Here is a 57,671-nt window from a genome sequence, read left to right as displayed (position 1 = left end):
GTGGTCCTTTCAGCGAGGGCGCGTCGGAGGAGCCGGGCGGGTGGGGGATTCGCACGGGGGGTCGGCGACGTGCGGTACGGGCACCACGAGCCGGTGACCGCCCGTCGGAGGACAGGCGGCGCAGGCCGCGCACGCTGCATCGAGGTGGCCGCGTACGAGGCCGGGGAACGCGGTCAGGAGGCTGCCCGCCGTGCCTGCGGCGGCGTCGAGCAGCCCGCACGCGCCACGGCCGGGCAGCCGGGACGCCCAGCGCTCCAGTCGTTCGGCTGTGTCGGCGGCCGCCGTACCGCAGGTCAGCTGCCGGAGCGTGTCGCGGATCGCGGCCGTGCCCGAGACACACACGCCGCACTGGCGGGCGCTCTCGGTCGCGAGATGATCCACGGCGTCGGCGGCGGTCGCGACGGGGCACACACCCGGTTGGAGGAAGCGGATCGCCCCGCAGCCCAGTGCCGTGCCCGCGTCGGCCAGCGCGGAGTGGTCGAGCGGAAGATCCAGAGAGCCGGGCCCGGTCAGCCCGCCGAACAGTCCGCCCATCAGGGCGCCGGTCGCGTCCGTGGTGCCCTGCGCGGCGGCCAGCGTGCGCAGGGCGGTGCCGTACGGCGCCTCCGCGAGCAGGGGCGTGCCCCTGAACGTGGACAGGCTCAGCAGCGTGCTGCCGGCGATGTCGTGGCGCAGGTCGGGGTGGGCGGCGATGAGGGCGATCCGGGCGAGCGTTTCGACGTTGGAGACGAGGGTCGGCTGGTCGGACACTCCCCGTTCGAACGGGCGGGGCGGTTTGGCGGCCGGGAGGGCGGGCCCGCCGTTGATCCGGCGTACCACCGCGCTCTCCTCTCCGGCCACGTAGGTGTGACCGGTCTCGATCACCGCGACCGGCAGGGCCGTCGTACGCTCGTCGAGGGCGGCGCGCACACGGGCGGCGGCGTAGGGATCGGAGACGTACACATAGCCCTGTACGGCTCCGGTGACAGCGGCCGCGTGGGTCAGTCCGTCCAGCACGAGGTGCGGCCGTGCCCGCAGCAGCCAGCGGTCCTTCACCGACCCGGGCTCGCCCTCTTCGCCGTTCGCCACGACGACGGGAAGACCGCCGCCGTCCCGCACGGCCCTCAGCTTCACGGCGGCCGGGAACGCCGCACCGCCGCGGCCGCGCAGCCCGGCGTCGGCGATGTGCTCCAGCAGCCTTTCGGGGTCGTCCGTGTGCCGGTAGCCGCCGGCGTCGAGGTACGCCGCCGCGCTCTCCACCGCCCCGGGCGCCGGACCGAGCACGGTGCCGGGCCCGCCGGGCAGGAGAGACGCGATGCGGGTGACGGCGGCGGTCGTTGCCGCGCCCCCGATCGCCCGCCCGGGTCCGCCCGTCGCCGGACACGGGACGGTGCTCGCTCCCGGCCGGCGGTCCGCGGTCCGGCCCTGCCTTGCGGTTGCCGTCATGCCCGGTCTCCTTGCGTTCGTGGCGTCGTGCCGTCGTCCGTTGCGGTCCGCAGCTGCCGAACCGCGCCTTCCAGGGCCCGGCGGTCGTCCTCGGTGCGGTGGTAGCCGGAGCCCGGCAGCCCGATGAGCATCCGGTGGTGGTCCAGGACGACCTCACCCGCGACCAGCGCGGCGTTGCGGTCTCCTTGGGCGGAGCCGTCGGCGACGGAGGTCACCAGGTCGGTGACCTCGGCCAGGTAGCGCAGCCAGCTGCGCTCGCTGCCGTGGAGGATCAGCCGCTCAACCCGCCGCCGTTCAGCGGCGGCCGGCTCGGGCGGCGCCGCGGCCGTGTCCGGCGCACGGGTGCGCAGGGCAGCGACGGTGGCGGGCAGCTCCTGTTCCGGTTCGGGCGTGAGCCCGAGCCAGACGAGACTCCGACGACCGCTCATGCGTGCCTCCGGGAAGAGGGATGGGGAGCCGTCACGGCGCGACGGGCGATGGGGGCCGAGGTGCGGTGTCCGCGGCCTGGTGCCTGGGGCGGGTGCCGTGCGACGGGGTTCGGCGGTAGGGGACCGGACAGCGGGTCGTCCGGGAAGCTGCGGGCGTCCGGTTCGGGCACAAGGTCCTCTTCGCCGGGAGCAGCGATGAGGACTACGCTAACTAATCAATTAGTCAGTCTGCAAGTCTTGACACTGCGGAAACCCGCCAGCAATCTGACTGACCAATTAGTCAGCGCGGTTGCGGTGCACATGCTGCACCGCAAGGCCTCGCCGACCGCCCCTGGGCCGCCTCAAAACCGATCGCCGCGTCCGCGGCATGGAGGAGTCAGCCGATGCAGCCCGAAGCCCAAGCCCCGACAGCGCCGCTGGAGCGGGAACGCCCCGCAGGCCGGAACGGCCCGGCAGACGCCGGCCGGTACAGCCCCGGCCAGGACATCACGAGCCCCGACGGCCCGGGCCGGGCGCTGTCCGCCCGCTACTACACCGACCCGGAAACCGCAGCCGCGGAGACCCGGCACATCTTCGCCAGGTCCTGGCAGCTCGTCTGCCACGAATCCGACCTCCCCGGGCCGGGTGCCCGGCTCGCCGCCACGGTCGCCGACCGTGAGGTGCTGGTCGTACGCACCGAGGACGGCGCCCTCGCCGCCCACCTGAATGTCTGCCGCCATCGCGGCACCCGCCTGGTCACCGAGCCGGAACCCTCCGGCAAGGCCATCCGCTGCCCGTACCACGGCTGGACGTACAAGCTCGACGGACGCCTGGTCGGAGCCCCCGAGGCACGGCAGATCCCGTGCCTGGACAAGCCGAGGCTGGGGCTCTTCTCCGTCCGCGTGGAGTCGTTCCTCGGCTTCGTGTTCGTCAACCTCGACCAGGACGCCGTACCGCTGGGTGAGCAGTGTGCCCCGCTCGCCGAGGCGGTCGGCCACTACGCGGGGGCCGATCTGGTGCCCATCGGCCGCAGCCGCATCCACGACCTGGACGCCGCCGAGGTCCAGCACGCCAACTGGAAGGTAGCCGTCGACAACTATCTCGAGGGCTACCACGTACCCGTCGCCCACCCCGGCCTGATGCGGCTGCTCGACTACCAGGCCTACACCTGCGAGATCGGCGAGGCGTACGCCCTGTTCGCCTCACCGCTGCGCGACAAGCCCTCCTCCAACTGGGCCGAACGCCTCTACCAGCGCATGGCCGCCCCCATGCCCGGCCTCCGCGAGGCGGACCGCCGTGTCTGGCGGTACGCCGTGATCTATCCCAACACACTCATCGACTTCTACCCCGACCATGTGCTTGCCTGGACCGCAATCCCGACAGCGGTGGACCGCGTGGCCGTGCCCGGAGCGTTCTACACCCGCCGTGGCACCGGACTGCGCACCCGGCTCGCCCGGCGGCTGAACATCCACATCGGCTGGATCACCAACGACGAGGATGCCGAACTGGTGGCCCGCGTGCAGAAAGGACTGACCACCCCGGGATTCGAACCGGGGCCCCTGTCCCGGCGCGAGTCCGCGGTCGGCTGGTTCGCCGGCCGTGTCCGGGCGGATCTCGACGGCGCGGTGCCCTGAGCGCTGCCCGCTGAGGCGAGTTGTCCGCGCCGCAGCCGGTGGTGTGCCCCGCACCGCCCGAGCGGCCGCCACGTCCGTACGGAGCCAGGGCATCCGTGCACCCAGGACCGCGCCCAGTACCGAACTGTCCCCACGGAACCGCAGCTCCCCCATGCCCTGCGGATCTTGAAGGGACCCCACGGAGAGGACCACGATGTCCCCCGAGGCACCCCTGCCACACATGTCCCGACGTTCCCTTCTGCGTACCGGCGCCGCCGCGGCCCTCGGCCTGACGGCCGCGGGCTGCGGATTCACCACCGCCGATCCCGTCGCATCGAAGTCCCCGGACGAACCGATCAAGGTCAGGCCCGACGGTGACCTCGTCTACTTCAACTGGGCCGACTTCGTGGACCCCGCCGTCTTCGCCGGATTCGAGAAGGAGTACGGCGTCAAGGTCATCCAGTCGAACTTCGACTCGATGGAAGGCATGGTCGCCAAGCTCAATGCCGGGAACCGCTACGACATCATCTTCCCCACCGCGAAATGGGCCCAGCGCCTTGCTGCCGGAAACCGGCTGAGGAAGATCGACCACACCCGGCTGCGGCACGCGGAGTCGGTGTTCGGCCGCTACGACTACTTCGCCGACCCCTGGTACGACAAGGACTCCGCGCACACCGTCCCGTTCACCATGTACAAGACAGGAATCGGCTGGCGCAAGGACAAGATCGGCGACGATCTGACGGGCTCCTGGGACGACCTGTGGAACAACCGCGCCAGGGGCAAGGTCTTCGTCCTCGACGACCGCGACGAAGTGCTCGGCATGGCCGCGCTCAAGCTCGGCCTCGACATCGCCACCGAGAACGAGAACGACCTCGCCAGGATCACCGACACCCTCCACTCGCTCCGCCCCCGCCTGCGCGGCTTCTCCAGCGACAGCTACAACAACCTGCTCAACGGCAATGCAGCCATGACCCAGGCCTGGAGCGGAGACATGGCCGCCATGCTCGGCCAGGCCAAGGACCCCTCAGTCTTCGGATTCGAGACTGCCAAGGAGGGCGCCCCGGTCAACTCCGACTGCTACGCCATCCCTGTCAACGCCCCTCACCCGGGCACGGCGATGCTCTTCATCGACTACATGCTCCGCCCTGAGAACGTGAAGAAGAACATCGAGTACATCGGCTACCCCATGCCGGTGGGCGGCAGCGAGGACACATACGCCGCGATCGTGGAGCCGTTCCCCGAATGCCTGGTCCAGGCCACGGACCTCAAGGACGACCTCTACTTCCGCAACGGCACCTCGAAGGGCGAGCAGGCCCGCGACACCGCCTGGACCCATGTGAAGGCCGGCTGACATGTCACCAAGCACCCCACCCGCGGCCTCCCCGCCCAGCCGACCCGGAGCACCCCGCCGCCGAGGCGGCCCCAGCGCCGCCGGCGCCCGCCTGTGGATCTGGCTGATGGTCCCCGGGACCTTGTGGATGACCGCCTTCCTCATCGCCTCCCTCGTCCTCGTCGCCGCCCTCGCGTTCGGCACCACCGACCCGCTCGGCAATCCGCGCTTCGGGTTCAACCTCGACAACATCGCGGCGATGGCCGACCCCGCCTACCGCGTGGTGCTCCTGCGCTCACTGGGCTACGCCGTGCTCACCTGCGCCATCTGCCTGGTCGTGGCCTACCCGGTGGCCTACGCCATCGCCCTGCACGGCGGACGTTTCAAGAATCTCCTCATCGCCGCCATCGTCGTCCCGTTCTTCGCAAATTATCTCGTGCGCATGTACGGCTGGTCCGTCGTCCTCTCCGACGACGGGCCCCTCCTCAAGGCGCTGCGGTCCGCCGGACTCGCCGACGAGACCACGAAGATCCTCCAGACGGGCGGGGGGGTCATCGCCGGCCTGGTCTACGGCTTCATCGTGTTCATGATCATCCCGCTGTACGCGGCCCTGGAACGCATGGACACCTCGCTCATCGAAGCCGGACGCGACCTCTACGGAGGCCCGCTGCGCACCTTCTTCTTCGTCACCCTGCCGGCGACCAGGCAGGGCGCCGCGGCCGGCTGCGTACTCGTCCTGCTGCCCGCCATGGGCGACTTCGTCAGCGCCCAGCTCATGGGAGGCCCCGACCAGATCATGATCGGCAACCTGATCCAGGACAAATTCTTCCAGGGCCAGAACTGGCCGCTCGGCTCCGCCCTCACCATGCTGATGATGGCGGTCCTGTTCGTCGGCATGATCGGCTACCTGCGCCGCGCCCGCAAGGACGAGGCGGAGGCGGTCCGATGACCCTGCGCCCCGCCACCCCGGCCACTTTCCGCCCCGCACGGCGGACGGCCCCGCGCCCCGCAGTCGCCAAGACGAAAACCGTGCGGCGGCACCGCCGCGGCACCGACCGCAAACCCCGCTTCGCCATCGCCGTCACGGTCCTCTTCTTCGCGCTCCTCTACGTCCCCATCGGGGTCGTCATCCTCTTCTCCTTCAACGCGCAGAAGTCCCTCACCGTCTTCAAGGACTTCAGCCTGCGCTGGTACTCGGACTTCTTCCACGACGACGCACTCATCGCCTCGCTCGGCATGAGCCTGCGCGTGTCCCTGGTCGCCATGGCCGGCTCCATGATCCTCGGAGTCGCCCTGGCCCTCGGCCTGGTCCGCTCCCGCAGCCGCCTCGGCTCGCTCGCCGGCCTCATCATGCTCGTCCCACTGATCACCCCGGAGATCGTCACCGGCGTCGCCGCGATGCTCCTGTTCAAGGGCATGGGCATCACCCTGTCCACCGGCACCGTCATGCTCGCGGAGATCACCTTCTCCATCTCCTACGTGACGGTCATCCTGCGCTCCCGGATCGCGGCCCTCAACCCGGAGACCGAGGAAGCGGCGATGGACCTCGGCGCCAGCCGCTGGCAGGCACTGCGCCTGGTCACCCTCCCCGCGCTGCTGCCCAGCATCCTCGCCTCCTCGGTCCTCGTCTTCGCCCTGGTCTTCGACGACTTCGTCCTCGCCTACTTCACCACCGGCGTCGACCCGCAGCCGCTGTCCGTACGCATCTACTCGGCCATCCGCTTCGGCGTCGAACCCACCATCAACGCCGTCGGCACCCTGATGCTCGCCGGATCCATCGGCCTCATCGCCCTCGCCCTGTTCATCCCGCGTCTGTTCGGCCGCCGCGGTGGCCTCGACCTGCTCTCCGGGAAGTGACACCCGTGACAACCGACGACATCACGCCCGCCGTCCGCCTCGACTCCGTCAGCAAGTCCTACGGAGGCTCCTACGCGGTCCACGAGCTCGACCTGGACATCGCCCCCGGAGAGTTCTTCTCCCTGCTCGGCCCGTCGGGCTGCGGCAAGACCACCTCCCTGCGCATGATCGGCGGCTTCACCGACCCCACCGACGGCACCGTCCTGCTCGGCGGCGAGGACGTCACCGCGCTGCCGCCCAACAAGCGCAATGTCAACACCGTCTTCCAGAGCTACGCCCTCTTCGACCATCTCTCGGTCGCCGACAACGTGGCCTTCGGCCTCAAGCGCAAGGGCATCGGCCGCGCCGAGATCCGCGAACGCGTCGGCACCATGCTCGAGCGCGTCCAGCTCGGCCCACTGGCCGACCGCAAGCCCCGCACCCTCTCCGGCGGACAGCGCCAGCGCGTGGCCCTCGCCCGCGCCCTCGTCAACGGACCCCAGGTACTGCTCCTGGACGAGCCGCTCGCCGCCCTCGACCTCAAGCTCCGGCGCCGCATGCAGGTCGAGCTCAAGCAGATCCAGCGAGAGATCGGCATCACCTTCGTCTTCGTCACCCACGACCAGGACGAGGCCCTGACGATGTCGGACCGGATCGCCGTGATGAACGAGGGCCGCGTCGAACAGTGCGGCACCCCCGAGGACGTGTACGAACACCCCGCCAACAGCTTCGTCGCGTCCTTCATGGGCACTTCCAACCTCGTCCCCGGCACCTACCGCGCAGGCCGGGTCGTCGTCGACGAAGGGCCCACCCTCCCCGTCGGCACCCGTCCCGCCGTCCCCGACGGCAGCCGCGTCAGCCTCTCCATCCGCCCCGAGAAGATCTGGCTCTCCGACTTCGAGCCCGGCATGGCCCTGGCCAGCGGCGTCATCCGCGAGACCGTCTACTCCGGGCCCACCACGACCTACCTCATCGAACTCGCCCCCGGCATCACCCTGTCCGTCCTGGAGCAGAACACCGCCCGCTCCCGCATGGAGGACCGCTGGAGCGGCGGCGAGCGCGTCGAGTTCGGCTGGAAACCCGAGCACTGCCTGGTCCTGGACTGACCGCCCCCGCAGCCACCGAAGGAACAGTTCATGAATCACGATGTCATCGTGCTCGGCGCCGGCCTGGCCGGTCTCGCCGCCGCACGGGACCTGGCGGCCGGCGGAGCCGACGTACTCGTCGTCGAGGCCCGCGACCGGGTCGGAGGGCGCGTCGAACAGACCGCCCTGCCCGACGGCCGTCTCGTCCAGCTCGGCGGCGAGGTCGTCGGCCGGGCGCACACCGCCTACCTCGGCCTCGCCGGGGAACTCGGACTCACCCTGGTCCCCAGTTATGTCGCCGAAGCCGGGTTCATGGCACGCGCCACGCCCGAAGGCGTCTCCGCGGGCGACCCGCCGCACTGGTTCGGCCCCGGTGACGACGCCTGCCACCGGCGGCTGACCGCCGCGTTCACGGCCCTCGCCGGGACCGTCGACCCGGACGACCCCTGGTCCCGTCCCGAGGCGACGGCCCTCGACGCCTTGTCGGTCGCCGACTGGCTGCGCTCCGAGGGCGCGAGCGGCGCCGTCGTCCGCCTGTGGGAGATCGGCCAACTCGCCCTGGCCAGTGGTTCGTACGAACGGACCTCGCTGCTCTCCGCCCTGCGCAAGCACGCCGCAGTCCCGGGCGGCGACGAGAGCGAGCACTACGACTACGAGGACTGGGAAGGCCTGCGGGTCGCCGAGGGTTCCGCCACCGTCGCGCTGCGGATGGCGCAGGGGCTGGGGGAGCGGATACGGCTGGGCGCGGCAGTCGAGGCGATCGCGGTGCGGCCCGGTGGCTGCACCGTGCGGCTCGCCGGGGGCGAGACCCTCACCGCGGGTGCGGTCGTCAGCGCACTTCCTGTCGGTCCTCTGCGCTCGGTCGCCGTGACGGGCGTCTCCGACGCGCGACTCGCCTCCCTGCAACGCCAACGGCAGGCGGTCGCCGCCAAGTTCGTCGCGGCATACGACAAGCCGTTCTGGCGCGACTCGGACCTGAACGGTCTGTCCGAGTGCGAAGGCGTCCTCGGCAGCACCTGGCCGCAGAACGAGGGAATCCTCTCCGCACTCGTCCCGCCGGAGCGGTTCGGCGTCCTGCTCGGCATGCCCGGCCACCTGCGCGAGGGCGAACTGCTCCGCGACATCGCCCGCCTCTACGGGGACGAGGCGCACACCCCGATCAGCTCGTACATCCGCATGTGGGGCACCGATCCATGGACCCAGGGATACGTCACCCAGTGGACCCCCGGCGACGTCATGGCCGTCGGCCCGCTGCACGCCACACACGAACCGCCCTTCTACGTCTGCGGATCCGACCAGTGGGTGGCCGGCTACATGGAAGGCGCGGTACGCACCGGCCGCGCCGCGGCGAAGGAGGCGCTGCTCCGTGGCTGAGACACCGGCCGTGGTCCTGAACCACATCGGGGGAGCGGACGTCCCCGCCGCCTCGGGCGCTACGACGGAACTCCTCGATCCCGCCACCGGCGGCGTCCATCGCAGCGCTCCGCTCTCCGGCCGGGCGGACACCGATGCCGCCTGCGCCGCCGCGGCAGCCGCATACGAAAGCTGGTCGGCCACCACGCCGGCCGAACGGCAGAGGGCGCTGCTGCGCATCGCCGACACCGTCGAGGCCCACGCCGATGAGCTTCTTGCCGCCGAGGCGGCGGACACCGGCAAACCCGCAGCCCGCTTCCGCCGCGACGAACTGCCCGCCATCGCCGACACCTTGCGCTACTTCGCGGGCGCCGCCCGGAATCTGCCCGGCGCCGCCGCGGGCGAGTACACCGAGGGGCGCACCTCACTGCTGCGCCGCGAACCGGTAGGCGTGTGCGCCCAGATCACGCCATGGAACTATCCCCTGATGATGGCGGCTTGGAAGATCGCCCCGGCCATCGCGGCAGGGAACACGACTGTTCTCAAGCCCGCCGACACCACCCCCAGCTCCTCCGTGCTGCTCGCCCGGATCGCGGCCGAACACCTTCCGGACGGCGTGCTCAACGTGGTGTGCGGTGACCGCGCCACCGGCCAGGCACTCGTCACCCATCCGATGACCCGCCTGATCGCGGTCACCGGCAGCGTCCGCGCCGGCCGGGAGATCGCCACCGCTGCGGCCGCAGACCTCAAGCGTGTCCATCTCGAGCTCGGCGGCAATGCCGCGGTCATCGTCCATGACGACATCGACATCGACTCCACCGCGTCCGAACTCGCGGCCGTCGCCTACTACAACGCCGGCCAGGACTGCACCGCACCGACCAGACTCCTGGTGCACCACCGCATCCACGACGCGTTCGTCGCCGCACTCGCCGCGCACACCGAGAAGCAGCGCCCGGCCGCCGACTTCGGCCCGCTCAACAACGCCACACAACTCTCTTGGGTGGAAGGTCTGTTGAGCCGTCTCCCGCAGCACGCCGAGATCGTCACCGGAGGCACCCGGGCTCCCCGGCCGGGTTACTTCCACGAGGCCACGGTCGTCGCGGGTGTCCGCCAGGACGACGAGATCGTGCAGGAGGAGATCTTCGGGCCCGTCGTCACCGTCCAGCCTTTCAAGGACGAGCCCGAGGCCCTTCGCCTCGCCAACGGCGTGCGCTTCGGCCTCGCGGCCGGCGTGTGGACCACGGACCACGAGCGCGCGATGCGGGCGACCAGGGCACTGCACACCGGCATCGTCTGGGTGAACACCCACGGCACCACCGTGTCCGAGATGCCGCACGGCGGCGTCAAGCACTCCGGCTACGGCAGCGATCTCTCCATGGCGGGCCTGCTGGAATACACGCAGGTCAAGCACGTCATGCTGTAGGCCGGTCGGCCGCCCGCACGGCGCGCCTCGGCCCTGTGGGCGCCTGCCGGTGGAGGATCGGTGGCGCGGCGGCCAGGAAACGGCCCGCCCGGTACCGCCCTGCCGTGTGAAGAGGTCCGGTCATGAAGCTGTTCGACGACCCGCTGTTCCAGTTCCTGGCCGACCGGGCGCTGGAGCTGATCAACCGCGGTGGCGCCGAGTACGGCGAATGCGTGCATGTCGCCGAGCAGATCCCGGCCGGGGACCGCGACGCATGGCACCGCGCCTGGACGGCCACCGCGGCGCGCGTGGCCGCCGCGGCCGAGGCGAGCGCCGCCCACGGTCACCGGGTGAGCGCCGTCGACGGATTCTGGCGGGCCACGACGTACTACCGTGTCTCCTACCTGCCGTTGTTCGGCTCACCTGTCGATCCGCGGCTCGTCGAGTCGTTCAGGCGGGAGAGCGAGTGCTTCCGCCGTATGGCCGCCCTGGCGGACCGTCCCGTGGAACTGGTCGAGATCCCCTTCGAGGGCACGACACTGCCGGGCTGCCTCTGCCTGCCTGACGGCGACAGAACCGTTGCCCGGCCCACCCTGCTCGCCGTCAACGGCTACGACTCCAACATCCACGAGATGTACTGGTCCCACGCCGTCCCGGCGGTGCGGCGCGGATACGCGTGTCTGCTGGTCGACGGCCCGGGCCAGGGCCGCACCCTGATCGAGCAGGGCATGCCGATCCGCCCGGACTGGGAGGACGTGCTGCGCCCCGTCATGGACTATGCGGCGGGCCGGCCGGAGATCGACGCCTCGCGCGTCGCCGCCATGGGGTGGAGCTTCGGTGGCTTCCTCGCGCCGCGGGGGGCGTCCGGGGAGCACCGGATCGCCGCACTGGTCGCCGATCCGGGCCTGATGGACCTTGTCGAAGGCTTGCAACTGCCGAAGGAGGTGCGGGACCGGGTCCCCGACGTCGACCCCGGGGAAATGGGCGAACTCCTGGCACCGGTGGTGGAGAATCCCGTCGCCCGCTGGGCCCTGGTCCAGCGCGCCCTGTGGGTGCACGGTCTGGACACCCTGGGGGAGTACGTCATCGAGACGGACCGCTACCGCCTGTCCCGTGTCGCCGAGCAGATCACGTGTCCCACCCTCGTCTGCGGGAACGACGACGACCCCCTCGCGGCCCAGGCCCAACTCCTCTTCGAGAAGCTGACCTGTCCGAAGGACCTCGCGTATTTCCGGAAGGCCGAGTACGGGAAGCTCGGCCACACGCAGGCGTGGAACCGCTCGATGTTCGATCAGAGGGTCTTCGACTGGCTCGACGACACTCTCGGCGTCACCCCCGCGGCAACGTGAACACCGCTCCCGGCGGCGACGCATCGCGCGACGGCAGCTACGGCGAGGCGGTCTTCCGCCCGGAACAGGCGGGCGAGGGCGATCGCATCGACTTCGGCGCCCTGGCGTACGACGACACCACCATGGCGCGGCTGCGGGCCCTGGGCGCGGGCCCGGGGTGGCACTGCCTCGACGTGGGCGCAGGCACGGGAACGGTGTCCCGCCGACTGCTGGACGAAGCCGGGGTGGCGAGCGTGCTCGCGGTCGACCGCGACGTACGCTTCCTCACCGGCCGGCCCGCACCCGGACTCAGCGTGCTGGAGGCGGACATCACCGCGCCGGACTTCGACCCCGGCCGGTTCCGCCTCGTCCACGCGCGGTTCGTCCTCATGCACCTGCCCGACCGGGAGCGCATGATCGGCGCACTGGCCGAACTCGTCGCGCCGGGCGGTGTACTGGTCCTCAGCGACGCGATCGACCTGACCACCGCCGCGGCACCCGTCACCGCCTACACCCAGGTGATGCGGGCGATGTGGCGAGGACTGCGGGACACCATCGGCACCGACATCTCTTGGGTGCCGCGCTACCCCGAACTGCTGCGGGCAGCGGGCCTGGCCTCCGTAGCGGCCGAGATCCATGTGCCGCCCCTGCTGCCGGGCAGTCCCATCAGCCGCTTCTGGGCCGATACATGGGAGCGCGCCCGGGACGCGATCACGGCCACGGGCCTCGCCGACGGGCCGACGGTCGACGCGGCGATCCGCTACCTGGACCGGCCCGAATGCGCCGCCCTCTCACCGGGCATGCTCACCGCCTGGGGACGGAAACCGGAGGAAACCCCTGATGACCACGGTCCCTGACCCCTCGGAACTTGAACGCGTCTGGGAGCTCCACACCAGCGGTGAGTTCGCCTCGCTCGATGTCGACACGACCATGGCCACGATGACGGACACGCCCGTGGTGCTCCATGTGCCCACCGCCATGGGCGCCCGTGGCCGGGAACCCGTACGCGACTTCTACCGGCGCTGGTTCATCGGTCACAACCCGCAGGACTTCGCGATCACGACGCTGACCCGCACGACGGGCCACGACCGCATCGTGGACGAAATGCTGGTCTCGTTCACCCACGACATCGAGGTCCCCTGGATCCTTCCCGGCATCGCCCCGACCGGGCGGCCCGTCAGCGTCGCAGTCGTCGCGGTCGTCTCCTTCGACGGCGCCCTGATCTCGAGCGAACACATCTACCGGGATCAGGCTTCGGTCCTCGGCCAGACCGGACTCGTCGGACCCGGCGTACTGGCAGGGCTTCCAGTCGTCGTCGGCCAGCGCGCCATCCCCTGGCCGACGGGCCCCTCAACCAGCTGATGGAGGCCGGTGGCGGAGCCGGTGCCGAAGCCTCGTAGCATTCCCGCATGACAAGCGCTGTGTTCACTCCGTGGTGGCGACACCGGCGACCCGCGCCGACCGGTCCCGTCGACCGCACCGGGTCCGTGAGCGACACCCCGATCCTGGACTGGCGTCACGAGCGGGTGCAGCACCTCCTCGCAGCCGCACGCGCCGCCGCCTCCGAGCCCGGAGAGCTTGCGCTGCTGCGGGCCGGGCACCGGCTCATCAGCGAGCAGGTCCGGCCGGTCTATGCACTGAACGACACACAGTCCGTCTCGCGGACGCTGGCACGTGGCGTCGGCTCGTGCAGCCAGCGCCTCGCCGTGCTCGAAGCGGTCGCCCGCGCGGCCGGGACACCCACCCGGGTGCGCGGCCTGCTGGTGGACGGCTCGTTCTGGTACCCCCGCTTCCCGCGGCTGCGTCCCTTGGTTCCCGATGCCGTCGTTCTTGCCTGGCCGGAATTCCGCATCAAGGGCACCTGGCTGAACGTCTCCGAGCTGTACGCGCCGCTCGACGCGCTCAGTGAGGCCAATCCGAGCGGTTTCACCAACACCGGCTCGCAGACGCTCTTCGAGGCGCTGTCCTCCACCGCGGTGGACTGGGACGGCTCCACCTGCGGCGCGGACAGCTGTTCGTCCCTCGACCTGTCCGCGCAGGTACGCGAGGACCTCGGCCGTTTCTCCTCGCGGGACGACCTCTTCGCCACGTACGGCCAGACCCTGTGCCCGCCGGCAAGGATCATCGGCGGTGCTGTGCTGGGCCGTCGAGCGGCAGCCTGAGTGGACGGGGAGGACGGTATGACGGCACCAGCGGGGACCGGCGGCGGGCGGCTGCTGTACGGATGCATGGGGCTGGGTGGCAGCTGGGACACCGAACCCTACGGCGCAACGGACATCGCGGCCGCCGAGGCCGCGGTGGAGGCGGCGCTGGACAGTGGGGTCACCACGTTCGACCATGCCGACATCTACCGGCACGGGAAGGCCGAAGCGGTCTTCGGCGAGGTGCTCGACCGCACGCCAGGACTGCGTGAGCGCATCGTCGTACAGACCAAGTGCGGTATCCGCCTGGCGGACGCCGAGCGGCCCGGCATCTACGACCTGCGCGCAGCGAGCATCGTCCGGCGGGTCGAGGAGAGCCTGGCCCGCCTGCGGACGGATGTCATCGATGTGCTGCTGCTGCACCGGCCCGACCCGTTGGCGGACCCGGACGACATCGCGGAGGCGCTGACCTCGCTGCACCGGCAGGGCCTGGTCCGGCAGTTCGGTGTGTCCAACATGGGTGCCGCACAAGTGGCACCCCTGCAGGTGCGGCTCGATGTCCCGCTCGTCGCAAACCAGTTGGAGATGAGTCTGCTGCGACGGGACTGGCTCGAAGCGGGTGTCCTTGTGAACACCCCGGGAGCCGCGGCCGTAGGTTTCCCGTTCGGAACGCTCGAGTTCTGCCGGGAGAACGGGATCGTCCTCCAGGCGTGGGGGTCTCTCGCCCAGGGCCGCTTCACCGGCCGGCAGGAGACGCCGGCCGAGCACGCGACGGCACAGCTCATCAGGTCACTGGCGGACAAGAAGGGCACGACGCCCGAGACGATCCTGCTGTGGTGGCTGCAGCGGCATCCGGCGCGGATCGCGCCGGTGATCGGCAGCGCGCGCCCCGAGCGTATCCGGGCCTGCCGCGACGCCGCGCTGCGGGAGGTGGACCTCACCCACGAGGAGTGGTATGCCCTGTGGCTCACGGCTCGCGGCGCGCCGCTGCCCTGAGCGGCTCAGCGCTGTCCCGGGCGGTGCCGTCGAGTGACCGGGCCGACAACTGGCGGTTGTGGATCCTGCTCAGCACGACGAGAGCCGTCACGGCACCGAGCAGCGCGCAGAACATGCTCGCGGCCATGGCGCCGGCGGACTGCCCCGATGAGCTCCGCCGGCCGGCCTCACACACGGCCGCCGCCGGCCTGACGGCCGGCACCGCGTACTTCGCGGGTGGCTCAGTAGGCGGAGTCGACGTTGTCGATCGAGCCGTACCGGTCGGCGGCGTAGTTGGCGGCCGCGGTGATGTTGGCGACCGGGTCGGTCAGCTCGTGCGGGGTGCCCGGGACGTGGTAGGCGTCGAAGGTCGGCTGGATGACCTGGAGCAGACCCTTGGAAGGCGTGCCGTTCTGCGCGTTGACGTCCCAGTTGTTCTGGGCCAGCGGGTTACCGCTGGACTCGCGCATGATGTTGCGGTGCAGGCCCTCGTAGCTGCCGGGGATGTCGTGCTTCTTCATGATGTCCAGCGCCTCCCGGATCCAGCCGTCGAGGTTGTTCGGGTAGGCCTTCTTCGCCTTCTTGGCCGTGACCGCCGCAGCGTCCGCCGCGGTGCTCGCCGGTGCCTTCGGTGCCGCGTGGGCGGAGGGGGCCAGCGTGAGAGCTGCGGCCGAAGCGCAGACGGTGGCGATACCGGCGAACGAGAAGGTGCGGAGTCGGGCGATACGGCTGGTGCTGGTCTGCGTGCGAGCGGTCATGGGGATGCAACTCTCCAAGAAGGGGTGTCGGGGGGAGCCCGGCCGTGGGAGCGAAGCGGGGCTTCGTCCGGCGGGCCGGAGCGTGCGAGCGGAGGTCCGCCCTGTCCGGCGAGTGGCTCCCCGGAACGACAGCCATGGTTAGCGGCGCCCTCGGGACCACGCAAAGGCCCGATGTACTACCCGACTACAGAGGAATGTCCGAAATGATCTCGTGCGGTGCCTTTATGCGGGGAAGTGAGGGTCGTTCCGCTACTACCGCCGTTAGGAAGTGATGTGGCTCCTATGCGTGGGATCACACGCCGCCGCCGTTCTGCGGCCGGCGAATGACTCACTGTCGCCGGCTCCTCACCCGAGGACCGAGGGGTGGCCCATGCCCCGCATGCGGGACCGGCACTCCCTCCGAACAGTGGTGACGGCGATTGCCGCCTCCGTGTGTCGCAACGGCAGTCGGCCGCGGTCGTGCCGTCGCCGCCGGCCCCGGGCGCACGCCGGGCCCGGCACTCCTGCCCGTAGATCCGTACCTCATGGGGAAGCGTGTCCGATTGGCGGTGACCATGCCGTTGAGCGGCTTCATTTCCGGATAACTGCCCATGTGAGCGCTTACCTGCTGCACCATATGAGCCATCCGCGATGCGCATACGCGGACCTGGGGGGAATGCGGCGATGGAAGCGCTGAAGCCGCTGGGCGCGGGCGATCCGCGCGAAGTAGGACCGTACCGGCTGGTGGCACGGCTGGGGGCGGGCGGAATGGGGCGGGTGTATCTCGGCCGTTCGCGGGGCGGACGAGCGGTCGCCGTGAAGGTGGTGCGGCCCGAACTCGCCGAGGACCACGAGTTCCGGCAGCGTTTCGCGCGCGAGGTGACGGCAGCCCGGAGGGTGAACGGGGTGTTCACCGCCGGGGTCGTCGACGCAGACCCGGACGCCGACCCGCCGTGGCTGGCCACGGCCTATGTGCCGGGTATGTCGCTCGATGTGGCGGTGGCACGGTCCGGCGCCTGGCCCGAGGGGCCCGTGACGTCGCTGGCCGCGGGACTGGCGGAGGCGCTGGAGGCGATCCACGCAGCCGGCCTGGTCCACCGTGACCTGAAGCCCTCCAACGTACTGCTGGCCTCGGACGGTCCGCGGGTGATCGACTTCGGGATCTCCGTCGCGAGCGAGGTCAGTGCCATCACGCGCACCGGGGCTGTGATCGGCACCCCGGGCTTCATGTCGCCCGAACAGCTGACGGGTGGCCGAGTAGGCCCGGCGAGTGATGTGTTCGCGCTGGGTGCGGTGCTGGCGTTCACGGCGTCGGGGACGGGGCCCTTCGGTACGGGCTCGGCCCAGGGCCTGATGTTCCGGATCGTGTACTCCGAACCCGACCTGGCCGCTGTTCCGCCGGGGCTGCGGCCGCTGGTGGCGCGGTGCCTCGCGAAGGACCCGGCCGACCGCCCCGCGATCGGCGACGTGCTGTCGGAGATGACGGACGGGGCGGGCGCCGCGAAGACCACGCTGCTGTTCACCAGCGCCTCGTGGCTGCCGGACACCATCGCCGGGACGGTACGTGAGTACGCCCAGACCGTCGCGGACGCGGCGGGGGCCGGTGCCGGTGGCCGGGACGACCCCCGCTCGCAGCAGTCCGACGCGGTGACGCGCACCGCGCCGGGCGGCCGGACACCGTCGCCCCCGCCCGTACCGCCGTCGTCGCCCACCCCGCCCCCCGCGGTGCCGCCGACGCCGGTACCAGCGCCGCCGCCTGCACCAGTGCCTGCACCACATCCGACACCGACACCGGCACCGGGGCCGGCGCCCGGTCCGGCGGACACGCGACCCGCTGGTGCACCGAGTCCCACCCTCCACCCCGCGCGGCGGCGACTGGCCCTCGCGTCCGCCGCCGCAGTGGTGCTCATCGGCGTCTTCGCGTGGCAGGCGGAGGCCATCTTCGGGTCGGGGAACTCCTCGGGGAGCGGCGGCGGAGCGTCCTCCTCCTCCTCCTCTGCCGGCCCGTCCGAGACCTCCTCGTACGAGCCCTCCCCGACCGGGACCGTGACGTCTTCATATGTGCCGAGCACCGAACCGTCCGCGTCACCCGTGGTGGAGACCAGCAGTTTCACGCCCGAACCGTCTCCCACGCCCGTCAGCGGTGTCGACGAGATCACCGGGAGCTGGATCGGCAGCTATGTCTGCAACCAGGGCATCACGGGCCTGTCGCTGACCATCGAGGACGAGGGCGACGGGGATGTCTCGGCGGTGTTCAGCTTCTTCCCTGACCCGCGCAATCCGCTCGTGCCCCGCGGCTCGTTCGCGATGAGCGGGACCTACTCCGACGGCGAGCTTCTGCTCAACGGCGCGTACTGGATCGAACAGCCCCCGGACTGGATGATGGTCAACCTGGCCGCGCGGTACGACTCCGCCACCCCCGGCCACCTGGACGGCGCTGTGCTCGGCCTCAACTGCAGCGGTTTCTCCGTGGCCCGTTCCTGAGGGCCCGCTCAATCCTCTTCACAACCTCATTGCCTTCCTCATGCAGCGAACGATGATGGCCGGGAACCGTCATCTCCCTCACGGGCAGCCGGGACCGGCCTGCCCGATCGGCGAGCCCGTCTGCGACATCGCCGGGCCGTTAGGTGACATCGGCCCCAAGCCTCCTGGGCGGTAGGGCAGTTGCCGAGGCGGCAAAGGCTCGTACAGGCACGGAGATCCCTCTCCAGGGGGAGTGCAACGAGGGTCCTCGGCATCTTGGTCATCTGCGAATTCCGTGCGCTGGGCCATGACCGTGGGCCAGTGGTGGCACCGCTCGGCGCGTGCCATGTCCCGTACACACCGGGCCGTTCTGACAACTCCGCTGGGAGGCAGTGGCGCTGAGGGGTTGTCAGTGCAATGTCACATTACTATGTTACGGGTCACATCACATCGGCCGGGGCGGGCAGGGCAACCTTCGTGCGCCCGGCCCGACCGCTTGCGATGACCGCACCGCTGTTGCACCCACCTCCCACCTCCCTTCTCAGGAGCCCTCGGTGTCCCAGCCCAGATCCGTGCGCACGTCCCTGCTCGCCGGGGCCGTCGCCGTCGCTCTCCTTGCGCTCGGGCAGACCGCTCGAGCGTCCGGCCCGCAAGGGACGGATCCCGCCGCCCCCGCCCCCGTCACCTTCGCCGCCCCCGGCGGCGACAACCCGTTCGACAAGGTCGAGCGCCTCGCCCGTGCCCCGAAGCCCAGCGCCCAGCCGGCCCCTGCACCAGGGGAGTTGGCCCAGGGCCGCATCCCGGGCCGTCAAAGCCTCGCGAAGGGGAGTACGTCCCCCGGCACGCAGTCCGCTGCCGCCGGAGTCCCGTGCAGCCTCGACGGCATCACCCGCCTCGCGCCTGCCCAGCTCGCCGATTTCCTCGCCGACCCGGCCGTCACCGCCGACGGCTGCCTCAGCGGCCTCATATGGTCCTGGGACGCGCGGCTCGCGCCCGTCATGTCCGATACCCATGTCCAGGCCGTCGGCCGCCGGATATCCTCACTGGCCGCCCACCACGACGGCCGCAACGGCACCCACCTGCTGGAGATGTTCACCTATCTCCACGCCGTCGCGTACCACGACTTCTCGCGCCCAGAGATCGACATCACCGACGCCCCGACCACCGAAGTGCTGCGGCGGGCCGTCAACGACTTCGGCACCGCCTCCCGCACCTTCCAGGTCACGCGGACCAACGCCGAGACCCTGCGTGAGGCCCTCTACACAGGCAGCGCCCCCGGCCTGCGGCACAGTCAGCTGGGGTTGATCAGAAAAGTCCTGGCCACGATGGACCGCTATCACGCGGGCCAGTACGACGACGCCTCCTGGGGCGGTGCTGCGCTCGCCGCGCTCTCCGTGAACTACCTCGGCATCTACCCGGGGAACCGGGACACGGCCTTCCACAACGTGGTCGCCCAGAACGCCTCGTACCGCGCCTCCTTCAGGGCCTTCGCCGGCTACACCCACCTGAAGGGCACTCCCAACGAGTGGGTCGCGCGCGACGCGCTCGGCGAGTACGGCCGCTTCGGCCAGGTCGAGGCGCTCAAGAACCGGATCGTGCCCGACCTCGGGGCCCTGCTGCCCGTCGCGCGCACCAACTTCGGTAACGGCAGCCGCCCCTGGGCCGCGCTTGTGTCGTGGCTGGGCTACTACGAGGCATGCAAGCCCTACGCGGTGTGCAAGGAGGACATCGAGCGCGAGATCTTCCCGTACACGTACACCTACGACAACGGGGCGATGAAGGTCCGCACCGGGCTCGACCGCGCGACCGTTGACCAGCTCTACTACGCGAGCAAGCAGGTCAGGGCGCAGTTCCACCGGGTTCTGGGCGCCGAGGAGCCACTGGCCGGTGACACCAACTCCTCGCTGAACATCGTGCTGTACGGATCGCGCGCCGACTACGAGGTCTACCACCCGATCCTGACCGGGATGGACACCGAGAACGGCGGCATCTACATCGAGCGCGGCGCCACCTTCTACACCTATCAGCGCAGGGTCCCGCAGGACTCCTCGCTCACGCTCGAGGAACTCTTCCGCCACGAGTACGTCCACTACCTCAACGGCCGCTGGGCCGTGCCCGGCTACTTCGGCGAAGGGCCCTGGTACAGCGGTGACCGGACGACCGCGATGGATGAGGGGACGGCCGAGTTCTTCGACGGCGCCACCCGTGACGACGGCATCGCGGTGCGCAAGTCCCTGGTCCGCAGCATCATCGGCGACACGGCCGGAGGCAAGCCCCGGATGAGCGTGAACCAGTTGCTGCACGCCACCTACGCCGGGGACGGCTTCCGCTTCTACAGCTATGCCGGCACCTTCTTCGAGTACCTGTGGACCGAGCGTCCCGCGCTGCTGCGCGAGATGTACGGGTATCTGAGGGCGGACGACCCCGCGGGCTTCGACGCCTGGCGCAGCCGCCTCGGGGGCGACCCGGCACTGCAGCGCGCATACGACGACTTCCTCGACGCCCAGATCGCCAAGGTCGACGAGCTGTACGTGCCCCATACGACGTTCACGCCCAACGAGAAGCTCAGGGACGCCACTTCGGAGTCCGTGCGCACGGCCTTCGCCGCCGCCACGTACGCCGATCCCGTCTGCACGGACAGCGGCGACCCCGGCAGGCGGCGCTTCACCTGCACCGGACGGATCACCGCGAACCTCTCCGACGCAGGCAGCGCCGACCGGGTCTTCAAGGACATGTCCGAGACGGTCGACCACTTCCTCCTCGAACGCGCCGGTGCGGCATCCAACAACCTCGCCGACATGAACTGCTCCTTCGGGCCGGTCGAGATCTGGAGCAACGGACAAGCCGGCAGCGCGACTTACCGCTGCGAGGGGCCGCTGCGCACCTGAAGCGTCATCAAGCGCGCCGCCTTCCCCCAGTCGATGGAATGTGACATATTACTGACGTGCCCACCAGACACACCCTGGACGCCGTCATCATCGGCGCCGGCGTCGTCGGAGCGGCGTGTGCGTACTACGCGAGCCGCGCCGGACTGGATGTCGCAGTGATCGACCGTGGCTCAGCCGCGGGCGGCACCACCGGCGCCGGGGAAGGCAATCTCCTCGTCTCCGACAAGGAGGCGGGACCGGAGCTCGAACTCGCGCTGCTGTCCACCCGATTGTGGCGCGAACTCGCCGAGACGCTCCCACCGGAGACCGAGTACGAGCCCAAGGGCGGTCTCGTCGTCGCGTACGACGAGACCGCCCGCACCGCTCTGGGCGACTTCGCCGCGGCGCAGCGCACGGCAGGGGTCGAGGCGCACGAGATCACCGCGGACCGCCTGCACGACCTCGAACCCCATCTCGCGCCCGGCCTCGCCGGCGGATTCCACTACCCGCAGGACGCTCAGGTCCAGCCTGCGCGCGCGGCCGCCCACCTGCTGTGCGCGGCAAGGGAATCCGGTGCTGCCGTCGTGCTCGGTGAGGAAGTCACCGGTATCCTCACCGCACCGGGCGGCCGGATCAGGGGGGTTCGCACCCCGGGCCGCGAGCTGATGACACCCGCCGTCGTCAATGCCGCGGGCACCTGGGGCGGCGACCTCGCCCGTCTCGCGGGTACCCGCCTGCCCGTCCTCCCGCGCCGCGGCTTCGTCCTGGTCACCGAACCGCTGCCGCGCGTTGTCCGCCACAAGGTGTACGCCGCCGACTACATCGCGGATGTCGCCAGCGGTTCCGCCGCACTTCAGTCCTCGGCGGTCGTCGAAGGCACCCCCGCCGGACCCGTCCTGATCGGTGCGACGCGTGAGCGCGTCGGCTTCGACCGGAGTCTGTCGTCCACTGCGCTGCACCGGCTCGCCGGCCAGGCCCGCGCCCTGTTCCCCGCCCTGGCGGATGTGCGGGTGATACGTGCCTACCACGGCTTCCGGCCCTACCTCCCCGACCACCTGCCGGCCATCGGCCCCGACCCCCGCGTACCTGGCCTGTTCCACGCCTGCGGCCACGAGGGTGCCGGCATCGGCCTCGCCCCGGCGACCGGCCTTCTGATCGCCGCCGCGCTGCGCGGTGAGCAACCGGCCCTGGACCTTGGGCCGTTCAGACCCGAGCGCTTCGATACCGCAGGAGCGGCACAGTGAGCAGAAGAACACCGGCTTTCCTGGTGCGGTCCGAGCCCGGGCCGCCGTACGAGATCACCTTCGACGGCAGGCCCGTTGCCGCGCTGCCCGGCCAGACCATCGCCGGTGCCCTGTGGTCCGCGGGCATTCTCGCCTGGCGCACCACCCGCGACGGCGGCGCACCGCGGGGCGCCTTCTGCGGCATCGGCGTGTGCTTCGACTGCCTGGCCACCGTCAACGGCCGTCCCAACCAGCGCGCTTGCCTCCTTCCGGCCCGCCCGGGCGACGCGGTCACCACACAGGAGGGCGCCGGCCATGAAGACCTCGCCGTCTGAACCGGCCGACGTGGCCGTCGTCGGGGCCGGCCCGGCCGGGCTGGCAGCCGCCGTCATGGCGGCGGACCTCGGGCTTCGGGTGACGCTGCTCGATGCGGGGGAGCGGCCGGGCGGCCAGTTCTACCGGCATCCGACTCCAGGGTTGCGCGCCCGGCGGCCCGAGGCCCTGCACCACGCCTGGCGGGCGTTCGCCGGCCGTGAGCGCAGGCTGCATGCGCAGGAGGCGGCAGGGCGCGTCCGCTACCTGCCCGCGCACCACGTCTGGACCGTCCTCCCACAGGGCGGACCGGGTGACGGCGGGCACTCCTGGCAACTGCACGCCGTCGCCGGGACGGACGAGCTCGCGACCACCGTCCGGGCCCGCGCGCTGCTGCTGGCGACGGGGGCGTACGAGCGTCAACTGCCTTTCCCAGGCTGGACGCTGCCCGGAGTCGTGGGCGCCGGGGGCGCGCAGGCGATGCTCAAGTCCTCTCTCGTCCTGCCCGGCAGGAGGGTCGTTGTCGCGGGCAGCGGCCCCCTGCTGCTCGCCGTCGCCGCCTCACTCTCGTCCGCCGGTGCGAAGGTTCCCGCCGTCCTGGAGGCCGCCGCCTACCCGGCGTACGCCCGCCGGCCCGGGGTACTCCTGCGCAACGCCGGGAAGCTCGCCGAGGGCGCGATGCACGGCGGTGCGCTGTTGCGACACGGCGTACGACTGCTCACCCGGCACGCGGTCACTGCCGTCCACGGCACCGCACGCGTCGAGGCGGTGACCGTCGCGCGGCTCGACAGAACCTGGCGGCCGCTGCACGGAACCGGCCGTACGATCCCCTGCGACGCGCTTGCCGTCGGTCACGGGCTGGTGCCTCAGCTGGAGCTTGCGACCGGACTCGGCTGTGCCACCCGTCCCCGTACGGACGGAACCATCGCACTGCACCTCGATGACGAACAGCGAACGTCCGTGGCCGGTGTCTGGTCGGCGGGGGAGACCAGTGGGATCGGTGGAGCCGAACTGGCAATTGTCGAGGGAGAGTTGGCGGCGCACTCGATCGCGTCCGCTCTGCACGGCCTCCCACGTCCCAGCACCTCCGCCGCCCTCGTGGGCCGCCGTGACCGGCTGCGGGCGTTCGCCGACGTGATGGGCGCAGCCCATCGCCCGGGTCCGGGCTGGACCCAGTGGCTCGACGACACCACGGACGTCTGCCGTTGCGAGGAGGTGGCGGCCGGGCGGATCAGAGAGGCCGTCGAGGAGCTGGGGGCGCTCGACACGCGTGCCGTCAAGCTGCTGACCCGTGCCGGAATGGGCTGGTGCCAGGGCAGGATGTGCGGACCCGCCGTGGCCGCTCTCACCGGCGAGGAAGCGACCGAGGACAGGCGACCCCTGTCCTGCCCGGTGCCGCTGAGTCATCTCGCCGACCTCGCTGATGCCGACAACCTCGCAGATCCCGCCGACCAACCGAACTGAAGCCCCGGTCACTGACGTTCCCTCAGGAGGCCGGCCTGCGAGGGCGTACGACCCTTGCCGCCGCATCGCGCCGCTCAGTAAAATGTCACACCTCACGGTAGGAGTCCCATGGCACTCGCACCTCGAACCCGTCCCTGGCACGGCATCATGGTCGCCACCGCCCTGCCCCTGCGTGACGACCTCTCCGTCGATCACGACGCCTACGCCGAGCATGTCGCCTGGCTCATCGCCAACGGCTGCGACGGCGTCGTCCCCAACGGCTCCCTCGGCGAGTACCAGACCCTCACGGACGAGGAACGGGCCGAGGTCGTGCGCACCGCGGTCGAGGCCGCCGGCGACGGGGCCCGGGTGATGCCCGGCGTGTCCGCCTACGGCAGTGCCCAGGCCCGCCGCTTCGCCGACCAGGCCGCCGAGGCCGGCGCCGGTTCCGTACTGCTGCTGCCGCCCAACGCCTACCGTGCGGACGAACGGGCGGTCCTCGCCCACTATGCCGAGGTCGCCCGGTGCGGTCTGCCCGTCGTCGCGTACAACAACCCCCACGACACCAGGGTCGACCTGACCCCCGCCCTGCTTGCCCGCCTTCATCACGAGGGCAGCATCGTGGCCGTCAAGGAGTTCAGCGGCGATGTCCGCCGTGCCTACGAGCTCGCCGAACTCGCCCCCTCCCTCGACCTGCTGGCCGGCGCCGACGACGTCCTGCTGGAGCTGGCCGCGGCCGGTGCGGTCGGCTGGATCGCGGGCTACCCCAACGCTCTGCCCGCCACCTGTGCCACCCTCTACCACGCCGCCGTCACCAGGGACCTGCAGACCGCACTGCCGCTGTACTCGTCCCTCCACCCTCTGCTGCGCTGGGACACCCGGACCGAGTTCGTCCAGGCGATCAAGCTCTCCATGGACCTGGCCGGCCGCAGCGGCGGCCCCTGCCGCCCCCCGCGTCTGCCGCTGGAAGCCGAACAGGAAGCCGCCGTACGCGCCGCCACAGAAAAGGCGCTCGCCGCGGGCCACATGTAGCAGCGCACGCCGGGTTCCACAGTCACACGTCAGCAGAAAGGAGAAGAACACCCCCATGCGCACCCGCCACGTCTACCACGCCGTCGACTCGCACACCGAAGGCATGCCCACCCGGGTCATCACCGGCGGTGTCGGTGTGATCCCCGGCGCCACGATGGCTGAACGCCGTCTGCACTTCATCGAACACCTCGACCACATCCGCACCTTGCTGATGTACGAACCGCGCGGCCACTCCGCCATGAGCGGCGCCGTCCTCCAGCCGCCCACCCGTCCCGACGCCGACTACGGAGTCCTGTTCATCGAAGTGTCCGGCCTGCTCCCGATGTGCGGCCACGGCACCATCGGGGTCGCCACCGTCCTGGTCGAGACCGGCATGGTGCCCGTCACCGAACCGGTCACCACCGTCCGGCTCGACACCCCCGCCGGACTGGTGAGCGTGGAAGTGCGGGTCGAGGACGGGGAGGCGCAGTCCGTGACGCTCACCAACGTGCCGTCGTTCTGCGTCGCACTGGACCGCAAGGCCGATGTCCCCGGACACGGCACGGTCACCTACGACCTCGCCTACGGCGGCAACTTCTACGCCTTCGTCTCCCTCGACGCCCTCGGCCTGCCCTTCGACCGCGCCCGCAAGGACGACCTGCTGGCCGCCGGCCTCGCGATCATGGACGCGATCAACGCGAAGGACCGTCCGGTGCACCCCGAGAACCCCGCCATCGGCGGGGTCAAGCACGTCTATCTCGCCGCCCCCGGCTCGGACGCCGTGCGTTCGCGCCACGCCATGGCGATCGATCCGGGCTGGTTCGACCGTTCTCCCTGCGGTACGGGCACGAGTGCCCGGATGGCCCAGCTGCACGCACGCGGTGAACTCCCGCTCGGCCGCGCCTTCGTCAACGAGTCGTTCATCGGCACCCACTTCACCGGCCGGCTTGTCGGCGAGACCACGGTCGGCCACCTGCCCGCGGTCGTCCCGACCGTCACCGGCCGCGCGTGGATCACCGGCACCGCCCAGTACTTCCTGGACCCGTCCGACCCGTTCCCCGGAGGTTTCCTTCTTTGACATCCCCGCCCTGAAGGGCGGGGATTCCTGGCTCACGTTGGCTGGGGACCGGCGGTCCGTCAGCTCTTGCACGATCAGCGCCAGCCGGGTCGAGACCAGCCCGGACCAGTATCACGCGGGCAGAGTTCTTGTCTCTCGGGGAGACGGCTCCGCACGCGGTGCAGGTGTAGGTACGTTCTGAGAGAGGTAGTGCGTGCTTGGTTCTCGCTCCGCACCGGGCGCAGTCCATGGTGGTGTGCGCCGGGTTGACCAGGTGGAGTTCACGGCCGTGCTTGCGGGCCATGTGGATCACGGCGTGCTTGGTGGCGGCGATCGCAGCGTCGGCGGCCTTTCTCGCCATGGTGGACCTGGCGAGGAACTTCGGCCGGAAGTCCTCGACGGCGAGGCGGTCATGGTCGCGGACCACGGACTTGGCCCACTTGCGGCCGGTGTCCTGACGCTGCCGGGCAATCTTCTTGTGCAGTTTCGCCGCCTGCCGCCTGGCTTTCCGACAGCCCTTCGAACCGGCCTGGCCGCGCTTGGGTTTCCGGCGGGACATCATCCGCTGGTACCGGGCCAGACGGGCTGCGGCGGTCTTCCCGTGCTGCGCGTGGGGAAGGTCGTGGGCGCCGCTGGTGGTGGTCGCGGTCTCCTTCACGCCCCAGTCGATGCCGATGTCCCGGCCGGTGGCGGGCAGCGCCTCGGTGTACCGGGGACGACGAACGAGGCGTACCAGAGTCCGATGCTGTCGCGGTAGACCCGTACCGAGGACGGGGACCCGGGCAGATCCCGCGACCACACCACCGTCAGGACGATCCCGCCGGCCAGGTGCAGGCGTCCGTCCTTGAGACGGAATCCGCGCCGGGTGTAGTTCAGGGTCGGGTCGCCGGTGTGCTTCTTCTTGTACTTCGGCATCCCGGCCCGCTGCCGTACGGGCAACCGCGCCTTGATGTCCTTGAGCGCCTTCGCCCGGGACTTGGCGAAGTCCCGGATGATCTGCTGCTGAGGAACGCAGGAGCCTTCACGCAGCCACGTGTTCGCGGCGCGGGCCTGGGTCAGCATCCTGTCCAACGCGGCCGGACCACACTTCCCGGCCTCGGCATGGGCCTTCTTCGACCGGGTCACGCACTCGTTCCAGATCCACCGGCACCTTGCCCACTCGGCAAGCAGCGCGGTACGGGCCGCGGACGACACGCGAAGCCTGTAGGTGTACCGGGCGTACCCGGCCCCTTCGGCCGCCGCTGTTGTCGTCATGACGATCAACCTATCCGCCACCACTGACAACGGAAGAAAGCACAGGTCAAAACAGATGCGTAAGGAACTCCGCCGCTTCACTGCTCCACCCCAAGAACCCAATTCTCCCCGGGCTAAAGCCCGGGGCTTCCTGGGAGAAAGCCGGTGACCGCCGCGTCCCGCACGGCACCGTGCCGACGGCACCGCAGCCGAGAGCGGCAGCCTGCCCCGGCAATTGAAACGTGACATTGTACGCTGGCCCTCCGCGTCATCCCGGAGGACATGCCATGGGCGACCTGAAGCAGCACAACCTGATCACAACGCAGGAACGGCTGCGCGACCAGGTCGCCCACGCGCTGCGTGCCGCGCTCGTCGCCGGCGAACTGCGCCCCGGCAGTGTGTACTCCGCTCCCGGCCTCGCCGCCGACTTCGGTATTTCCGCCACGCCGGTACGCGAGGCGATGCTGGATCTCGCCCGCGAAGGCCTGGTCGAGCCCGTACGCAACAAGGGGTTCAGGGTCACCGAAGTCAGCGAACGCGATCTCGACCAGTACACCGAACTCCGCGCCCTGATCGAGGTCCCGACGGTCGGCAGGGTCACCCGGACCGCCACTGCCGAACAACTCGGCGAACTGCGCCCGATCGCCGAGGAGATCGTCGCCCAGGCCCGCGAGCACAACCTCATCGGCTATCTGGACGCCGACCGCCGCTTCCATCTCGGCCTGCTCGCACTGGCCGGCAACGACCGACTGGTCGAGACGGTGGGGGAGTTGCGCAAGCGGTCCCGGCTCTACGGACTCACCCGGCTCGACGAACGCGGCCAGCTGATCGCGTCCGCAGAGGAGCACGTGGAGCTGCTGGACCTGATGATGTCGGGCGACCAGGCCGCTGCCGAGGCATGTATGGCACGCCATCTGGGACATGTCCGCTCGCTGTGGGCGCAGTCCCGCGACGAGCCGGCGACCCCGAGTCCAGGGCGCACCCTCGGCCCGAACGTCATCGGCCGCCAAGCGCGCTGAGCGTATGCGGCGGTTGCCCGGGTCCTGAGGAGTGCGCGTCCGGGCCGGAGTTCGGCGTGGAGGCGAGGGGACCGTCACCGTGGCGTCAGTACGCGCGTCATCCGGTGGTTGTGCGTGCGGGGTTCGTACGCTGCGGCCCTCTGATACGCCAGCAGGTTGATCTTGCCGCGCGGCTCTCAAGTCCGTTGATCTGCGGGTCGATGCCGCAAGGGGAATGGAGATCGTCCCGGAAGCACACGCCTTTCCGTCTGCGAAACGCCTGCATGAGGCGCACGGGGCGGCGCGTGAACGGGTGACCAGGCCGTTGGCCGGCCTCTCGTCCGGGTGCCGGGAACCCTTCCGGCGGCCGCCGCAGTCCAGGACCCTCAGCTTCAGTGTGCGCCGTAGGCGCAGCCCTGGCCGGATCGCCAGGTGATCCACCGGACCCCGGCAGCCTTCCGGGCTGCCGGGGTCCGGGTCGGGCGGGGGCTGTCAGCGTGATGAGTGACCAGGTCAGGTGGGGTTCGGAGTCCTGCGGGAGGCGTCGCGGACTCTGTGCTGATCGATGTCAGCCGACACGGGTCCTGTGACAGACGTCCGCCACACCCCGGCGATGCTGCTGCACCGCACAGCGCGGCCGGCCATCAGCGACGCATGGGCCGTTCGGCCCTGGTGGAGTCCGTTCGGCCCCTGCCCCCCCGGCCGGCCGGCCGCCACGCTGGAAGCATCAGAAGGAGGCCACACTGTGTTCACACAGACGATCGACACCTCGACCGTGGAGTTTCTCGTCGACCGTGCCACTGCCGCCCCGTCCATGCACAACGCACAACCCTGGCAGTTCCGCTTCATACGCAGCCGCGGCACACTGCAACTGCGCATGGATCCCGCCCGTGCCATGCCGGTGGCCGACCTGGCTCACCGTGCGCTACATCTGGGCTGTGGAGCGGCGCTGTTCAATCTCCGCGTAGCCACAACCCACGCCGGCCTGGCGCCGCACATCGAGCTGCTGCCCGATGCCGCCGATCCCGAGCTCCTCGCCGACATCACCTTCACCCCGCAATCCGCCGCCGACGACCGGCTCGCCGCGCTGTATCCGGCGGTCGCACTGCGGCGTACGAGCAGGGAGCCGTTCACCGGCGGGTCCGTCCCTGAGGCACTGCGCGACGTGCTGGCCGGCGCCGCCGTGGCCGAAGGCGCCCGGCTGGCGTTTCTCGGGGACTGGCAGGTGCACTCCGTCCTGGCCCTGGTGCAGGAGGCCGGGGACTGGGTGGCCGCGGATCCGGAGGTCCAGGCGGAGACCGAACGCTGGACACGTTCCGGCACGGGTGACCGTCAGCACGAAGGAATCCCGGCCTACGCTTTCGGGCCCCGCCGCTACGGAGGCCGAGCACCGGTGCGTGACTTCGTGCCCCGGAGCGATACGGGCGAGCGGCGGCGGGCCGTCTTCGAGCAGCATCCCTGCCTGGCCGTGCTCGGTACCCGGCGTGACCGCCCGGTGGACTGGCTCGACGCAGGTCAGGCCCTGGAACGTGTGCTGCTGGAGGCGACGCTCGACGGGCTGTCCACCTCTCTCGACTCGCAGGCCCTCGAGTGGCCCGAGCTGCGCTGGGCGGTGCGTGACCCGCTCACGGCGATGGGGCACGCCCAGATGCTGATCAGGTTCGGCTACGGTCCCGAAGCGCCTGCCACGCCCCGTCGGCCGCTGCGCGACGTGCTCGAGTACGTGTGAGTCGGACCCGTCACCGGGAACGGCCGGGACCGGGGCCGTCACCGGCCTGGAGCGCTCCGAGGCCGGCCGCAGGGATGTCTGCGAGGAGCCGGCTCGGGGGCGCCCGTCATGATGCCCGACGTTCGTCGGCCGCAACGGAAGCCAGTGCTGCTCTGCCCGCCTCCAGACGGGCGACCGGGATGCGGAACGGCGAGCACGAGACGTAGTCGAGTCCCACGTCGTGGAAGAAGTGCACCGACTCGGGGTCGCCGCCGTGCTCCCCGCAGACCCCGATCTTGAGATCGGGCCGGGCCGCGCGGCCTTCACGGACGGCGATCTCGACGAGGCGGCCCACGCCCTCGCGGTCGATCGTCTCGAACGGGGAAGCCTCGAAAATACCTTTGTCGAGGTAGGCCGAGAAGAACGCCGCCTCCACGTCGTCGCGGGAGAACCCCCAGGTCGTCTGCGTGAGGTCGTTCGTACCGAAGGAGAAGAACTCCGCGTCCCGGGCGATCTTTCCGGCGGTCAGGGCAGCCCGGGGCAGTTCGATCATGGTGCCGACCGGGCAGTCGACCGTGACGCCCGTCTCCCGGGACACTTCGGAGAGGACCCGCTCCACCTCCTCCTTCACCAGGTGCAGCTCCTCGACCGTGTCGACGAGCGGGACCATGATCTCCGCCCGGGGATCTCCGCCCGCACGCCTGCGCGCCACCACGGCCTCGGCGACGGCCCGCACCTGCATGGCCACCAGTCCCGGGACCACCAGACCGAGACGGACACCGCGCAGGCCGAGCATCGGATTCTCCTCGTGCATGCGCGTGACAGCCGCCAGCAGCTCGGCGTCCCGCGGCTCCGGCGCTCGGCCGAGTGCCTCGTCCCGGGCGAGCCGTACGGACAGTTCGGTCCGGTCGGGCAGGAACTCGTGCAGCGGTGGATCCAGGAGCCGGATGGTCACCGGCAGAGAGTCCATGGCCTCGAGGATGCCGGTGAAGTCCTGCCGCTGGAGCGGCAGCAGGGCGGCGAGCGCCGCTGCGCGGCCGACGTCGTCGTGCGCGAGGATCATGGCCTCCACCAGGGTGCGCCGGTCGCCGAGGAACATGTGCTCGGTACGGCACAGCCCGATGCCCTGCGCGCCGAACCGGCGGGCCCGGGCGGCGTCTTCGGGCGTATCGGCGTTGGCGCGGACCTCGAGCCGTCGTGCCGCGTCGGCCTGCTCCATGAGCCGGTGCACCTCGCGTACGGTCGGCGCCGCGTTCTCGTCGGGCAGTTCGCCGCCGCTGTCGAAGTAGCGCATGACCTCCGAGTCGATCAGCGGCACGGCGCCGAGGCGCACCACTCCTTCGGAGCCGTCGACGGAGATCACCACGCCCTCGGGCACGGTCACCCCTTCGGCGACGAAGCAGCGCTGCCGCGGGTCCACGACGATGTCCTCCGCTCCGCACACGCACACCTTGCCCATCCCGCGGGCCACCACGGCCGCGTGACTGGTCTTGCCTCCGCGGCTGGTCAGGACCGCTTGCGCGGCGACCATGCCGGGCAGGTCGTCCGGTGCTGTCTCCTGGCGTACGAGGACGACCTGCCTGCCCTCGGCCGCCCGCCGGACGGCTTCGGCCGAGTCGAACACCGCCTCGCCCACGGCGGCGCCGGGTGAGGCGGCAATGCCGTGCGCGATCACGTCCCCGGCGGCCGAAGTGTCGAAGCGCGGGAACATCAGACGGGCGAGTGCCCGGCCGTCGACCCGGTCGAGGGCCTCCCGCGCCGAGATCAGCCCTTCGTCGGTCAGCTGCGAGGCGATGCTGAACGCGGCCTGCGCCGTGCGCTTGCCGACCCGGGTCTGCAGCATCCACAGGGTGCCGCGTTCGATGGTGAACTCGATGTCGCACAGGTCGCGGTAGTGGGCTTCGAGCTTCTGCATGGTGTCGCGCAGCCGGGCGAACGACGCGGGGTCGAGCCTTGCCAGGTCCTGCAGCGGCAACGCGTTGCGGATGCCGGCGACGACGTCCTCACCCTGTGCGTTGGGCAGGTAGTCCCCGTAGATGCCGGGGCGCCCGGTGGCCGGGTCCCGGGTGAAGGCGACGCCGCTGCCGGAGTCGGCGCCCAGGTTGCCGAAGACCATGGTCTGGATGGTGACGGCGGTGCCCAGGTCGTCGGGGATGTGCTCGCGACGGCGGTAGATCCGTGCACGTTCGCCGTTCCACGAGGTGAAGACCGCGAGGACCGCGCGCCGCAGCTGCTCGGCGGGCTGCTCCGGGAAGGCTTCGCCGGTCCGCTCCTGGATCAGGTCCTTGTAGGTCTCGACCAGCCTGATCAGGTCGGCCGTGTCCAGCTGGGTGTCGTCGGCGGCACGGTGTTCCTTCCTGAGGCGGGCCAGTGCCTCCTCGAAGAGCGCGCTGTCGACACCCATCACCGTGCTGCCGAACATCTGGACGAGCCGCCGGTAGGAGTCCCAGGCGAACCGTTCCCGCTCGGGCGACCCGGCCAGCCCGAGGACGGAGTAGTCGTTCAGTCCGATGTCGAGAATCGTCTCCATCATGCCGGGCATCGAGAAGCGTGCCCCTGATCTGACCGACAGCAGCAGCGGGTGGTCCACCTGCCCGAGCCGCCGGCCGGCGGCCTGCTCCAGTGTCGCCAGGTGGGCGGCGATCTCCTGGTTGAGCTGCGCGGGCGCCTCGCCCGTCGCCAGGAACACCCGGCAGGCCTCCGTGGTGACGGTGAAACCCGGCGGCACGGGCAGCCCCATACGGGCCATCTCCGCAAGGTTGGCCCCTTTGCCGCCGAGTAGATCGGCCAAGTCCCGGCTGCCTTCGGCGAAGTCGTACACGTACTTGGTCATGGCTGCGACCAGTCCTCCCGTTCATGGCCGGGTGGGTGCGGGGCACTGGGGGAGGGCACTGCGCCCTGCCCGCGCGCCCGGTGCGGCGCCACATCCTGGAGGCCGAGGCCGGACGGCCGGCTGCCGGACGCGGCGCCGGGTGAGGTCCGCGCTCGCCCGTCGCCCGCGCGCCACCTGTGGACGCCTGCCCGTTCTCTGCGTGCCGTACGCAGAGGGACCGGCACCGCTTCGCCCTCATTGCGCCGCTGCATCACGCGGATCCCCGTAGCTGTCCGGTGCGGGCAGCGGCACCCGCCACACCAGCTGCGTACCGCCGCGTGGTCCAGGACCCACGTCCAGAGTGCCGCCCATCGCGCGGGCGCGCTCGTTGATGTTCTTGAGGCCGCTGCGGCCCGCGCCCGGCGGGATCCCCACGCCGTCGTCGGTGACGGTGAGCGTCAACTGCTCGGCCGTGACCACCAGATGCACGTCCACCGCGGCCGCCCGTGCATGGCGCGCCACGTTGCTCAGGGCCTCCACGAGCACGGCGACCAGATGCTGTCCGGGTGCGCCCGCGACCCTCGTGTCCAGCAGGCCCTCGATGCGCAGGGCGGGTGAGAAGCCGAGGGAGGCGGCCGACCCTTCGACTGCCTTGACCACCTGGCTGCGCAGCGCCTGCGCCCCCGCCGGCTCCGCCTCATGACTGCGCAGACCGAAGATGGTGGACCTGATGATCTTGATCGTGGTGTCGAGATCGTCCACGGCACGCTCCAGCCGCTCCACGGCCTGCGGATGCTCGACGAACCGTCGGGCACTTTGCAGAGTCATACCGGTGGCGAAGAGCCGCTGGATGGCGAGGTCGTGCAGGTCCCGGGCGATACGGTCCCGATCCTCGAGCAGGGTGATCTGCTCGGCGTCACTTCGCCGCTCGGCCAGCTCCATCCCCAGCGCAACCTGTTCCGCGAAGCCCATCAGCGAGCTCGACTCCTCCTTCCCGAAGTGGGCCCTGCCCTTGCCCCTGGCCAGCAGCAGGACACCATGCACGCTGTCACCCGTTCTGAGCGGTACGGCTGCCGCAGGACCCAGACCCGCCCACCGGGCCGTGTCCGGTGGGGCGCGCCGATCGTTCTCGAGGTCGGCACTGTCCACGAGCTGCCGCATCTCGTAGGCCGCCGTTATGCAGCCGTCGTCCCCGGGCAGGAGCACTCCCTCGTGCCGTTCGGCGTCCGTCCCTGCGGCGAGCGCGATACGCAGTCGGCCGGTGCCCTCGGCGGGCACCGCGATCAGGCCCAGATCCGCCGACACGATCGCACGGGCGTGCTCCACGATCAGTTCCAGCACCTGGGACCGCGGGAGGCCGGACAGCAGAGCGCTCGTGACCTCGGAGCCGGCCGCCAGCCAGCGCTCCCGGCGCCGCGCCGCTTCGTAGAGCCGCGCGTTCTCGATGGCCACGCCTGCGGCGACGGCCAGGGTCGACAGTACGAGCTCGTCCTCGGCGTCGAACGCCGCGGCGCCGCGCTTCTCGGTGAGGTAGAGGTTGCCGAAGACCTTCTCCCGCACACGGACGGGTACGCCGAGAAACGAGTGCATCGGCGGATGATGGGGCGGGAAGCCGTGTGACGCAGGGTGCTCGGACAGGTCCCCGAGCCGCAGAGGGGCAGGGTTGCGGATCAGCTCGCCCAGCAGCCCGTGACCGCTCGGGAGCGCTCCGATGGCCGCCCATTGCTCGTCGGTGACGCCGACGGGGACGAACTCGGAGAGCATCCGGTCGTCGCCGATCACCCCCAGTGCTCCGTACTCCGCGTCCACCAGCACGGTGGCGGCCTCGACGATCCCCCGGAGGACCTGGGCAAGATCCAGCTCGCGCCCGACGGACAGAACCGCTTCGAGCAGGCGGTGCACACGGTCGCGCGCGCCGCGCACGGCCTCCATGCGCACCTGCAGTTCCACCAGCAGGTCGTCCAGCCGCAGTTCCGAGAGCCGGCCGACGCCGTCGGCGGGGGCCCCGGAGAGGGATCCAGCCGGGGATTTTGGTGGGGTTCCCCGTTCGCGTGCGGGTTCGCTGTCGCTCATCGGCGCCTCCGGCAGCCGGATCTGGCCCTGTGACCGGCGTCCGGTTCCACGGTAGGGCCATGACCGGAGCAGCGCCCAGCCCTGGATCCGGCGGATCAACGCTCCGCGGCGCCAACGGTGGCGGCTTCCGGCGCATGATCGTGGGGAACGATCGCGACCGGGCAGGCCACATGGTGGACGGCCGCCTGCGTCACCGGCCCCAAGCGCGTGCCGGCACCGTCGCGGTGCCCGACCACCAGAAGGCTTGCCCGTGTGGCCGCCTTGAGCAACTGGTGCGCCGCCCTGCCCGCGACGCGGCGAACACGGAGCGGAACCTCGGGATGCTTGTCGCGCCACGGGCGCAGGGCAGAGGCCAGCGCCGGCTGACGCTCTGCCGCAAGGGCCGCCGCCTCCGGCGCGGGGAGCGGGTCGTAGGCCCGCCCGTAGGGGTAGAGCTGCGGAAGCCTCCAGCTGTGGAGCACCTCCAGGGGCACGTCACGGGCCGCCGCCGTGTCGAAGGCGAAGGAGATGAGCTCGTCACCGGCGGACTCCAGGTCGAGGCCGAGCAGCACCGGGCGGGCCCGCGCGGGCAGGGACGCTTCGTCCGCAGTCCATCCCGCGCGGGCCAGGACGACCGGTACGCGGGTGCGGGCGGTGACGTCCAGGGCAACGGAACCGATCATGAATCCGGCGAAGCCGCTGAACCCGCGCGACCCGAGAACCAGCATCCCGGACTCCCCGGCCGCCGCGAGCACAGCGTCGCCCGCAGGCCCGGTTCTGCACATCGGTACGCGTGCAGCTCCGGAAAGCCGCCGAGGAGCTCGCGCACCGCACTGTCCAGAGGATGGTTCTCGTGCCCGGCCGGGGCATCGATCCCGGACGGGTGGGTACGGGGCAGTGGACGGGGACCGGCCCGGACAAGCGTCAGCGGGAGGTCCCTCAGCAGTGCCTCGCGAGCCGCCCACTCAGCAGCGGCCAGGCTTTCGAGAGCCATCGATGCCTGCTGTGATGGTCCTTCGCATGATGCGCCCCCTTGGGTGGCGGTGGCCGGTCGGGTGATGTCCGCGCGGCCCTCGCGCGGTCCCCCCGGTCCTGCTTCGACCGTCCCACCCGAGCTGCCGGGCCGAGGAGGGGATGACCGGCCCCGGACGGGAGCCACTCGGCCCCAGCAGACGCAGACGGGGACCGTTCGGCCCTGTCGGCACGGGGCCGACCGGGACATGATCGAGTGAACGGTCCGACCTTCAAGGGGCAGACATGACCGAGGAACCGGCCTTCTCGCAGGAGACGCCCATCCGGGTCCTCCTCCTGGACGACCACGAAGTCGTACGTCGTGGACTGAACGACCTGCTCGAGGCGGAGCCGGACATCGAGGTGGTGGGGGAGGCCGCCACCGCCGAACAGGCGCTGGCCCGCGGACCCGCGCTCCGTCCGGATGTCGCGATCCTCGACGTACGCCTGCCGGACGGCAACGGCATCGCCGTGTGCCGCGACCTGCGCTCCCGTATGCCCGGCCTCGCCTGCCTCATGCTGACCTCGTTCGACGACGAGGACGCGCTGCTCGACGCCATCATGGCGGGAGCCGCCGGCTACGTCCTCAAGCAGATCAAGGGCACGGACCTCGTCTCGGCGATCCGCACCGTGGCCACGGGACAGTCCATGCTCGACCCCGCGACGACCGCCCGGCTGATGCACTCGCTGCGCGGTCCGGAAGCTGCCGGTCCCGAGGAGGACGAACGGCTGGCCGCCCTGTCCGAGCGCGAGCGCGAGGTGCTGGACCTGGTCGGCGAGGGACTGACCAACAGCCAGATCGGCAAGCGGCTCTACCTCTCGGAGAAGACGGTGAAGAACCACATCTCTCGGCTGCTGTCGAAGCTCGGCGTGGAGCGACGCGTACAGGCCGCGGTCATCGTCGCTCAGGTCCACGAACACGGAGATACGCAGCGCTGAACGGGCGCCCGGGACGCGCCCGCGCGAATGCGGGGACACGGGCCCGCGGCTGGATGCGCGCATTGTGGCGGGGAGGGCCCCATCCACTTCTCGCGGATCCTGATTGCACGGTGCGCGGCACTTGTCCGCTTCCCCGTGTCCTTTCAGGGGTCCTCCCCGTCCATTCCAGGGAACCACCTTCTGGTGCGTGACACCAGTGCCTGTCGGGTCCTGTGAATGTCCCGCTCGGCCCGTGGCCGGTCCCGCTAAGCCGGCAGCGTCACGACGTCATGGCGAGGCCCGCCGAGCACGACCTTGAGCGCGCCGGTGTCCGCCGCTCGGGCGAAGACGTCGTACGCCTCCTCCATCTGCCCCAGCTCGAACCGGTGGGTGACCAGTTCGGAGGAAGGCAGCCGGCCCGCCGCCAGCATGCGCAGCAGCAGCGGCGTGCTGTGGGTGTCGACCAGCCCGGTCGTGATCGTCACGTCCTTGATCCACAGATCCTCCAGATGCAGGGTCGCCGGCTTGCCGTGCACACCGATATTGGCGACGCGACCGCCGGGGCGGACCATGCGTGTGCACATCTCGAACGCTTCCGGCACGCCGACCGCTTCCACGACCGTATCCGCGCCCAGCCCGTCGGTGAGGTCCTCGACCAGCTTCTCCGGGTCCTCGGCCGCGTTCACCGTGGCGTCCGCTCCGAGGGCGCGAGCTGCGGTCAGCCGGGACTCGGCAAGGTCGACCACGATGATCCGCCCGGGAGTGTGGAGCTGGGCGGTTGCGATCGTGGCGAGACCGATCGGGCCCGCGCCGACCACCACGACGGTGTCACCCGGCTGCACCTGGCCGTTGAGCACGCCCACCTCGTAGGCGGTGGGAAAGATGTCGGCCAGCAGCACCGCGTCGTCGCTGCCGACGGCGCTCGGCAGCGGGTGCACGGAGAGGTCCGCGAAGGGCACCCGTACGTATTCGGCCTGCGTGCCGTCGATCAAGTGGCCCAGGACCCAGCCGCCGCCCCCACGGCACTGGCCGTAGCGGTTCTCGCGGCAGAACCGGCAGCGCCCGCACCCCGAGATGCACGACACCAGCACCCGGTCGCCCGGACGCACCGTGCGCACGTCGCTGCCGGTCTCCACCACCTCACCCACGGCTTCGTGCCCGAGGACGCGTCCCGGCGCCACTTCGGGGACGTCGCCCTTGATGATGTGCAGGTCAGTACCGCAGATCGTCACGGAGCCCACGCGGACAATGGCGTCCGCGGCGTCCTTGATGCCGGGATCGGGCACGTCCTGCCAGGACGTCTGCCCTGGCCCCTGAAACACGAGCGCCTTCATGACGTCGCCTTCTTTCGTGTGCCGCAGCGGTCGCCCCGCCTTTCGGGGTGCTCTCTGCCAGCGTCCCCCGTCCGGCCCGCGGGCGCTTGGTCCGCCCACGCCCCGGCGCTCGGCCGTGGCCCACGGCGGGGGCACCGTCGCTCGGCTCACCCCCGTGTCTGCGTCGCGAGCGGGTCCGGCAGCGTTCCCTGGATGCCGGGAATCAGCCGCAGCGCGAGTTCCCGGCCCTCCGGATTGCCGCCGCGGTCCCGTGCGACCCAGCTCACCGAGGGCTCGGCGGCTTGCGCGTACCTCCTCGGCGGCGACTTTCCGGGGTCCGGGGTGCGCGTGAGGACTCGAACGCCAGAGCCTCGGACTCTCATGACGCCGCGGAGCCGGCGACGGCGGGACCGGCGATCTGCCAGACAGGCCGCGGCCGGCGCGGGCACGGTCCGTGGACATCCTTCAGGTCCCCGGCCCTCACCCGGTGACGGCACATGGCACAGGGCGGCGGCGCGCGGCGCACCGGGCCGCCTGTCCGCGGCTCCGGACGAAAAACGCGCCCAGTGCCGCCTACAGGAGGGGACTTGAGGGCCGGGGCGAATGGCCGTACTGGGTACGGGAGTCCGCCTGCCAGGGGGTGGACGGGCGGATCGCCTCTTCCAGAGCCCGTACGGTTCGCTCCGCTTCAGTGCGCACCTGCGCCGGAATGTCGCCGAGTTCCGTGACGAGCCGGTCGTAGATCGGCGCTTCCTGCCACACGGTCAATCAGTCCTTCCCGAGAACCAGTTCTGCTCCCGCGAACCGGAAGCGGCTGTCGAGTGTAGGGCCGCCGGGCAGGACCGCCGCCCTCGCCCCCGCCGAACGGTCGCCGCAGCCATACGCTACGGGCCGGTGCATGGCCCCCAGCGCATGCCTTTTTGGTTCGTTCACCGAGTGCGGCACTCGCCATCCACGGTGCGGTCGTCAGCTGACAGGACGTGTCGGTCCGGACAGTGATCACTGAGGCGGGATGCGACCGCTTCGCAGCGCCTTTCACCTGCGGCCGCACCGGCCCCAGGCACTCATCCCCTGCTGGGCGGCGAGTCTCTTGCCGGTGGCGATCTGCTCGGCCCGGCTGGCCAGGTCGGCCCGAGGCGCGTACCGAAGGCCTCCGGCAGCCACCCAGCTCGACTGAATGAACTGCAGGCCGCCGAAGTGCCCGTTGCCCGTGTTCGCACGCCAGTTCCCGGAGGACTCGCACCGCGCGACGGCGTCCCAGTCGACGCCGCCGCCGTCCTGAGGGGCATAGGCGTACGCGGGGCCGGAGCCGAGCACGAGGACAGGAGCACAGGTCAGGGCCATGGTCAGCATCCTGATGGAATGACGGATCCGGCGGCCGGCCGAGTGACAGGGCATCAGACGTCCCTTCGTTGGGCAGTCCTGCGGAGCCACGGCAGGACTCATGGCGAACGTAAGCGGACGCGACGCGTCCCCGCACATTCTGTTGCGCCCTTCAGGGCTGCATCGGGCAACGCGCCGGGTGACGGCGCCGACGGCCGGCCCTTGACGGCCGGGATCCGAAGCCGCTCGTTGTGCGGAAGGGAACAGCGAGGCGCACCGTAGGTGGCGGGACGGGCGGTGCGTGACCGCGACCGACCGGCAGGAGGGTGGTGTGAGTGTTGCGTTGTCTCGTGGCGGGTGCGACGGGCTACATCGGCGGCCGCCTTGTGCCCGAATTGCTGGGCGCGGGGTACCAGGTGCGCTGCCTGGCCCGGACGCCGGCGAAGTTGCGTGACCATCCCTGGGCGCGGGACGTCGAGGTCGTGCGCGGCGATGTGACCGATGCGGGGTCACTGGGGGAGGCCATGCGGGATGTCGACGTGGCCTACTACCTGGTGCATGCCCTGACCACCGGCTCCGGCTTCGAGGAGACCGACCGGCAAGCGGCAGAGAACTTCTCCGGGCAGGCTCGTGCCGCCGGGGTGCGGCGGATCGTCTATCTGGGCGGGCTGACGCCGGCCGGAGTCCCCGAGCGTGACCTGTCCGCGCACCTGCGCTCGCGCGCAGAGGTGGGACAGGTCTTCCTGAGCTCGGGCGTGCCGGCGACGGTGCTGCGCGCGGCAGTGATCATCGGTTCGGGATCCGCGTCCTTCGAGATGCTGAGGTATCTGACCGAGCGGCTGCCGGTCATGGTGACGCCGAGCTGGGTCGGCACCCGTATCCAGCCCGTCGCCGTCCGTGACGTGCTGCGGTATCTCGTCGGCAGCGCGGAGATGCCCGATTCGGTGAGCCGGACGTTCGACATCGGCGGGCCGGACGTGGTCACGTACGAGGAGATGATGCACCGGTACGCCGCGGTGGCGAATCTGCCGGACCGCTTCATCGTGCGGGTGCCGATGCTGACACCACGCCTGTCCAGCCTCTGGATCGGGCTGGTCACGCCCGTTCCGCAGTCGCTCGCCCGGCCGCTGGCCGAATCGCTGCGCCATGAGGTCGTCTGCCGCGAGCACGACATCGCCCGGTACGTGCCCGATCCGCCGGGCACTCCGATCGGCTTCGACCGCGCCCTCGCCCTCGCCCTCCAGCGCGTCCGTGACGCACAGGTCGCCACCCGCTGGTCGTCCGCCTCCCTGCCCGGGGCTCCTAGCGATCCTCTGCCGACTGATCCGGCCTGGGCGGGCGGGAGCCTGTACTGCGACCGGCGGGCACGGACCGTCGACGCGTCGCGGGAGGCCCTGTGGCGGGTGATCGAGGGCATCGGCGGCGAGAACGGCTGGTATTCCTTCCCGCTCGCATGGGCGGTGAGGGGCTGGCTGGACCGGCTTGCCGGCGGGGTCGGGCTCCGGCGCGGACGCCGGGACGCGGCGCGGCTGAGGGTGGGCGACTCGCTGGACTTCTGGCGGGTGGAGGAGATCGAGCCGGGGCGGCTGCTGCGGCTTCGTGCCGAGATGCGTCTGCCGGGGCTGGCATGGCTGGAGATGTACGCCGAAGGGGACGGCAACGGCCCCACCCGCTACCGGCAGCGGGCACTGTTCCATCCACGCGGCCTGCTCGGGCACATGTACTGGTGGAGTGTGTCACCGTTCCACGCCCTGGTGTTCGGGGGCATGGCGCGCAACATCGCGAGGGCCGCGGGCCGTGCGGATGCCGCGCGTGAGGCCCATCCCGCGGATTGAACCCGTGACGAGCGCATCCGCCGGCCGCGTGCCGCCGTTGGCTTTGGGACGGCAGTACCGTCACGACCCTCCTTGGGAGTGCCTTCATGAAGTGCGCAGTCGTCCTGTTCACCTCCGATCTGCGGCTGCACGACCATCCGCCGCTGCGGGCGGCTCTCAGCGCCTGCGAGCAAGTGGTACCGGTGTTCGTCCTGGACGACGGCATCAGGGCCGCCGGATTCCAGGCTCCCCACCGGCAGGCGTTCCTGGCCGACTGCCTGACAGATCTCGACGAGCAGCTGCGCGCCCGCGGCGGTCGGCTTGTCGTCCGCTCGGGTGACGTCGTCGACGAGGTCGGCGCAGTCGCACACGAAGCGGACGCGGACGAGGTGCACATGGCAGGAGGTGTCAGCAGCTACGCCCACGCCCGCGAGGAGCGGCTGCGTGCCGCACTCGATGAGCAGGGCCGCAGACTGTACGTCCACGACGCCGTGGTCACCGCGCTCGCCCCCGGCGCCGTCGTCCCCTCCGGCTCGGACCACTACGCGGTCTTCACCCCGTACTACCGCCGCTGGTCGCAGGAGGAGATCCGCGGCACGCTCGCTGCGCCCCGCTCCGTGCGCGTGCCCGACGCCGTCCGCTCGCAGAAGATCCCCTCCCGCAAAGACGTCGCAGGGGTCGGCGAAGGCCTGGCCGACGGCGGGGAGAGCGAGGCTCGCAAGCAGCTGGCGCGATGGCTCCGAAGCGGGCTCGGGCGGTACGAGCAGATGCGTGACGACCTTGCGGCCGATGCCACGTCGAAGCTCTCTGCCCACCTGCACTTCGGCACGCTCTCCGCAGCCGAAGTCGTCCACCGCGCCCGCTCCGCGGGCGGTCCGGGCGCCGACGCGTACGTACGCCAGCTCTGCTGGCGCGACTTCCACCACCAGGTGCTCGCCGCGCGGCCCCGCGCCGCAGCCGACGACTACCGCGACCGGCACGACCTCTGGCGCACCGGTAGCGAGGCCGAGGACGACATCGAAGCATGGAAGAACGGGCGCACCGGCTACCCGGTCGTCGACGCCGCCATGCGCCAGCTGCGCCACGAAGGCTGGATGCACAACCGGGGGAGACTGCTGGCCGCGAGCTTCCTGGCCAAGACGCTGTACGTGGACTGGCGCACCGGCGCCCGGCACTTCCTCGACCTGCTGGTCGACGGTGATCTGGCGAACAACCAGCTCAACTGGCAGTGGGTCGCAGGAACGGGCACGGACACCCGGCCGAACCGCGTACTCGACCCCGTTCGCCAGGGCCGGCTCCACGACCCGGACGGCACGTACGTACGGCGCTGGGTACCCGAGCTCGAAGACCTTCGAGGAACTGCTGTGCACGAACCCTGGAAGCTCCGGCGCCACGACCGCACCCGCGGCGGCTATCCCGAGCCGCTGGTCGCTCTCGCCGAAGGCCACAGACGCTTCGAGCGAGGCCGCGGCATCGACTGACCGGGCGGCCGCAACACGGTGCACTGTGCAGCGTCTGAGCGTCGTGGCAGTGGCATGGGTGCGGTGAAGCCCGACCGGCCCACCGGCCCTACATCCGAGCAGAGCTCGCGTGCGGCCCGCGGCAGGCGCGGCGATCAGGGTGTGGGGATGCCGCCGGGACGGGCCGGGCGTCCGAAGCGCACGGCGACGCCGGGGGAGTACAGCACGCTCGCCGGCTCGCCGAGCGGCGTCGGGAGTCCTGCGATCGTGGTGAGATCCTCGTCACACTCGACCAGTTCGGCGCGGTGCAGCGGCCACTGCGGGTGGGTGTTCGGGAGATACATCTGCCGTCCGTACGACGTGTTGTGCATGCCCCAGCGTGCCGTGAGGAAGAGCTCGAGGGCGGTGGGTTCCTGGATCCGCACGCCCGGGCGGATGGTGATCCGGCTGTGCGCACCGCGGGGACCCGGCCAGCGCCTGGTGCTCGTGTAGGTGATCGTGTCCTCGCCGTGGGAGATGCTCATCCGGGACCACAGGTACGGCAGCCGGAAGAGCGCCCGCGCGACCGCGACGGGGATCAGGCGTGAGGCGTCGAGCGAGCGGAAGACGACCCCGCGACGTCCTTGGGCATCCACGGAGTAGAGGCGGACATTGGTCTCCGGGAAGGTGCCCAGGTACGGGACACCGGGGAGACGAAACCAGCCGACGCGGTGCATACGGAAGGGGACGAGGCCCACGTAGGTGGCCCCGTCGAGTGTGTCGGGGACCGTATCCGCCGGCAGGAGCGGGGACACGTCTGCGGGGTCGACGGCCCAGTGCAGGAAAGCCAGGTCGAGCCACGACTGCGTGAGCAGCGGATGTGCGGTGGAGGTGGGCGGGTCGGCGGTTATCGGTTCAGGGGCGAGCGGCAAGGCGGACACGGCGCCAGCATCGCACGCGCCGTTGACCCCGGCGGCCTGCGACCTCCCAGAGTGACGCACGCCTCCAACCAGCCCCTCCGTGGCGGGTTGCCCGGCAGCGGCCCGAGTGACTCCTCCCCCGGATGAATCCGGTGGCTTCTCCTGTCGGTGGTCAGGCCACGTCGGGAAGGACCAGCCCGGCCCTGATGGCGAGGTTGAGTGCGCCGACCTGGTCGGCGTTGGCGGTGTGGCCGCAGCCGGTGCACTCGAACTTTGCTTGGGTGGTGCGGCTCTCGCCGGACACGTGCCCGCAGGCGGGGCAGGTGCGGGAGGTGTTGCGGGGGTCCACCGGGATCAGCTTGCGACCGGCGCTTTCAGCCTTGTGCACAGGCTCAGCCGGACGCTCCGAACGGTGTTGAGCGTCCTGGTCCCCCGCGTTCGCGCCGCATCCGGTGCCAGCAGGTCGTGTCCGTGGTCCGGGGATGCGGGGGCGGGTTTCCCTACGTCCTCGGGTGCCGTGCCCGGCCTGGGCGGTCCGATGCCCACGACGATCGCTCTGGTCGTCGTGGGGCGGGTGCCGTCCGTCGCCTGATGCGGTGCCCGAGGGCGCGTCGCCCGATCGCGACGCTCGCCGCGTCGTGACGGGTGGTCTTCCTGGTGAGGGGCTTCTGCCAGTGCTCGGCGCCCCACATCGAGGTGTAGGCGGGATCGACCGCGACCACGGTGATGCCTAGCTCGGCCGCCATGCTCACGAGTCGTGCCCGCAGCTTGCTCACGGGCATGCCGGAGATCAGCTTGCGGAACCGCTTGCGCCGTCCGTGCGAGGGCTTCACGTACAGCTCGCGTCAGCACCTGCTGACACTCCGCGGACCTCGGAGTGTCCATCAGCCCTTCCGCTACCTCGGCGCGGATCCCGATGCCGGCCCCAACTACACCGGACAGCCCGCCGTAGCGTCGTCCTGTCAACGGCTCCTGTGACGCACCTGTCAGCACTCGTTGGACAATGCGTTCATGCATATTCGAGCAGTGCACCCGGACGAGTTGCCCATCCTCCAGGACATCGAAAGAGCCGCCGGGCGGTGCTTCCGGGACATCGGCATGCCAGAGATCGCCGACGACGAGCCACTACCTGTCGGTGAACTCGCCCGCTACCAGAAGGCCGGACTGGCCTGGGTCGCGGCCGACGACGCCGACGCCCCGGTCGCCTACCTGATTGCCGGCCACGTCGACGGCAATCTCCACGTCGAGCAGGTCTCGGTGCACCCGGACAGTGCACGCCGCGGTATCGGCCGGTCCCTGTTGGACAATCTGGCGGCTCACGGCACGCGCGACGGGATACCCGCCCTGACCCTCACCACGTTCACCGAAGTCCCGTGGAACGCCCCGTACTACGCGCGCTGCGGATTCCTGTCCGTGGACGAAGGCATGCTTGCTCCTGGTCTGCGGGAGATCCGCGAACGCGAAAGGGCTCATGGCCTGGACAGGTGGCCGCGGGTCTGCATGCGCCGCGCGCTGTGACACCGCGGTGGTTCTCGTGAACATCCGACGAGCCGTTGGCCACCAACTGCTCGCGACCCGGAGCAGCGGCAAGGGGCTGTCGGAGAGGAGTTCAGGTGACAGGCTCTCCGATGCCGAGCATGTTCCCCTCGCTGTCGCGGAACCAGGCCCCGCGTTCACCCCGTGCGCCCTTGCTCGGGTAGTTCCCGTCGATCTCGGCAATCCCGTCTCTGGTACGCAGTCCGGGCAGGTCGACCTCCTCGAACGCCACGCCGCGCCGCCTGAGTTCTGACACGGCCGCTTCGATGTCGTCGACCTCCCAGCCCATCTGTGTGAAGGTGCCCGGTGACGCTCCTGCGGACTGGAACAGGGCGAAGTCCACGCCCCCGCAGCGGTACAGCAGCCCTCCGGGCCGTTCATCCACCGGCTCGAGCCCGAGCTGTTCACGGTAGAACCGCCGCGCCCGGTCCAGGTCCTGGGCAGGCAGCCTGGTGGCCGGGCGCGCACCGGCCAAGATGTTCATGCCGTGTGTGTTCATGTCTCCACTGTGCGGCTGATCGCCGTGTCCGGCACGTGCGCGAAACCCGGACCGGTGGGCATCGACGATTGCCCGCCCCGAGGGCGCGGCTGCTGTCCTGCCACTTGCTGCACACCGATGGCCGGTCCGCGCGGTCGAGGTTGCAGCAACTGCGTTGTCACTGCCGAACGGTGCGCCTGGTGCGTTCGGTCCCGCCGCAACGCCCGGCCGCCCCGGGGAGCCGCCTCTACCGACCGGGGCGCGCATTGCTGCAGTGGCGGATCCGGTGCACGGAACTGCGCATGCCGCCGGACAGTCAGGGGGCCCGGATTCGGCCATGGCTTGAATTCGTACGCTCCAGTCCTGGACCGGCCGGGCGGAAATCCGCTGACAAAGGTCGTTGACGCAGAATAGCCGCCGCAGAAACTGGGTGATGAATTTCACTCCGAGGCCGCGGAAAGGTGAAATATTTCGCATATCGGGCACGCTGTTGACATGATCGTATTCCGTATCGCATTCTCGGAACGACCATGATCACCTAGCGGTACGGGGACGAAATCATGCCGTTGACATACGATGCCGGCGTCGAGGAACTCTGCGAAATTCTTTCGAAGCAGAGCTATGCACAGGAGGCCGGCGAAAGAGTCAAGCACCTGCTTTCCCTGCGGAATGAAAGCGCGTTACGTGATGTGGACGCCTTCCGCGACAGCTGGAACGGCATGCCGCTCGACGCCTACATGGCCGACGGCGGCCGCTACCGCAGGCGGCGCCACGCCACCCTCAGTGCCCCGCGTGCGGGCCGCGGATACCGCGTGGAGGCCCACCAGCCGCACTACCAGGGCCTGGACTACAACAATCTCAACGGCGGAATCGCCCGCCACTACGAGCCGTTCGAGGACCGCATCCTCCACGGCGAGACCATGAACAGCCTGCTCATCCTGGGCTGCGACGTCTTCGGACGTCTGGCGCCCTACTCGGACTGGCACATCGAGGCCCACCAGTTCCGCATCGAGGTCAACGGCGAGGAGGTCGGCCGGCCGACCCCGGAGGGCGTCCACCGTGACGGTGTCACCTTTGTGCTCATGGCGATGATCGGCCGTTCCAACGCGATCGGCGGCGAGAGCACCGTGTACAACCTCGACAGGCAGCCGCTGGACAAGTTCACGCTCTGCGAGCCCCTGGACCTGGCTCTCGTGAACGACGAGCGTGTCTTCCACGGCGTCAGCCCCATCGAGCAGCTGGACTCCTCCCGGCCCGCCGAGCGCGACGTCCTGGTGATCACCTACCGTCACCGGCCGTGATCCGCGATACGGGGCCGTCCCGCGCGGCGGCCCCGTATTGTGCGTCATTGCCTCGACAGCCGCCCGAGAACCGCACGAGAAAACCGGAGCCCATGGGCCAGATAATCGCCGTTGCCGTCATCACCGTTCTGGCAGTCATCAGCCCCGGCGCGGATTTTGCCATGACCGTGCGCAACAGCTATCTGTACGGGCGGACCGCCGGCCTGCTTTCCGCACTGGGAATTTCACTTGGCGTGCTGGTGCATGTTGCTTACACCATGCTGGGTGTCGGCATTCTGGTGAGCAGAACTCCGTCGCTTTTCACCGCGATGAAACTCGTCGGCGCCGTGTATCTGGTGTACATCGGCTACAAGACCTTTGTCACCCGCACCAAAGATGACATCGACCTTTCCTCCGATGACGGCATGTCCAAGGCGGGCGCACTGCGGACGGGCTTCCTCACCAATGCTCTGAACCCCAAGACGATGCTCTTCGTCGTCAGCACCTACACCCAGGTCGTCAGTGCCGGCACCCCCGTCGTCCGGCAGATCGGCTACGGCCTGTTCATGTCGGTCGCTCATCTGGCGTGGTTCTGCCTGGCCGCGGTGTTCTTCTCCAACGAGAGCCTGCGCATCCGCCTGCTGCGTCGGCAGGCGGTCCTCAACAAGGTGATCGGCGCGGTGCTGGTCGGGCTGGGCATGACGCTGGCCCTCACCCCGGCCGTGCAGTGAACGCGGCCGTCACGTTTGGGCGATGACCTCGACGCGCGGCTCTGCAATCGACAGGTAGTCGTTGGAGGAGAGTGCGACGGAGCGGTCGAGCCGGGCCGCGTTGAAGTAGATCTCCGGGTTCCGCAGCAGCTCCGGGTCGACGAACAGCTCCAGCCCTTCGTCGAACGAGAACGGCAGGATCGTGCCGCTCTGCGAGCCGGCGAGTCTCTCGGCCGCTTCCTGGGACGCAAACGAGGCGTAGGTGCCCTCGTAGAGCGCTTTCACCTTGGCCAGATCCACTCTCTTGTCGCCCGGCACGACGGCCAGCGCGTAGCGGGTCACCTTCTTGCCGACCTTCACCATCACGATGATGCACTTCGCGGCCTGCCCCAACTCGTTGCCCCGCAGTGCGCTCACCGCCTCCGTCGCGCCCTCTGCGGCATGCTCGATGACACGATAGGCCGCCCCGTGCTCATCGAGCAGGGTGATCAACTTGTCGTACATGCCGTCCCCGCTCATCGTTCTCCCACCTCAACGCCGTACGCGCCGAACGATGTTGCATGATGCCAGAACGCTCGCACCCCGCTCCGGGAACAGTGGCCGGATTCCGTCGCATCAGCGAGATGGCGGCCCCTGGTGCGCGCAGAAGGAGGTGGGTAGGTGGCATGCGCCGGATTCTGGCACAACGCTACGGCAGTACGGCAACGAGTTCTGGTGCACCCTCGAAGGAACAGCCGTTCCACCACGCTGAGTTGCGGCGACCCACCTCGGCGAGCAACGCGAGTCCCTGTTGATCTGATGACGAATTCCCGACACAAGAAGCCGGAGAGCGTCCGCCGCTGCTTCCAACCGTAGCCTTAGGCGATTGCCGAGCTCACGAGCCTGCTCGCGCCCGGCGGCAGCTACCGCTGAGCGCCGCTCCTTGATCCTTCTCGGCGGCAACGGCGGAGGCGGAGAGGAGAGTCGCACCGGCTAGGCTGCCCCAGAGGGCGGCGGGGCCGTGGGGTGCGAGAGCGGTGATGACCGCCGGGGAGACGGCGAGGCCGAAGCCCGTGGAGAGCTCGAAGCGGGCGAGGGCGCGTCCCAGGACATGGGCCGGGGCGAGGGCGGTGACGAGCGCGGTGGCGCTGCCGGCATAGATGATCTCGCCGATGGTGCAGACCACGGACACCGTGGCGACGGCCGGGGCACCCCAGCCGTGTCCCAGTGAAGTGGCCGCGAGGAAACCGAGGTAGGACGCGGCGAGCACCACGCCGGCGAGAGCCAGCACGGTCCGCCGGGAGAAGCGGGACATCAGGACGGTGACCGGAACCTGCAGGGTGACCACCAGCACCGTGTTGGCCACGAAGATGGCTGCCGACCACACAGGGGATGCGTGCAACTGTGTCACCAGGACCAGAGGGAGCGCGATTTCGGGGACGTTGAGGCAGAAGACGTAGACCACGTTGGCGACCAGCAGCGCGCGCATCCGGGGTGCGGGCCCGTCGGCCCCGTCCTTGGCCGGGGCGGCGGCCGGATGCGCGTGCAGGTGGACCGACCACGCCAAGGCAGCCGCAGCAAGATAGGCGAGACCGGTGACGGCTGCCAGCGCCTGCAATGCGGTGGTGCCGCCCGCCAGGCATGCGGTGGCGAGGAGCGCGCCCGCGCCCAGGCCGGCGTTGCGCAGGGCGCGGCCTGCCGCGAGAGCGGTGTCGCGTTCCCGGCCGTGGGCGATCGTGGCCACGAGAGCCGCGTGGGCGGCCGGCCATGCCTGGTTGCCGATGCCGAGGAAGAGTGCCGCCGTGGCGAACAGCCAGATGTGCCCCGCCGGGGTGGCCAGCAGCAGTGCCACGCCCAGCACCCGCACCAGCATCGACGCTGCCACGACCGTGCTGCGTGCGCCCCGGTCCAGCCATCGGCCCACCGCGGGCATGCACACCAGACCCACGACGACGCCGACCGTCATGGCGATGCCGGTGGCCGGCGCGGACAGCCGCAGCACCGTCACCCCGTAGAGCAGCAGAAAAGGCCGCAGTAGGCCGGTGCCGAGCGCGTCCACGGCCAGGGCGACGGCATAGCGGGGGCCTCCGGAAGCACGGACGAGGGCGCGGGGCTGGATCTTGGTGGTGGTTGCCATGGCGGCAACGGTGCGTTCGACCGCCCGGGCCGGGTACGTCGGTTGACGGACACCGTCAACCGACGCCGTCGCCGGCCATCCGGTCAGTGATGCTGAGGGGATGACGTTGAGGATCGACATCAGCGGCCTGCCGTCCGAGCGACTGCGGTTCGCCGCCTCCCCGCTGGCCGAGCTGACCGCGATGCTGCACGTGCTGGCCGAACCCGGGCATCATCCGCAGCTCGCCGGCTGGGCCGCGGACGTCTGGGCCGGGCTGCGGCCGGAGCTGGCCGAGCGCTTGCGGGAAGCGGAGTTCCTCTGGCGTTCCTCACAAGCGGACTTCCTGGTCCCCGCCCGTCCTCGGCCGACCCTCGCGGAGGAGTTGGACGACGTGGACCGGATCGACGACGAAACGTATGTGACCGCCGCGCTCGTCACCACGTGCGGCAGCAACCGGGTCCACTTCGCCGCGCCGTCGCCGCTCACCGACGCGACGGCGCGCGAGCGGGCCCTGGACCTGGCACAGGCCCGCGGCGCGCGGCAAGAGGCGTTCGCGGAACGGCTGCTCGCAGACCCGGGCGCCGTGCGGGCGCGGGTGCGCCAGACCCTCGAACAGTGCGCCGAGGCCTTCTTCGACGCCGCCTGGGCGGGCGTCGCCGTGCAGCTCGCCACCGACCTGCGTCTGAAGACCGACCTGCTCAAGCGCCAGGGCATCGGGGCGGCACTCGCATCGGTCTCCGGCGCAGTCACCCTGGCACCGGACGGCGACTGCGTCATCGTGGACAAGCTGCAGGACAAGGCGACCGCCGCCCACGGCACCGGGGTCACCTTCATCCCCAGTGTCTTCGGCAGCCCGCACCTGGTGGTGGTTCACGCGCCCGGGTGGCAGCCGGTGGTGCAGTATCCCGTGGCCGAGCCGAGTCCATCGGAGCCGGTATCGCTGGAAACGGTCACACTACGGCTGGAGGCACTCGCACATCCGGTACGGCTGCGGCTGCTGCGCACCCTGGCCCGCGGCCCGCACACCACCGGTGAACTTGCCCACGCCTGGGAACTCACACCCCCGGAGGTTTCCCGCCACCTCGCTGTCCTGCGCCGCGCGGGCCTGCTCACGGCCCGGCGGCACGGTCGATACGTCCGCCACACCCTCAATCTGCCCGATCTGACGGCGCTGGGGGCCGACTTGCTGGCGGCCGTACTGCGCTGAGCAGCTTCGGTCTGCCGGAACGCGCGCGACCGCCGCCTTCGCAGCATCGCCCTCGGCAGGCCGCCGAACAGTACCGGCGTGACCGCCGACTGCCCTCGGGCAGCCGGGCGGCACACTGGCCGCACCGCCGCCCGTTTCTCCTGGCCGTACCCCCGCTGCTGGTTCTGGAGCCCCTACGAGCAATCTAAGAGAAATCCAAGTTGAATCCATGTGGGATTGGGTACGATGGGCGCTTGGAGGTCCCCGTGTCCCACGACGAAGAGGCGCTGTTCAGCGCAGTCGACGCACTGCTGGATCAGGTCGCACAGGACCCGCTGCCGCCGCCTGCGGAACGTAGACGGCTGCGGGAGGCGGCAGGCCTCAGCCAGGACCAGATCGCGAAGGCGCTGCAGAGCCGACGCGAGTCCGTGGGGAACTGGGAGGCCGGCCGCAGCGAGCCCCGTCCTCCGAAGCGTGCCGCATACGCCCGGCTTCTGGGAGGACTTGCAGACCGCTTTCCTCCGACTGACGCCGCGCCCGACGAGGACAAGGCCCCCGAGACAGCAGTGCCCGCACCGGTGCGACAGGTCACCGCCGGGCACCCTGCCTCCGCGGGGGCTGCTGCGGCATCAACGGCTGCACCCGCGCCGGCGCCGGTCCGCACGGCGGGCACCGCCGGGGGATCGCCGCCTTCCTCACGCCGTCCGGCCGCGAACAAAGGGCCAATGCCTTCCCAGGCCGGGACAGCCATCGACCCGCGCTTCGAGAACGGCCCGCTCGCGGTCGTGGACGTCGCGGACGGGCAGCTGTCGGCCTACTGTGTGGGCGGCCTGGTCCTGGACGTTCCCGCGAAGTCCCTTCCGGCACTGGTCGACTGGACCTTGTCGGAGGCGAAACTGGGCGCGCCCCGGCTGAACCGCAACGGCAAGGACGCCGACCCGCTGATCGTGCTCACCCCAGCGGCCTGTGCGAGCTACGGCCTCCCGACACGGCTGACCGACGAAGAGCGCCGGGCCGGTCGGCTGCACGAGGGCCACAAGGTCCTCAAGCAGTTGACGAAGGCCAACTGGCAGCTCACCCGGCGGGGTTTCGGGCCGTGGGCCCGTATCTACCGGCCGGCGCAGGGCTCACAGCGCTCCTGCGTCCAACTGTGCATCCCGGGATGGGACGCGCTCGATGCCCGCTCCTGGGGCGACGCCGCCCAGCTGCTCCCGGCGGATCTCGCCCACCTGCTCGGCACGTACGCGACGCGCGTGATGACCCCGCGCGGTTCGACGGCGGTCAACGGCCTGGAGCTGATGACCGCGCTGCACCCGCCCACCCGCGCCGGCGATCCGGATGACCAAGGCCGCCGTCACAGTGAACACAACCCCGGATCGCTGGGCACCCGGCCGGTGGAGTGCGCGCCGTGCGAGGCGCCGGACGGACACCCGCTGCTCACCGGCCTGCCGCGCTTTCACCGGCGCACTCCGGACGAGGTCCTGGTGGAGGAGGCCTACGACTGGGCGCGCCCGCTCACCGATGACGAGTGCACCAAGCGCTTCGTGGTGGGCATCGACGTGAACATGGCCTTCGCCGCAGCTGCGAACGGCACCGTCGTCGGCATCGGCGAGAAGGTGCACGTGCAGAAGCCGGCCTTCGATCCGAAACTGCCGGGCTCGTGGCTGGTGGACCTCTCCCACATCGAGCTGGACCCGCGCCTCCCCTCGCCGTTCACACCGTCCGGCGACCGTCCCGAGGGCCCAGCCTGGTACGCGACGCCGACCGTCGCCTATGCGGTGGAGCTCGGCCACCAGGTGGCGCCGTTCGAGGCGTACGTCCGGCCCACGAGCGGCCGCTACCTGGACGCCTGGTACAACAGGCTCCGCGACGCCTACCTTGCGACGATGGCGGACCTCGGCGTCACCGCCGACCTTTCACCGCAGGAGTTCCTGGCGGCGATGGCCCGTCACAAACAGACCGACCCCGACATGGCGATCGTCCTCGCGGCCATCAAAGCGACCGTGAAGGGCGGCATCGGCAAGCTCCGCGAGCGGCCCCGCGGCGGCGGCTGGCGGCCCGGCCAGCCATGGCCCGCCCTCGCCCGCCCCACCTGGCGACCGGACATCCGCGCGGCCGTCATCTCCAAGGCGCGGACCAACATGCACCGCAAGATGCGCAAACTCGCACAGGCCGCGGACCTGTACCCGGTGGCCGTCCTGTCCGACTGCGCCGTGTACGTTTCCCACGGGCCCAGCCCACTGGACTTCCTGCCGTACCAGGACAACAAACCGGTGCCCGGCGGCTTCCGGCTCGGCGTCAGCCCGGGGATGGTCAAGCACGAGGGCGCCCAGACCATCCTGTGGGCCGAAGGCATCCGTGAAGAGCACGGCCAGGACCTCAACCTGGCCCGGTACATCAAGGACGGCAACGTCACCGCCACGGACAACGGGGAGTAGACCGCGATGGGCATGCTCGGCGACAGCCTCGACAAAGCCGTGCAGGGCGCCTTCACCCGCCCCGTCCCGAAGTCCGCGCCTGCCCGGATGCGGTACCTGGTCAAGCAGCTGAAGGGCACCAGGGCGGTCGCCGACCTGCTCGGCACCACTCAGCGGACCGTCGAACGCTACGTCAAGAACGAGATCAAGCACCCTCGCAGGGAACTCGCCGCCCGCCTGGAGAACGAGGTCACGCAGCGATGGCAGCCGCAGATCCGCAAGACCGCCAAGCACAAGGCCGCCACCACCGACGGCATCATCGTCGACACGCGCGCGCGGTTCGGCTACACCGCCGCGCCGGGCACCACGGACGACGCCCGGCTGCGCCACCTCACCCAAGCTCTGCCCCCGCAGTACGCGGCCAGGCTCTTCGAAGCCCAGGAACAGGGCGCCACCGAACAGCAACTGCGCAACATCGCCGCCGAAGGCCTCCAGGAGATCTACTTCAAGGACAGCGGCCGCCGCGCTGCCGGGCTGCTGGTGGAGTTCACCGACGTCGACTACATCGACTTCGAACTCTGACCCGGCGCCTGGCAGTCAGCACCAGTTGAACAGTTGAGCCGAGGCGCGACAGATCGCTGCCCTGCGGGCCCAGGCTGTCGAATGCTCGCGTACAGGTCCTCTTGCAGGTCGATGGTGCGGATCGCAACCGCGCCGACCTCCTGTCGGTGTGTCGGCCCCCGCAGGCGCGACGGCGCGAGGAACTGACCGGCCTTCCGAGGCGCCGGCAGAGCGCTGAAGTCATACGTTCGCACGCCGAGTTGCGCTGCCTGGACGGCGCGGGCCGACGGGTCGGCCTGATGGGCGCCGACCGCACGCACACCGTTGGCACGCAGACTGCCACGGCGGTTGCGTCCACCGGGCGAGCCTCGCCGCCCCGTTCACCGGAGGCTGCTTCCGGGACCGCTGTCCCGGAACCGCTGCGCGCGGGAGGTCGTCCCGGCCATCATGGGACAAAGTCTCCGAAGTTGACGCCCCTATGCAGATGCAGGTGAATGCATGGACCGGTCCTCGTCCGCCCGCCCGTCGTCTCCGCCAGTGACACGTCCGCGACGCCTCACTGCACTCCTCGCCCTCGTCGTGCTGACCGGGTCGCTGGGAGCCTGTTCCGATCGTTCCAGCCGTTCCGAGACCGGGGCCGGGCAGGCGGCCGGTTCCCCGAAACCGGCCGGCGGTCCGGACGGTGCGTCGGCGCGGACCAAGGCACCTGGCGCCGACGGGTCCCGGGAGCCGGGCTGGACCTCCGTCACGTTCAGCCCCGAAACACCGCGGAGCGCCGGGCAGTTGCGCCAGGCCGCGGACCGGATGAAGCAGCGGGCCGGCTCCCTGGGACTTGAGGACGTACAGATCGACGTCACCGGCGGTGACATCACCACCCGGGCAGCGGGTGACAGCGAGAAGAGTCTGACGGCCCTGGGACAGACCGGCGCACTCGCGTTCAGGCCCGTTGTCACGGTGTCTCCCAGCACGGCCGGGAAGTGCGAGGACCTGCGGCGCGAGGCCTCCGCCCGTGATTCCGAGTCCGTGACCTTGTGCGGTGCCGAGGATGCGGAGGCGCTCGACTATGTCCTGGAGCCGGCCTCCCTGGTGGGTTCCGACGTGGCGGGAGCCAAGGCACAGCTCGACTCGAACGGCGGATTCTGGATGGTGTCGCTGACCTTCACCTCGAAGGGGTCGGTGAAGTTCGCCGACGTCACGGCCGAGCTGGCGACCCAGCAGCCGCCCATGAACCAGTTCGCCATCGTTCTCGACGAGGAGGTACTTTCGGCTCCCTCCGTTTCCCAGTCGATCACCGGAGGGCAGGCGCAGATCTCGGGGTCGTTCACCAAGGGATCGGCGCGGCAACTTGCCTCCCTCGTCGAGTACGGCGCGCTTCCGGTCCGCCTGAAGGTCTCCAGCGTCACGCGCTTCCCCGCCAAGTCGGGTTGAGCGCCAACCTCGATCGACGTCCACCGCGCACCTGCCGCGACAAGCCTTCGGCCAAGGCGCTGCTGTCGCCCTGCACCCCGAAGCCCGGGAACGGCTGCGCCGGGCGGACGACGAAGCCATTCCCGGGTCTCCTTCGAGGATGCCCCGTCCTTTAGGGCGGGGAGGAATCGAAGCTCACGCGTAGCGGGTCATGGGATGGACCGATCGCCGTCAGGGCGAGTGGTCGTCTCCGCTCGCCGGGCCGAGCGCGACCTCAAGCAGGTGGACGATCTCAGAGTTGAGGGACCGCCGGTCGGCGCGAGCCTCTTCAACGAGGCGTGCATGCAGGTCCGTTGGCAGGCGGAGAGAGATCCGCTTCTCATCGATCATGCCAAAATGATGCAATGGCGACACCACGGAAAGCGGCGGAGGGTACCGGGCACGCCCGGTACACCTACCGGCTCCGCGTGTCGTCGACCTCCCGCACCGCCCTCCTCGCCGAGTGGGACCGCTGCCGGTGGATCTGGAACGAGTGCGTCGCCAAGTCCCGGCAGATACACACCCACAACCGTGCGCACCCGGACGACAAGCTGACGTGCGGCCCGGCCCAGCTCGACAAGATGCTGACCGACGCCCCGCGCCAGGCTGCCGTGGCTCCGCGACGGCGCCAGCGTCCCGCAGCAACAGATCATCCGGGACTTCGCCAAGTCCCGCTCGAAGGCGCTGAAGGACATCGAGAAGCGGCTGCCCATGCGGCAGCGCGCGGGCATGCCCAGCGTGAAGAAGAAGCGTGAGGCGCTGCCCACGCTGAACTACACCACCCGAGGCTTCCGACTGAAGGACGGCCGCCTGCATCTGGCGGGTGGGATCGTGCTGGCCGTGGTGTGGTCGCGGGAACTACCCGCCGTACCGTCCTCCGTGCGCGTGTACCGCGACGCTGTCGGCCACTGGTACGCGTCGTTCGTCGTCGACACCGAGGTCCAGCCGCTCCCGGAGACGGGTGCTGTGATCGGCGTGGACGGCGCCACGAAGACGGCCCTGATCGAGATGGGCCGCAAGCACGGGCGGGACGTCCGCCTCGTGCATCCCGCGCACACCACCATGGACTGCGCGTCGTGCGGAGCGAGAACCAAGCACGCACTTCCTCTTTCGGAACGTACCTACACCTGCACCGCGTGCGGAGTCGCATCCCCCAGGGACAAGAACTCTGCCTGCGTGATGCTGCTCCGGGCTGGTCTCAACCGGCTGGTGTCGAGGGTGTAAGACCCCCGGGAGCGCTGCTCCCAGAGGCAGCCTGAGCCAGGAATCCCCTCCCTTCAGGGAGGAGAGGATGTCAAACCAGGTACTGGACATCGCAGCGCTTGGCCGACCCGTTATCGGCACGACTGCCACCCCGACCGTCGCGTCCGCAGGAACCTGGACAACGTCGTTCCAGCGGAGGCGACCGTCATCGTCGACGTCCGGGTCGAGTCGGCCGGCGAGAAAGAACGAATCGAGTCTGCGTTCGTGGCACTGGCTCCGCATCTCGATGGGGCGGAGATCGCGGTTCAGGGAGCCATCGGCCGGCCGCCGATGCCTGAGCCGGCGTCGACCGAGCAGGCAGTCGGTGGCGGAAGCGACGGCAACTTCACCGCCGCACTGGGGGTTCCCACACTTGATGGCCTTGGAGCAGTCGGGGGCGGTGCCCACGCCGACCACGAGTACCTGGTGATCGGAGCCATGACCGAGCGAGCGAACCTTGTTGCCGGACTGGTGAACGCGATTCAAAACAGGTAGAGAACGAGAATGGGTGGAGCATGCGCGACCTGCGAACGATCAAACGGACGAGATGGCGGGTGCGCTGCGATGCCCTGACCCACGTCAGGGCCTCACCGTCGGAGGGCCGGGCGCCACTGCCGCGACGCGGACAGGGGCTTCGCGCGGAGGCGTCCGCCCGTGCTGCCCGTGATGGTCTCCCCGCCGTCACCGACGTCCGGCCGGCGGGTCCGCGTGAACCGGGAGCTCCTCGTTCTGGCGCATGACGTAGTGGGACTCGACTGCGATGCGCCCGCCACTGTCCGCCCTGTGGGGAAGATGCTCGCATGGATGTCCTGAACCTGCTGATGCGTCCGGTTGCCAGGCCCTGGGTAAATGGCCCCAGCACGAGACCGTCACGCCCCGCCTGACCGTCGAGCCACAGGGCTGTCGATGCCTGCGTCTCTCGTGCGAGAAACCCGTTTGCGAGAGTATGAGCCGCTCGCTCGGTGGCCCTGCACTGCGCAACTGCACTGCCGGCCGTGACTGTGGCAGTGGGGGCCAAGGCGTGCGGGGGCCGGCCCGCCTCAGGAGGCTTTGGCGGTGGGCGCTTCTCCTTGCTGGATCTGCCGGACGCGTTCGACTTGTATGCGGGCGACGGCCTCGAGGATCTGCGGGTCGGGGGAGCGGTAGTCCTGAGTGTCCACGTCGATGTCGA

The 57,671-nt window shown here is 70.4% G+C and carries 48 protein-coding genes and 4 pseudogenes (1 of these 52 running past the window's edge); 33 read left to right on the top strand and 19 right to left on the bottom strand.

Translation table 11 applies throughout. From position 1 onward, the window contains the following. Positions 1–9: 9 nt before the first annotated feature. The gene (locus OHS70_RS00940; protein WP_328392589.1) at positions 10–1,425 is read right to left on the bottom strand and encodes an NADH-ubiquinone oxidoreductase-F iron-sulfur binding region domain-containing protein; all 1,416 of its coding nucleotides are present in this window, start codon (positions 1,423–1,425) and stop codon (positions 10–12) included. After that, positions 1,422–1,853: a hypothetical protein gene (locus tag OHS70_RS00935; protein ID WP_328392587.1), complete on the bottom strand. Its 432-nt coding sequence runs from the start codon at positions 1,851–1,853 to the stop codon at positions 1,422–1,424. The genes OHS70_RS00940 and OHS70_RS00935 overlap by 4 nt, the downstream gene beginning before the upstream one ends. 383 nt (positions 1,854–2,236) lie before the next feature. Between OHS70_RS00935 and OHS70_RS00930 the strand changes: the two genes are divergently transcribed. The 12 genes from OHS70_RS00930 (at position 2,237) to OHS70_RS00875 (ending at position 14,916) form a co-directional block, all read left to right on the top strand. After that, the gene (locus OHS70_RS00930) at positions 2,237–3,466 is read left to right on the top strand and encodes an aromatic ring-hydroxylating oxygenase subunit alpha (protein WP_328392585.1); all 1,230 of its coding nucleotides are present in this window, start codon (positions 2,237–2,239) and stop codon (positions 3,464–3,466) included. Positions 3,467–3,686: 220 nt separating this feature from the next. Next, complete coding sequence (locus OHS70_RS00925; protein WP_328392583.1) at positions 3,687–4,796, top strand: polyamine ABC transporter substrate-binding protein; 1,110 nt, start codon at positions 3,687–3,689, stop codon at positions 4,794–4,796. Positions 4,797–4,923: 127 nt separating this feature from the next. Continuing rightward, positions 4,924–5,724, top strand: a complete 801-nt coding sequence (locus OHS70_RS00920; RefSeq protein ID WP_328392581.1) for an ABC transporter permease — start codon at positions 4,924–4,926, stop codon at positions 5,722–5,724. After that, entirely contained in the window at positions 5,721–6,632 is a 912-nt protein-coding gene (locus OHS70_RS00915; protein WP_328392579.1) for an ABC transporter permease, read from the top strand. The genes OHS70_RS00920 and OHS70_RS00915 overlap by 4 nt, the downstream gene beginning before the upstream one ends. 5 nt (positions 6,633–6,637) lie before the next feature. Further along, the gene (locus OHS70_RS00910) at positions 6,638–7,717 is read left to right on the top strand and encodes an ABC transporter ATP-binding protein (RefSeq protein WP_328392577.1); all 1,080 of its coding nucleotides are present in this window, start codon (positions 6,638–6,640) and stop codon (positions 7,715–7,717) included. A 30-nt stretch (positions 7,718–7,747) separates the two neighbouring features. Then, positions 7,748–9,070, top strand: a complete 1,323-nt coding sequence (locus OHS70_RS00905; protein WP_328392575.1) for a flavin monoamine oxidase family protein — start codon at positions 7,748–7,750, stop codon at positions 9,068–9,070. Then, entirely contained in the window at positions 9,063–10,472 is a 1,410-nt protein-coding gene (locus OHS70_RS00900) for an aminobutyraldehyde dehydrogenase (protein ID WP_328392573.1), read from the top strand. The genes OHS70_RS00905 and OHS70_RS00900 overlap by 8 nt, the downstream gene beginning before the upstream one ends. Before the next feature lie 122 nt (positions 10,473–10,594). Further along, positions 10,595–11,800, top strand: a complete 1,206-nt coding sequence (locus OHS70_RS00895) for an alpha/beta hydrolase family protein (RefSeq protein WP_328392571.1) — start codon at positions 10,595–10,597, stop codon at positions 11,798–11,800. Continuing rightward, positions 11,797–12,636, top strand: coding sequence for a class I SAM-dependent methyltransferase (locus OHS70_RS00890; protein ID WP_328392569.1), 840 nt, complete (start codon positions 11,797–11,799; stop codon positions 12,634–12,636). The genes OHS70_RS00895 and OHS70_RS00890 overlap by 4 nt, the downstream gene beginning before the upstream one ends. After that, positions 12,620–13,141 carry a nuclear transport factor 2 family protein gene (locus tag OHS70_RS00885; protein WP_328392567.1) on the top strand — a complete coding sequence of 174 codons (522 nt, stop codon included), beginning with the start codon at positions 12,620–12,622 and terminating at the stop codon, positions 13,139–13,141. The genes OHS70_RS00890 and OHS70_RS00885 overlap by 17 nt, the downstream gene beginning before the upstream one ends. Before the next feature lie 47 nt (positions 13,142–13,188). After that, entirely contained in the window at positions 13,189–13,941 is a 753-nt protein-coding gene (locus OHS70_RS00880) for a transglutaminase domain-containing protein (RefSeq protein WP_328392565.1), read from the top strand. An 18-nt stretch (positions 13,942–13,959) separates the two neighbouring features. Further along, on the top strand, positions 13,960–14,916 hold the full coding sequence (locus OHS70_RS00875) for an aldo/keto reductase (protein WP_328392564.1): 957 nt from the start codon (positions 13,960–13,962) through the stop codon (positions 14,914–14,916). On the opposite strand, the gene OHS70_RS00870 is transcribed toward OHS70_RS00875, so the two are convergent. Together OHS70_RS00870 and OHS70_RS00865 are read right to left on the bottom strand one after the other, a co-directional pair. Further along, positions 14,888–15,043: a hypothetical protein gene (locus tag OHS70_RS00870; RefSeq protein WP_328392562.1), complete on the bottom strand. Its 156-nt coding sequence runs from the start codon at positions 15,041–15,043 to the stop codon at positions 14,888–14,890. The two genes, OHS70_RS00875 and OHS70_RS00870, sit on opposite strands and share 29 nt — an antisense overlap. 94 nt (positions 15,044–15,137) lie before the next feature. Next, the gene (locus tag OHS70_RS00865; protein WP_443062717.1) at positions 15,138–15,785 is read right to left on the bottom strand and encodes a transglycosylase SLT domain-containing protein; all 648 of its coding nucleotides are present in this window, start codon (positions 15,783–15,785) and stop codon (positions 15,138–15,140) included. Between the two features lie 531 nt (positions 15,786–16,316). Between OHS70_RS00865 and OHS70_RS00860 the strand changes: the two genes are divergently transcribed. From OHS70_RS00860 to OHS70_RS00830, 7 genes are all read left to right on the top strand, one after another. Continuing rightward, the gene (locus OHS70_RS00860; protein WP_328392558.1) at positions 16,317–18,116 is read left to right on the top strand and encodes a serine/threonine-protein kinase; all 1,800 of its coding nucleotides are present in this window, start codon (positions 16,317–16,319) and stop codon (positions 18,114–18,116) included. Positions 18,117–18,649: 533 nt separating this feature from the next. Next, the gene (locus tag OHS70_RS00855) at positions 18,650–20,983 is read left to right on the top strand and encodes a collagenase (RefSeq protein WP_328392556.1); all 2,334 of its coding nucleotides are present in this window, start codon (positions 18,650–18,652) and stop codon (positions 20,981–20,983) included. Between the two features lie 56 nt (positions 20,984–21,039). After that, a complete protein-coding gene (locus OHS70_RS00850; RefSeq protein WP_328392554.1) occupies positions 21,040–22,206 on the top strand; it encodes an NAD(P)/FAD-dependent oxidoreductase in 1,167 nt (388 codons plus the stop codon). Then, complete coding sequence (locus OHS70_RS00845; RefSeq protein ID WP_328392552.1) at positions 22,203–22,520, top strand: (2Fe-2S)-binding protein; 318 nt, start codon at positions 22,203–22,205, stop codon at positions 22,518–22,520. Before OHS70_RS00850 ends, OHS70_RS00845 begins: the two co-directional genes overlap by 4 nt. Continuing rightward, positions 22,501–23,961 carry an FAD/NAD(P)-dependent oxidoreductase gene (locus OHS70_RS00840; RefSeq protein WP_328392551.1) on the top strand — a complete coding sequence of 487 codons (1,461 nt, stop codon included), beginning with the start codon at positions 22,501–22,503 and terminating at the stop codon, positions 23,959–23,961. Before OHS70_RS00845 ends, OHS70_RS00840 begins: the two co-directional genes overlap by 20 nt. Positions 23,962–24,069: 108 nt before the next feature. After that, positions 24,070–24,972, top strand: coding sequence for a dihydrodipicolinate synthase family protein (locus OHS70_RS00835; protein WP_328392549.1), 903 nt, complete (start codon positions 24,070–24,072; stop codon positions 24,970–24,972). Positions 24,973–25,027: 55 nt separating this feature from the next. Continuing rightward, positions 25,028–26,029 (top strand): proline racemase family protein, encoded by a 1,002-nt coding sequence (locus OHS70_RS00830; protein WP_328392547.1) that lies wholly within the window; start codon positions 25,028–25,030, stop codon positions 26,027–26,029. Here OHS70_RS00830 and OHS70_RS00825 read toward each other — a convergent pair. Then, positions 25,965–27,262: pseudogene (locus OHS70_RS00825) on the bottom strand (RNA-guided endonuclease InsQ/TnpB family protein). The gene OHS70_RS00830 and the pseudogene OHS70_RS00825 sit on opposite strands and share 65 nt — an antisense overlap. A gap of 266 nt (positions 27,263–27,528) precedes the next feature. Between OHS70_RS00825 and OHS70_RS00820 the strand changes: the two are divergent. Then, entirely contained in the window at positions 27,529–28,260 is a 732-nt protein-coding gene (locus OHS70_RS00820) for a GntR family transcriptional regulator (RefSeq protein WP_328392545.1), read from the top strand. Between the two features lie 724 nt (positions 28,261–28,984). Beyond that, positions 28,985–29,968 (top strand): Acg family FMN-binding oxidoreductase, encoded by a 984-nt coding sequence (locus OHS70_RS00815; RefSeq protein WP_328392543.1) that lies wholly within the window; start codon positions 28,985–28,987, stop codon positions 29,966–29,968. A 106-nt stretch (positions 29,969–30,074) separates the two neighbouring features. Here the strand turns inward: OHS70_RS00815 and ppdK are convergent, their stop codons facing one another. The 3 genes from ppdK to OHS70_RS00800 all read right to left on the bottom strand — a co-directional run bounded on the left by ppdK (position 30,075) and on the right by OHS70_RS00800 (position 35,776). Further along, positions 30,075–32,780, bottom strand: coding sequence for a pyruvate, phosphate dikinase (ppdK, locus tag OHS70_RS00810; RefSeq protein ID WP_328392541.1), 2,706 nt, complete (start codon positions 32,778–32,780; stop codon positions 30,075–30,077). 234 nt (positions 32,781–33,014) lie between these two features. Then, a complete protein-coding gene (locus OHS70_RS00805) occupies positions 33,015–34,832 on the bottom strand; it encodes a sensor histidine kinase (RefSeq protein WP_328392539.1) in 1,818 nt (605 codons plus the stop codon). 95 nt (positions 34,833–34,927) lie between these two features. Further along, a complete protein-coding gene (locus OHS70_RS00800) occupies positions 34,928–35,776 on the bottom strand; it encodes a universal stress protein (RefSeq protein WP_328392537.1) in 849 nt (282 codons plus the stop codon). A gap of 292 nt (positions 35,777–36,068) precedes the next feature. Between OHS70_RS00800 and OHS70_RS00795 the strand changes: the two genes are divergently transcribed. Next, positions 36,069–36,761: a response regulator transcription factor gene (locus tag OHS70_RS00795; protein ID WP_328392535.1), complete on the top strand. Its 693-nt coding sequence runs from the start codon at positions 36,069–36,071 to the stop codon at positions 36,759–36,761. A gap of 245 nt (positions 36,762–37,006) precedes the next feature. Here the strand turns inward: OHS70_RS00795 and OHS70_RS00790 are convergent, their stop codons facing one another. The 3 genes from OHS70_RS00790 to OHS70_RS00780 form a co-directional block, all read right to left on the bottom strand. After that, positions 37,007–38,074 (bottom strand): zinc-dependent alcohol dehydrogenase family protein, encoded by a 1,068-nt coding sequence (locus tag OHS70_RS00790; RefSeq protein ID WP_328392533.1) that lies wholly within the window; start codon positions 38,072–38,074, stop codon positions 37,007–37,009. Between the two features lie 552 nt (positions 38,075–38,626). After that, positions 38,627–38,815, bottom strand: a complete 189-nt coding sequence (locus OHS70_RS00785) for a hypothetical protein (protein WP_328392531.1) — start codon at positions 38,813–38,815, stop codon at positions 38,627–38,629. Between the two features lie 273 nt (positions 38,816–39,088). Next, positions 39,089–39,406, bottom strand: coding sequence for a transglycosylase family protein (locus tag OHS70_RS00780; protein WP_443062543.1), 318 nt, complete (start codon positions 39,404–39,406; stop codon positions 39,089–39,091). Between the two features lie 305 nt (positions 39,407–39,711). Between OHS70_RS00780 and OHS70_RS00775 the strand changes: the two genes are divergently transcribed. After that, entirely contained in the window at positions 39,712–41,211 is a 1,500-nt protein-coding gene (locus tag OHS70_RS00775) for an SDR family oxidoreductase (protein WP_328392527.1), read from the top strand. A gap of 86 nt (positions 41,212–41,297) precedes the next feature. Beyond that, positions 41,298–42,671: a cryptochrome/photolyase family protein gene (locus OHS70_RS00770; protein ID WP_328392525.1), complete on the top strand. Its 1,374-nt coding sequence runs from the start codon at positions 41,298–41,300 to the stop codon at positions 42,669–42,671. 134 nt (positions 42,672–42,805) lie between these two features. On the opposite strand, the gene OHS70_RS00765 is transcribed toward OHS70_RS00770, so the two are convergent. The 3 genes and pseudogenes from OHS70_RS00765 to OHS70_RS00755 all read right to left on the bottom strand — a co-directional run. Beyond that, positions 42,806–43,561: a YqjF family protein gene (locus OHS70_RS00765; protein WP_328405341.1), complete on the bottom strand. Its 756-nt coding sequence runs from the start codon at positions 43,559–43,561 to the stop codon at positions 42,806–42,808. Positions 43,562–43,721: 160 nt separating this feature from the next. Further along, positions 43,722–43,898, bottom strand: a complete 177-nt coding sequence (locus OHS70_RS00760; protein WP_443062542.1) for a zinc ribbon domain-containing protein — start codon at positions 43,896–43,898, stop codon at positions 43,722–43,724. A 5-nt stretch (positions 43,899–43,903) separates the two neighbouring features. Beyond that, positions 43,904–44,379, bottom strand: a pseudogene (locus OHS70_RS00755) (IS200/IS605 family accessory protein TnpB-related protein); the annotation flags it as partial. Positions 44,380–44,560: 181 nt separating this feature from the next. Here OHS70_RS00755 and OHS70_RS00750 point away from each other — a divergent pair. Then, positions 44,561–45,067: a GNAT family N-acetyltransferase gene (locus OHS70_RS00750; protein WP_328392523.1), complete on the top strand. Its 507-nt coding sequence runs from the start codon at positions 44,561–44,563 to the stop codon at positions 45,065–45,067. A gap of 91 nt (positions 45,068–45,158) precedes the next feature. Here the strand turns inward: OHS70_RS00750 and OHS70_RS00745 are convergent, their stop codons facing one another. After that, complete coding sequence (locus OHS70_RS00745; protein WP_328392521.1) at positions 45,159–45,584, bottom strand: VOC family protein; 426 nt, start codon at positions 45,582–45,584, stop codon at positions 45,159–45,161. Between the two features lie 539 nt (positions 45,585–46,123). On the opposite strand from OHS70_RS00745, the gene OHS70_RS00740 reads away from it, so the two are divergent. Both OHS70_RS00740 and OHS70_RS00735 read left to right on the top strand, forming a co-directional pair. After that, positions 46,124–46,864, top strand: coding sequence for a 2OG-Fe dioxygenase family protein (locus OHS70_RS00740; protein WP_328392519.1), 741 nt, complete (start codon positions 46,124–46,126; stop codon positions 46,862–46,864). Positions 46,865–46,956: 92 nt separating this feature from the next. After that, positions 46,957–47,574: a LysE family translocator gene (locus tag OHS70_RS00735; protein ID WP_328392518.1), complete on the top strand. Its 618-nt coding sequence runs from the start codon at positions 46,957–46,959 to the stop codon at positions 47,572–47,574. Between the two features lie 9 nt (positions 47,575–47,583). Here OHS70_RS00735 and OHS70_RS00730 read toward each other — a convergent pair whose 3' ends face one another. Both OHS70_RS00730 and OHS70_RS00725 read right to left on the bottom strand, forming a co-directional pair. Then, entirely contained in the window at positions 47,584–48,072 is a 489-nt protein-coding gene (locus tag OHS70_RS00730) for a YbaK/EbsC family protein (RefSeq protein ID WP_328392516.1), read from the bottom strand. A 355-nt stretch (positions 48,073–48,427) separates the two neighbouring features. Continuing rightward, positions 48,428–49,669: an MFS transporter gene (locus OHS70_RS00725; protein WP_328392514.1), complete on the bottom strand. Its 1,242-nt coding sequence runs from the start codon at positions 49,667–49,669 to the stop codon at positions 48,428–48,430. Between the two features lie 100 nt (positions 49,670–49,769). On the opposite strand from OHS70_RS00725, the gene OHS70_RS00720 reads away from it, so the two are divergent. From OHS70_RS00720 to OHS70_RS00705, 4 genes are all read left to right on the top strand, one after another. Beyond that, positions 49,770–50,855: a helix-turn-helix domain-containing protein gene (locus tag OHS70_RS00720; RefSeq protein WP_328392512.1), complete on the top strand. Its 1,086-nt coding sequence runs from the start codon at positions 49,770–49,772 to the stop codon at positions 50,853–50,855. 245 nt (positions 50,856–51,100) lie between these two features. Continuing rightward, positions 51,101–53,272 carry a telomere-associated protein Tap gene (gene tap / locus OHS70_RS00715; protein WP_328405339.1) on the top strand — a complete coding sequence of 724 codons (2,172 nt, stop codon included), beginning with the start codon at positions 51,101–51,103 and terminating at the stop codon, positions 53,270–53,272. 6 nt (positions 53,273–53,278) lie between these two features. Further along, positions 53,279–53,833 carry a telomere-protecting terminal protein Tpg gene (tpg, locus tag OHS70_RS00710; protein WP_328392510.1) on the top strand — a complete coding sequence of 185 codons (555 nt, stop codon included), beginning with the start codon at positions 53,279–53,281 and terminating at the stop codon, positions 53,831–53,833. 516 nt (positions 53,834–54,349) lie between these two features. Further along, positions 54,350–55,240 carry a preprotein translocase subunit SecD gene (locus OHS70_RS00705; RefSeq protein WP_328392508.1) on the top strand — a complete coding sequence of 297 codons (891 nt, stop codon included), beginning with the start codon at positions 54,350–54,352 and terminating at the stop codon, positions 55,238–55,240. 210 nt (positions 55,241–55,450) lie between these two features. On the opposite strand, the gene OHS70_RS00700 is transcribed toward OHS70_RS00705, so the two are convergent. Next, complete coding sequence (locus OHS70_RS00700; RefSeq protein WP_328392506.1) at positions 55,451–55,609, bottom strand: Arc family DNA-binding protein; 159 nt, start codon at positions 55,607–55,609, stop codon at positions 55,451–55,453. A 14-nt stretch (positions 55,610–55,623) separates the two neighbouring features. Between OHS70_RS00700 and OHS70_RS00695 the strand changes: the two are divergent. Together OHS70_RS00695 and OHS70_RS00690 are read left to right on the top strand one after the other, a co-directional pair. Beyond that, positions 55,624–56,517 (top strand): annotated as a pseudogene (locus tag OHS70_RS00695) (RNA-guided endonuclease InsQ/TnpB family protein). A 35-nt stretch (positions 56,518–56,552) separates the two neighbouring features. Next, a pseudogene (locus tag OHS70_RS00690) lies at positions 56,553–56,995 on the top strand (M20/M25/M40 family metallo-hydrolase); the annotation flags it as partial. 545 nt (positions 56,996–57,540) lie between these two features. On the opposite strand, the gene OHS70_RS00685 reads toward OHS70_RS00690, so the two are convergent. Beyond that, positions 57,541–57,671 carry the 3' portion of a hypothetical protein gene (locus tag OHS70_RS00685; protein ID WP_328392504.1) on the bottom strand. It continues 511 nt past the right edge of the window, so the window shows 131 of its 642 coding nt (coding positions 512–642); the start codon falls outside the window, past its right edge — the gene reads right to left on this strand; it ends in the stop codon at positions 57,541–57,543.

This window comes from Streptomyces sp. NBC_00390, from assembly GCF_036057275.1.
Taxonomy (GTDB): Bacteria; Actinomycetota; Actinomycetes; order Streptomycetales; family Streptomycetaceae; genus Streptomyces.
Note: the sequence above shows the minus strand (reverse complement) of the source record. Positions and strands in the feature narration are given on the sequence as shown.

Bases quoted from the DNA above. Each gene is read 5' to 3' on its own strand.
- OHS70_RS00750 (WP_328392523.1), top strand. From the start codon at position 44,561: ATGCATATTCGAGCAGTGCACCCGGACGAGTTGCCCATCCTCCAGGAC.
- OHS70_RS00830 (WP_328392547.1), top strand. From the start codon at position 25,028: ATGCGCACCCGCCACGTCTACCACGCCGTCGACTCGCACACCGAAGGC.
- OHS70_RS00820 (WP_328392545.1), top strand. From the start codon at position 27,529: ATGGGCGACCTGAAGCAGCACAACCTGATCACAACGCAGGAACGGCTG.
- OHS70_RS00780 (WP_443062543.1), bottom strand. From the start codon at position 39,406: ATGCTGACCATGGCCCTGACCTGTGCTCCTGTCCTCGTGCTCGGCTCC.
- OHS70_RS00805 (WP_328392539.1), bottom strand. From the start codon at position 34,832: ATGAGCGACAGCGAACCCGCACGCGAACGGGGAACCCCACCAAAATCC.
- OHS70_RS00935 (WP_328392587.1), bottom strand. From the start codon at position 1,853: ATGAGCGGTCGTCGGAGTCTCGTCTGGCTCGGGCTCACGCCCGAACCG.
- OHS70_RS00745 (WP_328392521.1), bottom strand. From the start codon at position 45,584: ATGAACACACACGGCATGAACATCTTGGCCGGTGCGCGCCCGGCCACC.
- OHS70_RS00735 (WP_328392518.1), top strand. From the start codon at position 46,957: ATGGGCCAGATAATCGCCGTTGCCGTCATCACCGTTCTGGCAGTCATC.
- OHS70_RS00790 (WP_328392533.1), bottom strand. From the start codon at position 38,074: ATGAAGGCGCTCGTGTTTCAGGGGCCAGGGCAGACGTCCTGGCAGGAC.
- OHS70_RS00730 (WP_328392516.1), bottom strand. From the start codon at position 48,072: ATGAGCGGGGACGGCATGTACGACAAGTTGATCACCCTGCTCGATGAG.
- OHS70_RS00905 (WP_328392575.1), top strand. From the start codon at position 7,748: ATGAATCACGATGTCATCGTGCTCGGCGCCGGCCTGGCCGGTCTCGCC.
- OHS70_RS00885 (WP_328392567.1), top strand. From the start codon at position 12,620: ATGACCACGGTCCCTGACCCCTCGGAACTTGAACGCGTCTGGGAGCTC.
- OHS70_RS00870 (WP_328392562.1), bottom strand. From the start codon at position 15,043: ATGGCCGCGAGCATGTTCTGCGCGCTGCTCGGTGCCGTGACGGCTCTC.
- OHS70_RS00740 (WP_328392519.1), top strand. From the start codon at position 46,124: ATGCCGTTGACATACGATGCCGGCGTCGAGGAACTCTGCGAAATTCTT.
- OHS70_RS00720 (WP_328392512.1), top strand. From the start codon at position 49,770: ATGACGTTGAGGATCGACATCAGCGGCCTGCCGTCCGAGCGACTGCGG.
- OHS70_RS00770 (WP_328392525.1), top strand. From the start codon at position 41,298: ATGAAGTGCGCAGTCGTCCTGTTCACCTCCGATCTGCGGCTGCACGAC.
- ppdK (WP_328392541.1), bottom strand. From the start codon at position 32,780: ATGACCAAGTACGTGTACGACTTCGCCGAAGGCAGCCGGGACTTGGCC.
- tpg (WP_328392510.1), top strand. From the start codon at position 53,279: ATGGGCATGCTCGGCGACAGCCTCGACAAAGCCGTGCAGGGCGCCTTC.
- OHS70_RS00940 (WP_328392589.1), bottom strand. From the start codon at position 1,425: ATGACGGCAACCGCAAGGCAGGGCCGGACCGCGGACCGCCGGCCGGGA.
- OHS70_RS00840 (WP_328392551.1), top strand. From the start codon at position 22,501: ATGAAGACCTCGCCGTCTGAACCGGCCGACGTGGCCGTCGTCGGGGCC.
- OHS70_RS00880 (WP_328392565.1), top strand. From the start codon at position 13,189: ATGACAAGCGCTGTGTTCACTCCGTGGTGGCGACACCGGCGACCCGCG.
- OHS70_RS00925 (WP_328392583.1), top strand. From the start codon at position 3,687: ATGTCCCGACGTTCCCTTCTGCGTACCGGCGCCGCCGCGGCCCTCGGC.
- OHS70_RS00860 (WP_328392558.1), top strand. From the start codon at position 16,317: ATGGAAGCGCTGAAGCCGCTGGGCGCGGGCGATCCGCGCGAAGTAGGA.
- OHS70_RS00895 (WP_328392571.1), top strand. From the start codon at position 10,595: ATGAAGCTGTTCGACGACCCGCTGTTCCAGTTCCTGGCCGACCGGGCG.
- OHS70_RS00930 (WP_328392585.1), top strand. From the start codon at position 2,237: ATGCAGCCCGAAGCCCAAGCCCCGACAGCGCCGCTGGAGCGGGAACGC.
- OHS70_RS00835 (WP_328392549.1), top strand. From the start codon at position 24,070: ATGGCACTCGCACCTCGAACCCGTCCCTGGCACGGCATCATGGTCGCC.
- OHS70_RS00725 (WP_328392514.1), bottom strand. From the start codon at position 49,669: ATGGCAACCACCACCAAGATCCAGCCCCGCGCCCTCGTCCGTGCTTCC.
- OHS70_RS00700 (WP_328392506.1), bottom strand. From the start codon at position 55,609: ATGATCGATGAGAAGCGGATCTCTCTCCGCCTGCCAACGGACCTGCAT.
- OHS70_RS00920 (WP_328392581.1), top strand. From the start codon at position 4,924: ATGACCGCCTTCCTCATCGCCTCCCTCGTCCTCGTCGCCGCCCTCGCG.
- OHS70_RS00795 (WP_328392535.1), top strand. From the start codon at position 36,069: ATGACCGAGGAACCGGCCTTCTCGCAGGAGACGCCCATCCGGGTCCTC.
- OHS70_RS00915 (WP_328392579.1), top strand. From the start codon at position 5,721: ATGACCCTGCGCCCCGCCACCCCGGCCACTTTCCGCCCCGCACGGCGG.
- OHS70_RS00875 (WP_328392564.1), top strand. From the start codon at position 13,960: ATGACGGCACCAGCGGGGACCGGCGGCGGGCGGCTGCTGTACGGATGC.